This window comes from Massilibacillus massiliensis (assembly GCF_900086705.1).
GTDB lineage: Bacteria > Bacillota > Negativicutes > FLKF01 > FLKF01 > Massilibacillus > Massilibacillus massiliensis.
This window is the reverse complement of record NZ_LT575483.1, coordinates 3,904,058-3,961,728: the sequence shown is the minus strand read 5'-3', so window position 1 is coordinate 3,961,728 and position 57,671 is coordinate 3,904,058. Positions and strand designations below refer to the sequence as shown.

The following is a 57,671-nucleotide window of genomic DNA, read 5'->3' as shown; positions in this document are numbered from 1 at the left end:
TGCCGTCTGAGATTTAATACCTCTTTCTGCTGCAAACCGTTCAATGCTGGATGCACCAAAAAAGCCATCAATTCCTTTTGCATTTTTTATGATATATGCTGCATCCTCTGGTTCTGCAATCGGTCCACCATGACAAATGACCATAATGTCTGGATTTACTGATTTACCCGCTTTTATAATTTCTTCTATTTTTCTTACGCAATCCTCTAAGGTTAAAGCTGTCTTTGCGCCAATGGATCCTTTCGTAGTTAAGCCCATATGTGCTACTAAAATATCTGCACCTGCTTTTGCCATTGCTCTTGCTTGATCCGCGTCAAATACATATGGAGTTGTCAACAGATCAAGCTCATGCGCTTTTCGAATCATTTCTACCTCTAAATTATATCCCATTCCCGTTTCTTCAAGATTTTGCCTAAACACACCATCAATCAAACCCACAGTGGGAAAATTTTGCACTCCTGAAAAGCCTTGTTCTTTTAATTGCTTTAAAAATATTTCCATGACACGAAACGGATCTGTACCGCATACACCAGCTAATACAGGTGTATCCTGTACGACCGGTAAAACTTCAGCTCCCATTTCAACTACAATTTTGTTTGCATCACCATAGGATAATAATCCTGCAAGCGAACCACGACCAGCCATTCTATAGCGTCCCGAATTGTAGATAATAAGCATGTCGGCACCACCTTGCTCACTGCTTTTCGCTGTAATTCCTGTTCCGGCACCAACACCAACTAAAATTTTTCCATTAGAAACCTCTTTTTTGAATTTTTCCATAATTTCTTGTCTTGTCAATTTATTCATTATTATAACCTCCTAAATTATCATCATTTCATTAATTCAATCAACTTCTGCGCCGCTGCTTCAGCAAATTTCTGATCATTAATATGCAAATCAAATTCTTGAAGCTCCACTATATTTTTATCAATATGTTGATTTAATGTTTTAAAAAGCATGTTATCTTCTTCTACACCGTAGAATGGTTGATTTATAGCATCAATACCTGAAACCCCCTTCATCGGTAGCATAAGCACTGTTTTTCCACTTGCTTTATTTAATTTTTCAGCAATTTTTTTACCAATCATTTTATTTTCTTCTATACTTGTTCTCATTAAAGTTACAGTTGGATTGTGTTTATATAAATTACGATCCTTAAATTTTAACGGCACAGATTCAAATCTGCCAAAGTTCACCATATCCAAAGCACCGACTGATACAACCTGAGGAATGCCGCATCGTCCCGCAGCTTCCAATCGATCAGGACCTGCACTCAAAACACCACCGACGATTTCATCACACCACTCGGTAGTAGTTAAATCCAAAACGCCTTCAATAAAACCAGCACGAATTAAATTCTCCATGGATCGCCCACCAACACCAGTTGCATGAAAAATTAAAACCTCATAACCACGCTTTTCTAAATATTCGCGTGCAAAATTTATACAAGGCGTTGTTACACCAAACATAGTCGCAGCAACCAATGGTTTCTTTTCTATATTTTTTGAATTTTCAAACTTTAACATGCCAGCGATTGCAAAAACTGCATTACTAAAGATCTTAGTTGAAATAGAATTGAGTCCAGCAACATCAACTACCGAAGGTACCATAATAATATCACTTGTATCAACATACTGTTCTGTATTGCCAGATGCTACAGTAGAAACCATAATTTTTGGGACACCAATCGGTAATTTTCGCATCGCTGGAGTCACTAACGAAGTTCCACCTGTACCTCCAAACGAAATAATACCATCAAACTTGTCTGCTTCAAATAATTGCGGAACAAGCTTCTCCATTCCTTTTGATAGAACCTCTGTTGCCCAAGCACGATCATTTTTCCTTGCAATAATTTCAATATCTGCTCCCGCAGCTGCTGCAACTTCAGTATTTGATATGTCCGGATCAAAAGCAGGTGCATATACACCTGTATGAATTGTAAAAGTATGCAACCCCAAACTTTCAATCAGCTCTTTAACATATAAATATTCTGCACCTTTAGAATCAAAAGTTCCTGCTATTGCTACTGTCTTCAATTTAGGTTTCCTCCTCTTCATCTATCATTTAAAATGATGCGGGATCCCTTCTCTGTACATGTTTATCATACTATTCTTCATATCAAAAATAAATGTGTTTATGTCGCTATTTTATGTGTTTATGTCTTTTAAAACTCCTTGTCTGTAAAGGTCTTTGGTGATACCCCAATATACTTTTTAAACATCTTACTGAAATGCGCATAGTCACTGTATCCAACCATATTCGCAACTTCCGCACACTTTACCTTGTTTTGCCGCAAAATATTTTCAGCTTTTCTCATTCGGAAATTCACCAGGTATTCTGGAAATCCACACCCAACTTCTTGCTTAAAAAGTGCACTAAGCCGACTACGAGATATATGTGCCACCATTGCCAAATCAAGAAAAGAAATTTCATTCATATAATTTTCAGCTACATATTCTTTAACGAAATCCACGTAGTTATTATGTTTCACAATACCATCTAACATACGTGACATCAAATCATTATCATTTGAATTGTTCGCAATTTTAAATGCTTCAGTAATTTTTATTATGGAATTTTCTGAAGGAATTCTTTCAAAAGCGGAACCCCCAATATAGCCATCAATAGTTGTATTTTTATACATATATTGCACATCAATGGGCGTTTTTATCGGTCCTCCATAAATCATCTTAATCACATTTGGATTAAATTTATCGCTAACAGAAAAAATTCTATTCACTTCCTGACTTGCATTTTTTAACGACAAAACTTTCTTCGCCCCACGAATTCCCCCTCTTGTCAAACCTAAATGAACACAAAGAATATCAGTTCCAGCTGCAAGCATATCAATTGCCTGAAACTCATCAAATACAAAAGCAACTGTGAGCAAATTCTTTGCATGTGCAATCTCAACAGCCTCTACTTCTTTTTGGTACAATTTAATATCATCCAATGCTTCACGGAACTTCCCATCGAATAATCCTATCGTTGGAAAGTTATTAATTCCAGCAAAACCACAAGCTTTAATTTTGTCAATATAATTTGGCAAATAAATTGTAGGATCAGACGCATTTAGACCAAACAAAACAGGAATTTTAAACCTTGATGATAAAATTTCTTTCTGACCAAATTCCATCACCATAGCATTACTATTCGAATATGGTAAAAATCCGCCTAGAGAACTTCGTCCCATCTGACGATATTTGCCTGAACTTAAAGCAAGTAAAAAATTTGCACCACCTTTTACTACGCATTCAGCAGAAAGCCCCGATCCTACCGCAACACCAATAAGGTATTTATTTATTTTCAATTGTAATTTCATTTTTCTTAAAAATTGTTTTCGCATAATTAAAATCCTCGTTCATTCATGCTGTCCTGCTTCCATTATAGTCTATTGATTCTATTATTTCATACACTTTGTTCTCGATAAAAACATAAATAAACGAGAGCTATTTATTAACAGCTCTCGCTTATAAATTATTTTTGACTCATTTGTAAAGCTTGTTCTAAATCATCTATAATGTCTTGGACATCTTCAATGCCAATTGACAATCGTATCAAATCCGGCTGAACTCCAGCGCTTTCCAATTGCTGTGGTGTAAGCTGTGAATGTGTTGTACTTGCCGGATGTATGACCAATGATTTTGCATCGCCTACATTCGCCAATAAAGAAAATAACTGTAATGCATTGATAAATTTTTTCCCGGCTTCCAGCCCGCCTTTTATGCCAAAAGTAAAAATCGATCCTGCTCCTTTAGGAAAATACTTTCTTGCCTTTTCGTATTCCACATCTGATTCAAGGCTAGGATAGCTAACCCAGTTGACCAATGCATGTCCTTCTAAAAATTTTGCGACTTTTAACGCATTATCTACATGTCTCTGCATACGAAGCGGCAAAGTTTCTAATCCCAGCAAAAATAAAAAGCTATTAAACGGACTTAAGCAAGCACCGAAATCCCGTAAAATTTGCACTCTTAGTCTAGTAATAAATGCAGCAGCACCAACATCCTGAGCATAATTTAATCCATGATAACTGGGATCTGCTTCACTAAGTAACGGGAATTTTTCACTATTCCAATCAAACTTACCAGCATCAACTACAATACCACCCATGGAAGTACCATGTCCACCAATAAATTTCGTCGCAGAATGTACAACAATATCTGCCCCAAAATCAATTGGCCGGCATAAATACGGACTTGCAAAAGTACTATCCACGATGAGTGGAATTCCATGTGTATGCGCAATATTTGCAATAGCCTCAATATCCAAAATATCAGCTTTCGGATTACCAATCGTTTCTGCATAAAGTGCTTTCGTTTTCGGAGTAATCGCTTTTGCAAAGTTTTCTGGATCGGCTGCATCAACAAAATTCACATTTATACCATACTTAGGCAGATTATACGCAAACATATTATATGTGCCACCATATAAAGTAGTAGAACTTACAATTTCATCACCAGCTTGCGCTAGATTTAAAATAGAAGAAATTATTGCAGCATGACCAGAACTAAACGCCAAGGCTGCTACGCCGTTTTCAAGCATTGCCATTCTTTTTTCAAACACATCCGTAGTAGGATTCATAATCCTGCTATAAATATTTCCCGCCTCTTTAAGCCCAAATAAATTTGCAGCATGATCTGCATCTTTAAAATTATACGCCGTTGTTTGATAAATAGGAACGGCTCTTGAACCTGTTGCACTATCAGGTTCTTGCCCCCCATGTACTGCTAATGTTTCAAAGCCCAAATTTTCCGGTAATGCCATTAAACTCTCTCCATTCAATAAAAATTTTCAACTTTACAAATAAAAACTTTACTTAGATTACTTTTATCATATACGATGCCCGAATGGTCGTCAATGAACTGATCTGTGCTTATCGATTATTTCTTTTTAAAATAACCGATTGTCAAAACAATAATCGTAATCAGCAAAGGAATGATAACTACCATCATACTTGATATATCGTTTAAATACGCACCAACAATCTCATCATGAACAATCATTGTACCTGCAGTCCACGTTAAAATCCCTGAGCCAACATAAATCAAAACAGGATATTTTACCATTAAAGACCCAATCCATTTACTTCCCCACACAACAATAGGAACACTAATGAAGAGCCCAATAATAACGAGTAAAAATTCACCACGCGCTGCACCAGCTATAGCTAACACGTTGTCTATCCCCATAACCGCATCAGCAACGATGATTGTTTTTATTGCTCCCCAAAAATCCTGAGAAGCTTTTATATTTTCTTCTTCCTCTTCTTTTTCTAATAATTTATATGCAACCGGAATTAGTACTAAACCACCGAGTGCTTGAAGATAAGGAATAGTTAATAACCAGACAGCGAATAATGTCATTATTGTCCTAATTATAATGGCTCCAAAAGTGCCAATGTAAATTGCTTTATTCCGCATTTCCACTGATAAATTACGTGATGCAAGTGCAATCACAACTGCGTTATCTCCTGCTAATACCAAATCTAAAATAATAATCGAAAATAATGCTGATAAAAATTCCATTGATAATATATCCATTATTTCTATTCCTCCTACAAATATCATTTATCGTAATTCATATATTATTTGTTTACAATTTACTTTTTATGAAAAATTACTCTCCTCCCTTACAAACAAAAAAGACTTTTAGCAAACATTAAAAATAATGTTATGCTAAAAGTCTCACTAATTGAACAAGTTCAACGACACAGCCAGATATAAAACATATCATGCTTGTTGACAGTGTCTATCTAGTTACTCCCTTTTTTCTAATATACTATACAAATAATCTTAAGTCAATACTAAATTTGTCATAAATTTTGCAGCAATAATTTTGCCCCAATCGCCAAAAAAAGAACACCTATAATTTGTTGCCAATTAAAATGCAATTTTTCTAGTCCAAATAAACCTAAATAATCAATAAGCAAAGCAGTCAATACTTGTCCAACTATAATTGCTGTTGTTGCATTCGCAACGCCTACTTTCGGTATACTCGCCGCAACTAAATAAATAATAAAGATACTTACAATGCCCCCTAAATAACTATACCAAGGAGCCTCCAAGACTTGCCCCAAATCACCTTTTCCAAAACGAAAGCCAAATAGTAAGATGACAACAAAAACGGTCCCAATTATATGTACAATAAAGGTAGTTTCTAATAAACCTACCACCTTACTTAGCACTGCATTAAGCGATCCTTGCACAGCCATCAGCACACCAGATAACGCTGCCATAAGTAATGAAATTATGTTTGTCGAAAAATTAAAGTGCAAGCGATCAACCCCTACTGCTATTTTTATCTATATTATTTTTTACAAAAAACAAATTTTTATACAAAAAGACCTCGATAAATTATATGTTTTATCAAGGTCTTTTAATTTTATTCTATTATATATACTACAATTTCTCGTCTGCCAAATTGTATTGCTTCCTGATGTGAATCAAAAGCTAAATCAATGCGATTTCCTCTGATGGCCCCGCCTGTATCATCAGCAATAGCATTCCCATAACCTGGTATATACAAACGTGTTCCAAGTGGAATAACATTTGGATCAACCGCAACCAAACCTTTTCGTACCAAACTTCCCGTAGAAGTAGTATTTGAGTTTCCTGGATCATATGCACTATAAGCAGAAGCTACCATTGATATTGATCGCATATTTCTATCTGTGATTGGCTCTGCTCTATGTAAATATGACCAAGTTACTTCACCTACAATACCATCTGGCATCAAATTATGTGCCATCTGAAACTGCCTAACCGCTTCAAAAGTTTTTTGTCCGAATACGCCATCCGCGGTACCTATACCATAACCTAACCCAATCAATAAATTCTGCACAGTCTTTACAATTTCACCTGACATTCCTTGCTTAACCAAAAGTTTTTTTACATTTGATTGATGATTTGTAACTGTAGTCTCCTTGTAAACGTTCTCGTTGGACTCTCTCGCAATTGCAAAAGAACTAACATTTATCAAAAATGTCATCATCATAAATAGTGCTACAAGCACTCGACAAAATCCCTGCAAATATACCACCTCGCTACATAATTTCTACATAAACATTTCAATTATACCATATATAGTATTTTCAGTCAAAATATTTCCATTATATAGATAGATGGCAAATATAAAGCCCTCTTCTTCAGAAGAGGGCTTTACTATCAAATTATGTTCTTTTTGTATGCAGCATATAAAGATTTTAACTCTTGGATTCTGTCATACATTTCAACTTGTAAACCAGAAGCAGTTGCATAATCTTCTTCAGTTAAAGCTTCCGAAAGAAGTGTAAATAAGCATTTTTCTTCTAGGCTATCTTTTGCTAAATAACAACGTAACTCATTGACTTTATTCCACATATAACAATCTTGATCTGTAGTATAATCAGCTTCAATTTCTTTACATGCTCTAACGATCCCCAAATTTTCAGGTATAATGCGGCTAATAAGTTCTGTCTTCCAACGAAGTAATGCGCCTGCAACAAAAGCATCAATAATTTCCGGACGCAATGCTCCACCAGCCGTGAGAACAGATTTCTTCTCTGGATGCTTCTCAATCGCAGTCATATTCTCCCAAACAGTTGCTGGATGCAATCCAAATAAATGATTACGTTCTTCTTCTGTATAATCTTCAAACACATCTTCTTCACTACGATATGCTCTATCCTTTTCAAGATAAAAACCGTCTTCCCCAGCCTCTTTAGATAATTCAGCCAATAATTCATCTGTCGTCTTACCTACAGCGACTTTAACACCATCAAGCACAGCAGAATAAATTGCCGCTAAAGTAACATAAGTGTTTGTATACGGATTACATGCACGTAATTCAAATCTAGTCGCATATGGATTATTTACATCACGAACAAGACCAGCTAAAATCGTCCGATTACGAGATGGAATCGCAGGTGTATGCCCAAGAGAAGTTACAATACAAACAGGTGCTTCAAAACCTGGTTTTAAACGATTTAATGAATCATTGGTAGCAGATACAAATGGATTAATAACTTCATAGTTTTTAAGAAGTCCCATAATCGCCCCATAACCAATAGCACTCATAAAATCTTTTTTCATTTCAGTTGGAGAAAATAAATTAACAATTTTACCTGACTTCATTTTTGCAGCCATGCCGATATGCGTATGTTCACCATTACCCGCAAGACCAATCATAGGTTTCGCCTTGAAGTTAACTTCAAGACCATTTTCTCTGAAAATTTCTTTTACAAGAATGCGAACCAATAATTCATTATCAGCAGCTTGCAAAGCATCAGCGAATCTCCAATCAATTTCTATTTGTTCACATACATGCGTTAAATTTCCAGATTCATCGATATGTGCTTTTAATCCGCCAACTTCTTTATGTCCCATTTCAGCACCTAAACCATATTGGTCAAGAACGATAATAGCCTGTTCTAATGCTGTGCGTACAGCACCACGAGTACGCTGCCAATATTGCTCTTGCATAACCTGAGAAGCCGACATTTCTGCAATTTCTGCTTCACTTAATGGTGTTTTAACCCAAAATTCTAATTCAGTTGCGGAAGTAAATAGAATATCTTCAACTTCGCTTCCATCTATATGTTCTAAACCTGAAACTTTCTTATTTTTCGCAAGCAGTCCAAGCAATTCTGCTCTTACATATTCTAAAGTATCTGCTAAAACAGCACGAGAATCCACTCTTTTGCTTTCATGTATTAAAAATGCAGGGATGCGCAATGTACCAACTGGTTTACCTAATTCTTCATCATAATGCTCACAATTATAATCAACAAACCAATTCACATTTGGATCAATCGGCATATCTACTTTTGCATTATTGAGAGTAGCAATTCCTGTTAAAACAACAGAAGATCCGTCAGTTTGAACTGCACTACCTTCATAGAAACCGTCAAGATCCTTTAAAAATACACTCATAGGGATTTTTTCATCTGTGTCATTACCGGCTAAATCAATTCCTACAAGAGAAACAAATTTAATTTCAGGATGCTGTTGCAACATGCTAATAACGTTTTCTTTTGCTGTACCAGCAGGAATTACATACAATAAATCATTCATCATTAGTACCACCTCTACAATTTTTATTAAATACACATAAAAAAAGCCACATGACAAACAATGTTACAAAAAGACAACTAGACAAAGTTATCTTTAAATTATAACAATATACGTATCATCTGGCGCCATTGCCTATAACTATTTAGTTACTATAGCGATATAATACCATATACACATAACTTTTGTCTAGTTCATTTTTACCAGAAAGCAAAATTTTATCCTCTATATCTCCTTGCTCTTTACAATAGCTTCATCACAAAAATCTGATACTTCCAAAAGGCGCATAGCCTCACTTTGTGGTAATTGCTCTACATCTTTCAACTTACGCTCAATTGTACGTGATTTTCTGGCAGCGGTATGAATAGAATTGCTTGCCTCTTGTAATTTTTTATGAGTTTTGTCTAATAAGTCACCAAACTTACTAAATTCCGATTTAACGGCCCCCAAAATTGTCCATACTTCTGAACTGCGTTTTTCAATTGCAATTGTACGAAATCCCATTTGCAAACTATTCAATAAAGCAGCCAATGTAGTTGGGCCTGTTATTACAACTTTATATTTAGTTATCAAAAATTCGCAGAGGCCAGGTCTTCTCAATACCTCAGCATATAAACCTTCAATCGGCAAAAACATAATTGCAAATTCTGTTGTATTCGGCACGCTAATATATTTACTGGCAATATCTTTTGCTTCTCCTTTAATTCTATTTTCCAAAGACTTTAGATATTCTTCTATTACAACCGGATCTACCGAGTCCTGTGAATTCACAAACTTTTGATAGTCTTCTAACGGAAACTTTGCATCAATTGGCAACCATACAATATCCGTAAGCTCATTTTTCCCTGGCAATTTGATTGCGAACTCCACTCGTTCGTTGCTAGATGGTACAGTTGCAACATTCATCTCATACTGTTCAGGCGTTAAAATCTGCTCTAACAAATTGCCAAGCTGGATTTCGCCCCAAATTCCACGTGTCTTTACATTGGTTAAAACACGCTTTAGGTCACCAACGCCTGTTGCAAGCGTTTGCATTTCCCCTAACCCTTTATGTACTAATTCTAGTCTTTCACTTACTAATCGAAAGCTTTCACCTAATCGCTTTTCCAAAGTACTATTTAACTTTTCATCGACAGTTTTCCGCATTTCCTCTAACTTAGCATTATTGTCAACTTGCAGTGATTTCAGCTTAATTTCTATACTTTCGCGCAATTTATCAAATTTATTCTCATTCATCTGCGTAAGGCTATTTAACTGTTTTCTAAAGCTTTCTAATTGCGCCAGCTGATTTGTACTACTTTCGTATACACGTGATACTACAGATTCATTAAATCGATTTAAATGATTCACTACTTCTTCCCGCAAATCTTTGATCTCACTTTTACTTTCTAATCGATTCTTTCTCATTTCATCTTGTAGCAATTGTTCTACACGCATAAGATGAAACTCTACGCTGGACAATGATCTCAATACATCTTTATTCTCCTTACTTTTATTCAAAAGCAAAAATAACATAAAACTTATTGCCAAATTGATTAAACAAAGAATAATAATTGCAATATCCACTGATATTTCACGCCTCTCATACTAAACACTTGTTCTATCATATCTTATAAAAAATACTCTCGAAAAGAGCTCGAGAGTATATTTTTTATTTTTTTAAAGCCGTTACATGATCAATTAACCAATCTACCCATATATCTAAGAAGCCAGCTTCGCATATTAATTCTTCTACAGTTTGGATACGTCTTTGATCCAAAAACATTTTAACCCGTTTCTTTTCAATACTTTTATTTACATAAAAATATTGATTGGCAGTTTCTTTCACTGGAAACACTACTGTATATTCGTGATAAAGCTCATCTGACATAGATTCATAAATACTCGTAGGTCTAATTACATAAGCTTCCCAGTTCTCGCCTACTGAATCTAACAAGTTTTGGACTTTAGTAATTTGATCAGTCATATCAGTTATATATACGTCTGCACAATTCTTCAATTCACTCTGATTTTCTAAAATAACTGCACACAGTAAATTTTGCAACGAAGTATAGCTCGATAAATCATACTGCGATAATTGGCTAGATTCTTGGATTGTAGTAAGCCAGTCTTTTACGCAATTCCCCATAACTTTTCTTGCATCTTCTAAAATTTTCTCATCGCGTCTATGTATTTCCAAACAAAGATTGCTGATCATTTGTTTTGTATCATCAACTGAAAGTATTTGCTGCCCACAACATTCACAATAACCTTCAGCTTGATAAACAAATGGTTCTTCTGCTTTTATCGCTTTTTTATCAGGAAACTCCAGTCCTCGTTTTTCATACATACGTCGCTGTTCTTCAAATCGTTCTTTTGAAAAATACACAACACCATTTTGATTATACTGCACTTCCAATGTATTGCCGCACGCTAAGCAATTATATACTTTTTTAGGAAGATTGACAGCAACATATTTTTCCCTTGTAGGAATAAAAAAACTGTATGGTGCTGTTTCAACAAAAGCATAGTTAAAAACGTTGAATAGATCATCTGTTATTGATACACGATTATCCATAAATCGTCCCCCTAAATTTTCATAAGTAATTAATTTTACGCATAAAAAAACTCCTGATTCCTCAGGAGTTGCATAATTATACTCCAATATTTATTTCATTATATCGTATAAATACAATAAAAGCAATATAAGTCCATATCATCGTATAAATTCAATCACACAAAATTGACTTTACCGCTTTCTAGCCGTATTATGTCATATATAGCCTTAGCTAAATTCAAAATATAAAGCAGGTGTTTATAATGGCAAACATACTCTCGCGCGATCAGGCCTGGATTTTATTAAATGAATATAATAAAGATCCATTTCATCTTAGACATGCACAAATTGTTGAAGGAACCATGCGCTATTTTGCAAAAGAATTGGGATTTGGCAACGAAGAAGATTTCTGGGGAATTGTTGGACTTTTACATGATCTAGACTTTGAATTATACCCAGAAAATCACTGTATAAAATGTCAGGAAATTTTACGCCAACATGAGGTTGATGAAAAAATCATTCACGCAATTGCAAGCCATGGCTATAAAATTCGTGTTGATATTGAACCAAAACACATCATGGAAAAAATTTTATATGCAACAGATGAACTTACGGGTTTAATTGGTGCTGTTGCGATTATGAGACCTTCAAAAAGCGTCCATGATCTAGAATTAAAATCTGTAAAGAAAAAATATAAAAGTACGAATTTCGCTGCCGGTTGCTCGCGCGAAGTAATTGAACGTGGTGCAAATATGTTAGCATGGTCTCTTGATGACCTTATTTCTAAAACAATTTTAGCAATGCGTAGCTGCTCCATTGTAAAATAATTTCACTTCCAATTTATCTTCTTAAATATAAAAGTTGTAACTTTTATATTTAAGAAGATAAAAGCATCACAAAATAAAAAAACTTCTGATACTTACTCTATCAGAAGTCCTATCTCAATTGGTGCCGAGGACCGGAATCGAACCGGTACGGATATTTCTATCCGCGGGATTTTAAGTCCCGTGCGTCTGCCAGTTCCGCCACCCCGGCATATTATAAATTTGGAGGCGACACCCAGATTTGAACTGGGGAATAAAGGTTTTGCAGACCTCTGCCTTACCACTTGGCTATGTCGCCATTTATAATGATTGGAGCGGAAAACGAGATTCGAACTCGCGACCCCCGCCTTGGCAAGGCGATGCTCTACCACTGAGCTATTTCCGCATATTAAAAAGTATGGTGCCTTAGGACAGAATCGAACTGCCGACACGAGGATTTTCAGTCCTCTGCTCTACCGACTGAGCTACCAAGGCATAATGGCGACCTGGATGGGACTCGAACCCACGACCTCCGCCGTGACAGGGCGGCATTCTAACCAACTAAACTACCAGGCCTCAAGACTTGTTCAGTATAACATCTTCATTACTTGATGTCAATACATCTTCGTCACCATATACATCAGCAACGTATATCATTATACAGAGTTCAAATTATATTGTCAATATTTTTTTCTTTATTCATGCCGCTTTTTTCATATAACTCATAGAAATGATGCGTTGGTCCAACACCCTTCCCCAGCTTAAAGCCATGCGTAATCGCCATTGTAATATATGCCTTCGCCATATGAACCGACCTTCTGATATCAAAACCTTTTGCTAGGCCACTTGCAATCGCTGAAGAAAAAGTACAGCCTGTTCCATGCGTGTGAATTGTTTCAATCCGCTTATTGGTCAAAATTTCAAATGCATTGCCATCATAGAGCAAATCACATGCATCGCCTTTTAAATGCCCTCCTTTTACAACGACATATTGTGCACCCATTTCTTTTATTGCCATTGCAGCCTTTTTCATTGATTCTTGATCTTTCACTTCAAACCCGACAAGTTCTGTTGCTTCGTGTAAATTGGGGGTTACAATGAATGCTTTGGGAATCATTTTTTTTCTTAACGATTCAATTGCTTCTGTTTTTAACAATCGACTACCACTTTTGGAAATCATCACCGTATCCAACACAATATTTTTTACAGCATATCTTTCCAAGCCGTCTGCAACCTCATTGACGATATCTGCACTAGATAACATGCCGATTTTTACTGCATCTACCGTAATATCTTTGAAAATTGCATCGATCTGCGATGCAATGATTTCATTATCCATTTCACGAATTGCTGTAACACCACAGGTATTCTGCGCTGTTATAGCCGTAATCACACTCATCCCATATACCCCAAGAGCCGAAAAAGTTTTTAAATCTGCTTGTATGCCTGCTCCGCCACTTGAATCAGATCCTGCTATAGTCAATGCTGTTTTTAGCATAACATTTCTCACTTCCTATTCTATCTTTTCATCTTGTACAACGCGCATCCGAATCTCTTTCAATCTTGGAATTAAAAACTGATCCAATTTTTCTTCCAATTCACCCAGCTCATGTGAATCAAAGATATAATTCATTTCAGGAATACACCTAATCTTTGCTTCCCCGAAGAATTCATCACGAAAAATATTATAATAAATAATAAAATTACTACTTGTTTCAAAATCACAATAATCAAAAACAATATATGAACCATTTATAATACGTAAAGGTTCACTTGGCTTAATGAACAGTTGAAATCCTTCAATCGTTTCGGGCAGCTTATTCACATATTGCCATTCTAGAATTTTTTTATCTACTACAATACTATCAATATCATCTTTATTAAAGACCGCCAATGATTGCAATAGTTTCTCTAAACGTTGTTTTAAGATTTGTTCCTCCACAGCCTGTTGCGATGTAATAAATTCGATATTACAAAACTCTGTTAAACCAACTGTAGTTTTAACTTTATATTCTTTTGTTTCATCATGATAATATAAAGTTACTTTACGTCTGGTTGTTTTATTTTCGTAGCGTAATATATTGTAAATATCGCCTTCAAGACACATTTCATATTTCAGTTCAAAATTAGAACAGCCTTTCGGCAGCTCCTTTATATATTGCCAATTTTCGACTTCCATCATTATTTTTTCTTTTGTTGCTTCATCCAAGATTAAAACCTCGTTTCTTTTCCCATATGTATTTTTATTCTGTTTGTTTTATTAAAACCCTGCTATATTCTCCTGTTAAAATATAAAATACCCCGCATAAATAATGCGGGGTATTTTTCATGAATCAAAATTATTTAAGTTGAAAAGTTTTACAATTTGTTTCTGATGAACAATCGCATTTTTTACTTTCTTTAGCTACTTCGATAGAATTTGCTTCGCATATATCTCCACTAGCATAATACTTGCAAGTATCAACAATGCATTTTACATCTTTAGCCAATTATATCACCTCCCAACAAATTTATTATGTACAAAACATCATAAGTTCTATACTAAAATTAACTTTATTATTTTTTTCATTATATGGAATGAAATTAAATAAAAAAACATCACTTTTACATTCGTGATGTTTTTCTTTTCATTAAGATCTATATCAAACATTTAATTTTTAATCTGGCAGGGGCAGTAGGACTTGAACCCACAACCAATGGTTTTGGAGACCACTACTCTACCAATTGAGCTATACCCCTATTTTGGAGCGGAAAACGAGATTCGAACTCGCGACCCCCGCCTTGGCAAGGCGATGCTCTACCACTGAGCTATTTCCGCATGGCGACCTGGATGGGACTCGAACCCACGACCTCCGCCGTGACAGGGCGGCATTCTAACCAACTAAACTACCAGGCCAAGAAACAAAACCATTCCAACAAATAGTAATTATACAGTAAAAAAATTTTCATGTCAATATCATAAACATGACAAAAGCAGAATTTTCCACTATATTTTTCTGCTGCCTCGTTTTGTCATCGGTTGTCCTTTTTCACATAATGGGCACTGATCCGGTTGATAGGTTGTCACTTCTAAATTGAGTAATGCCTTATATGGAACTTCATCGAAAGATACTTTTCCACCACTGCGATCAACTAGCATACCAATTCCGATAGGGTTCCCCCCCTGTTCTTTCACAACATCCAGAACTTCTTTTATCGATCCCCCAGTTGTTACAATATCTTCAACAATAAGAACACGTTCTCCTTCAGCTATTTTAAATCCACGACGCAATGTCATTTTACCATTTTCACGTTCTGTAAATATGGCACGTGTTCCTAAAGCCTTTCCAACTTCATGGGCGAGTAAAACCCCTCCAGTGACTGGCCCAATAACGACTTCAATTTTTTCATTAGCAAACTTATCTGCTAACGCTTTACATAACTGTTCTGTATACTTAGGATGCTGTAATACTTGGAATTTCTCCACATACATCGGGCTATGTAAACCAGAAGTTAATAGAAAATGCCCTTCCAAAATCGCACCAGTTTTTATAAATAACTCTTTTACCTCTGATTCTGTCATTTATCTTACATCCTCCATCTCTTTTATTATCTTTAATGCTGCTTCTCTTGGGTTTTCTGCCGCCGTAATCGGACGTCCAATTACAAGATGTGTCGCTCCATTCAATAGTGCATTTTTGGGGGTTGCAATTCTACTTTGATCATTCACAGATGCACCTGCTGGTCTTACGCCTGGAGTAACAATCATAAACCCATCACCACAAGCTTTACGAATTGCGGCAGCTTCTTGAGGTGACGCAACAACGCCATCTAACCCTGCACTTTTTGCCAGCTTTGCTAAATGAACCACTTGCTCTTGAATCGCTGCTTTCTGACCAAGACCCTCCCAATCGGCTGTATGTATGCTCGTAAGAACTGTTACAGCAATTAGTTTTGGACGTATAACTCCAATTTTATCCGCTTCGCTTTGTAAACTTTCTACTGCATTTTTCATCATCGTATAGCCACCTGAAGCATGTACATTTAGCATAGCTACTCCAAGCTTAGTTAAAGAACATAATCCTTGCGATGTTGTATTAGGAATATCATGAAGTTTTAAATCTAAAAAAACTTCTTTATTTTGATTACGTAAATATTCTATTACACAACTTCCCACACTATAAAAAAGTTCCATTCCAACTTTATAATAATTTACATTATCCCCCAGATTCGTTACCAAAGACTTAACCTGATCCATGCAATGAAAGTCCAGTGCTACAATCATTCTGTTATCTGTCATATTAATCTCCATATTTTGTATTATTTCGCAGTTTTCAGTTGACCAACCAATTCACTTATATGTGTTAGATTTTTCTTCACTAAATATTCTTCTAGTTTCTTAGAAACATCTTCTATTATATAAGGATTCACAAAATTTGCAGTACCGATAGCAACCGCACTAGCCCCCGCTAAAAAAAATTCAATCGCATCTTCTGCGGTCATAATTCCTCCCATACCGATAATTGGTATTTTCACAGCCTGTGCAACTTGCCATACCATACGTACTGCTACTGGTTTTACTGCCGGTCCTGATAAACCACCTGTAATATTTCCTAAAACAGGTCTCCATGTATTTATATTAATTGCCATTCCTGTAAGCGTATTAATCATAGAAATCGCATCAACTCCAGCTTCCTCAACCGCTTTAGCCATAGCAACAATATCGGTAACATTCGGTGATAATTTAATAATCACAGGTTTACTAGTATTAGATTTTACTTCGTGAACTACTGCCGATGCACTGTTGCAATCAGTACCAAAAGCAATTCCGCCTTCTTTTACATTCGGACAGGATACATTTAACTCAACTGCAGCAACACCATCAATATCTAGATATCTTGCCAGCTCTCCATACTCTTCTACTGTATTACCTGAAATATTCACAATAATCGGCGTTTTGTATTTTCTTAACCGAGGTAAAATTTCAGTTATAAAACAACTTACTCCAGGATTTTCCAGTCCAATGCAATTCAGCATTCCACTTGGTGTTTCCGTAATTCTTACCCCTATATTACCGGCTCGAGGAAAAAGAGTCGTTCCCTTTACTACAATCGCACCAATATTATTTAGATCGACAAAGTCTTCATACTCTTCACCAAATCCAAAGGTTCCAGAACCAGTCATAATCGGATTCTTCATTTCAATTCCGGCAATATTAACGTTTAACATAGTTCTATTTTTGGTCATTCAAGAACCTCCTCGGCCCAAAAAACCGGACCATCGGTGCAAACTTTTTTACGCTTATCACTGTTTTTGGATGCGCATGTACATGATAAACATGCACCAATACCACAAGCCATATGCTTCTCTAATGAAACTTGGCAAGCTATATGATGATCTTTAGCAATATTCGCCGCCGCTTCCATCATAATAGCAGGACCACAGACAAAAATGCGGTCAAAAGCATTTGCTTTTATAATTTCCGGCAATACATTTACGGTAAACCCTTTTACCCCCAAAGAGCCATCATCGGTTGTAATATAAATTTGTTCGGCAAGCCCGTCAAACTTATCTCGCCAAAACAGCTCTGTTTTATTTCTACCACCCAGCAAAACTTTTGTATTATGCGGGTTAAGCCGCTGAGCCAAGAAGATCAGCGGCGCTATGCCCATACCTCCCCCTATTAAAAGAGGTCTATCACAGTTTAAATCAAAGCCATTTCCTAACGGACCTAGACAATTTATCTGATCAAATTTTTTTAAATTTGCCAAGTAAGCAGTCCCATTACCAATAATTCGATAAATAAGATGTAATGTCCCTGCTTTAATGTCGACGCTAGAAATACTAATTGGTCGACGAAGCAAAGGTCCTTCTTCATCTTTCGTTCCTCGTATGTGAACAAATTGTCCTGGTACCGCCTGTTGTACTATTTTAGGGGCGTAGACAACCAACTCTTTTACATCATTTATGATGTTTTGATTTTCGATAACTGTGGCATCAACTGCTATCTTAGGCAAGTGTATCTCCTCCACCAACATAGTCTTGAAGAGCCAATGCATATACCAATCGACGTTCGCGCATAAAGTTAAGTACACGTAAAACTTCCCAAGCAGTATCCATAGAAGTTAAGCACGGAATTGCATGTTCAACGGTTGCACGCCGAATCTTGAATCCGTCACGCTCAGACCCTTTCCCTTGCGTTAAGGTATTAATTACCATATTAATTTTTCCCGTCTTAATCATCTTGATGATATCCGCTTTGCGCTCATGTACTTTACTTACAACCTCTACAGAAATTCCTAATCCTTGAATTGTTTTTGCTGTACCAGCTGTCGCAACAAGCTGAAACCCAAGATCTGAAAAAGCTTGTGCAAGCTGCTTTACTTCTTCTTTGTCCTTATCTGCTACAGTAAAGAGAATCGTACCATTTGTTGGAATATTCATACCAGCACCAATGATGGCTTTATATAATGCACGTGCATAATGATAATCGATCCCCATAACTTCCCCAGTGGATTTCATTTCAGGTCCGAGCGAAATATCAACATCTTGCATTTTAGCAAATGAAAAGACAGGTGCTTTTACTGCTACATGCGGCTTAAGAGGAAGCAATCCCGTTTTACAGCCCAAGGAGTCCAAAGATGCTCCCATTGCAATCCGAGTGGCGATATTTACCATCTTAACGTCTGTGACTTTACTTAAAAATGGAATCGTACGGCTAGAACGAGGATTTACTTCGATTACAAATACTTTATCATCTACGACAACATATTGGATATTAAGTAACCCTTTTACATGTAATCCAACGGCCAAACGCTTTGTATAATCAATAATTGTATAAATTACTTTTGCTGATAAGGTTTGCGGTGGATATACAGCAATACTATCGCCCGAATGGACGCCAGCGCGTTCGATATGTTCCATAATGCCCGGAATCATAACCTCTTTCCCATCTGCGATCGCATCTACCTCTACTTCAGTCCCCTGCATGTATCGGTCAACTAGAACTGGATGCTCCGGTGTCACTTTTACTGCACGTTTCATATAATCTCTGAGCTCAGTTTCATTATATACAATTTCCATTGCTCGTCCGCCTAATACATACGAAGGACGAACAACAACTGGATACCCAATTTGATTTGCGGCTATAATCGCATCTTCAGGATTTGTTACACTCGCCCCTTGTGGCCTAGGGATACCAATACGTTCAAGCAATTCATCAAACCGTTCCCGATCTTCAGCTCTGTCAATATCATCGACAGAAGTGCCAAAAACTTTAACCCCTGCCTTCTCTAATGATTCTGCTAAATTAATCGCCGTTTGCCCGCCAAATTGAACAATAACACCTTCTGGTTTTTCCTTATCAATTATATTTAGCACATCTTCTGGCGTTAAAGGCTCAAAATACAGCCTATCTGACGTGTCAAAATCTGTACTTACCGTTTCCGGATTATTATTTACGATGATTGACTCAATGCCCATTTCACGCAATGCCCATACAGAATGGACTGAGCAGTAATCAAATTCAACGCCCTGTCCGATTCGAATTGGTCCAGACCCTAAAACCATCACTTTGCGTTTATTCGATGGAATAACTTCATCCTCTTGTGCATAAGTGGAGTAATAATAAGGCGTTGCAGCTTCAAATTCAGCAGCGCAGGTATCTACCATTTTATAACACGGTACAATTTGAAAAGATTTGCGAATTGCTCTAACATCGTTTAACGTTTTTCCTGTGATTTCGGCAATAGAGCGATCTGCCAACCCTATTTTTTTTGCAGCTAGCAATAACGATTCACTTAAAGGTTCTTTTGCAATACGCTTTTCCATATTTGTAATTCTTAAAATTTTATTTAAAAACCACTCATCAATTCCCGTAATCATATGAATTTCATCTATCGTTGCAATACCTCTACGAAGAGATTCTGCAATTATGAAAATGCGCTCATCATCAATATTTTTCAAAGCGTTTTTTACTTTTTCATCCGTCCAAACGTCAATGTCCGGTAGATGAAGACGGTGTACACCAATTTCCAAAGAACGTACTGCTTTTAGTATCGCACCTTCAAAAGAACGATCGATTGACATTACTTCTCCAGTTGCTTTCATTTGCGTACCAAGTTCTCTGTCAGCAAAAACAAATTTATCAAACGGCCAACGCGGAAATTTCACAACACAATAGTCCAAAGCGGGTTCAAAGCATGCCATCGTTTTTTTTGTAACTGCATTTACGATTTCATCTAAATGATACCCAATCGCAATTTTCGCAGCAACCTTTGCGATTGGATATCCGGTTGCTTTAGAAGCCAATGCGCTTGAACGGCTTACACGAGGATTTACTTCAATTACATAATAACGATTACTATCAGGATCTAAAGCATACTGTGCATTACAGCCACCTTCAATACCAAGCTCACGAATAATACGAAGCGAAGCACTACGCAGCATTTGAAATTCATGATCACTCAAAGTTTGTGTTGGTGCTACTACAATACTATCGCCAGTATGAACTCCTACAGGATCAAAGTTTTCCATATTACACACAGTAATACAGTTATCATTAGAATCTCGCATTACTTCATACTCGATTTCTTTCCAGCCGGCAACACTACGTTCAATTAACACTTGACCAATCATACTATATTTTAAACCGCGAATTACAATCTCAATTAAATGCTCTTCATCATCGGCAATACCACCACCAGTACCGCCCATCGTATATGCTGGACGAACAATAATCGGATAACCGATTTCATTTGCAAATGCAATTGCAGATTCTACGTCTTCTACAATTGTACTTTCTGGAATTGGTTCACCAATTTTTTGCATTGTTTCTTTGAATAATTCTCGATCTTCAGCTTTTTTTATTCCATCTAATGAAGTTCCCAAGAGCTCAACACTATATTTTTCTAAAATACCTTTTTCAGATAATTTTACTGCTAAATTTAATCCTGCCTGTCCACCTAATGTCGCAAGTAATCCGTCAGGCTTTTCTTTACTAATAACTTCTTCTAAAAACTCTACTGTCAATGGCTCAATATATACACGATCCGCAATATTTGTATCCGTCATAATCGTCGCAGGATTGCTATTCACCAATACAACTTCTAAACCTTCTTCTTTTAATGCTCGACACGCCTGCGTTCCCGCATAATCGAATTCAGCTGCTTGTCCGATAATAATAGGACCCGAACCGATTACCAACACTTTACGTAAATATTCTTTTTTTGGCACAGATTATTCCCCCTTTTTAAGCAACGTCAGAAATTCATCAAATAAATAAGTATTATCATCTGGGCCGGGTGATGCTTCTGGATGATACTGCACAGAAAAAATCGGTAAATGGTTATGTCGCATGCCCTCTACTGTACCATCATTTACCGCACGATGTGTAACCGTTACTGGTAGATTCTTTAAAGATGCTTCATCAACAGCATATCCATGGTTCTGTGAAGAAATATGAACTCGATTCGTCAATAAATTTTTCACGGGTTGATTAGATCCACGATGACCAAATTTCAATTTATAAGTGTCTGCTCCCAAAGCAAGCGCTAATAATTGATGCCCCAAGCAAATTCCAAAAATAGGTTTTACCCCTACTAACTTCTTTACTATTTGCGTAATTTCTGGAATATCTTTTGGATCGCCAGGCCCATTTGAAAGAAAAACCCCGTCAGGATTCATCTTTAAAATTTCTTCAGCCGTTGTGTAAGCTGGAACGACTGTTAAATTACACCCAACTGCATGCAACGACCGCAAAATATTTTGTTTGATCCCAAAATCCATGACAACAACATGCGGTCCATTATTCTCTATTTTATAAATTTCGGGTGTAGTTACCTCTTCTACAACCTCTTTTTTTATCGGTTTAGCAAACAATGCATCTATCTCGTCTTGCGCAGTTTTTTCACTAACGATAACGCCCTTCATTGTTCCTGCAGATCGAATCTTTCTCGTTACAGCCCGCGTATCAATTCCATAAATACATGGAATTTGCTGTTCCGTCAAAAAGTTACTTAAAGTATTCTCTAATTGCCAGTTGCTCGCTTCTTCACAAAGCTCTCCAATGACAAAACCGCTCACAAAGGATTTCCTCGATTGATCAAAAATTTCAGAAACACCATAATTCCCGATCATAGGATATGTCAAAGTTACAATTTGACTGCAATAGGATGGATCCGTAAGAATTTCTTGGTAGCCACTCATACCTGTATTAAATACAACTTCACCATTTGATTGCAAATCATTTAACAACGTTCCATAAAAAATACTGCCATCTTCTAATATTAATTTACCGTCCAAAAGAACACCCCCGTTTTATATCCTGATATCCATATGTTAACAAGTAATTTCGCCATTTTTCATGACCATTTTACCATTTACAATCGTTGCGACTGCCTTTCCCTTTAGTTTTCTGCCAACAAAAGGTGAATGCGATCCACGTGTATAAAACTTATCTGTATCTACCGTCCATTCCAAGTTTGGATCAATGATCGTAATATCCGCAGCAGAGCCTACATTAAGCACTCCACTTTTTAAGTTAAATACTTCAGCTGGACAACTTGTCATTTTCGCTATAATTTCATGCAAACCGATTTTTTTCGTATGATAAAGGTCTGTAAGAACTATTCCCAATGCTGTTTCAAGCCCTGGAAATCCACTTGGCGCAAAACGATACTCAACGTCTTTCTCTTCATATGCATGTGGAGAGTGATCTGTTACAATCGCATCAATCGTACCATCTTTTAATCCTTCAATCATTGCATCTACATCGTCTTGTGTTCTGAGTGGAGGATTTACTTTTGTCGATGCATCAAAACTTTGCACTAAACGATCTGTCATCGTTAAATGATGTGGTGTCACTTCTGCAGTTACTTTTACACCACGTGTTTTCGCTTGGCGAATCAATTCCACAGCGTTTTTACTGCTAACATGTGCAATATGAATTTTAGCATCTGCATATTCAGCAAGTAAAATATCCCTTGCTATTGCAATATCTTCTGCAACCGTTGGACGCCCCTTCATTCCTATCATTGCAGAATGTACCCCTTCATTCATAACACCATCTTCTACTAATGTTTCTTCCTCCGCATGAGATATAATAATCCCACCAAAAGTACGCAAATAGTCAAGCCCATTTAGAAGAAGTTTAGCACTTGGTACATAATGTCCATCGTCCGAAAAAGCTACCGCCCCAACAGAAAGCATATCCCCGATTTCTGCAAGTTCTTTTCCTTCTTGCCCTTTACTTAAGGCCCCAATTATTTTTACGTTAACAATTGCCTCTTGCCTAGCACGTTCAACTAAACCATTTACTAATATCGCACTGTCAACAACGGGTTTTGTGTTTGGCATACATGCAACCGTTGTATACCCGCCTGCGGCAGCTGCTCTTGTGCCTGAATAAAAATCTTCTTTTGCTTCTTGTCCAGGTTCACGTAAATGAATATGCATATCTATAAGACCAGGAGTTACAATAAGTCCAGCTGCATCAAAAATCTCAGCATCATCAGCAGATAAATTTTCACCAATTGAAACAATTTTTCCATCTTCAATTAAAATGTCTTGAATTTGATCAAAGTCTTTTCCCGGATTTATTACACGTCCGGATTTAAGCATTAATTTCAATGTTCTTTCCTCCTGTCAAAACTAACGTTAATAATGCCATGCGTATTGCAACACCATTTTGAACTTGCTCCTGAATTGCCGAATGATTGCAATAAGCAACATCTGGTGAAATCTCGAGACCTCTGTTCATTGGTCCTGGATGTAATACCAATACATCTTTTTTCGCCGTTGCGAGACGTGCTTGGTTTAAACCAAATAATCTTGCATATTCTCGCGGCGATGGAAATAATCCTGTTTTTTGACGTTCAAGCTGTATTCTAAGCACATTGATAACATCAGCATTTTCCACAGCCTCTTCAATACGATCATGTATAAATATACCTTCTTCTTGTTCTAAAAAACGTGGCAATAATGTCTTGGGCCCCGCAAGGTGAACTTCCACTCCCATCTTACGCATTCCCCAAAGATCAGAACGAGCAACGCGGCTATGCAAGATATCACCCAGAATCGCCACTTTTAATCCTTTTAACCTGTTTTTATATTGTAAAATCGTAAACATATTCAGTAACCCTTGCGATGGATGCGCATGTGCACCATCACCCGCATTAATAATCACTGGATTCACAACCTTCGACGCATATTCCGCAGCGCCTTCGGCCTTATGCCGCATGACAATTGCATCTACACCCATAGCTTCTACCGTCAACAAAGTGTCACGTAGGCTTTCACCTTTTACAATACTACTTGTACTAGCGGTTATATTCACAACATCAGCACCAAGGTATTTCCCTGCCAATTCAAAAGAAGTTCTCGTTCGTGTACTTGGTTCATAAAATAAATTCACAATGGATTTACCACGTAAAGCAGGAACTTTTTTTATATCACGATTCATGATATTTTTCATTTCCTTTGCAGTGTCCAAAATCAAATTGATTTCATCCACACCTAAGTATTCTAACCCCAAAATACTTTTTCCACTTAAGGACACACCTTTTTTACTCAAATTAACCACTCCTCCTAAAAATAAACTCCTTGCCAGCAGCAAGGAGTTATATAGGCTCTAATGGAAAATTATGCATAGCATAACGATCCCATTCCTAAACAAACTACCTTGGCTGACCTCTCTGGATCACGTTAAAAGATAGTATCTCTACATGATAAAGTATAATCCCTGATGCACTATAATTGTAAATTTAATCACATATCATTTATAATTATACCTTATTTACAAAGATTTTACTAACAAATTCATCAAAATAATCTCTATATGCAAAAAAGCTTTCTCATACAAAGGCGCATGAGAAAGCCAATAAACACAACACATCTAACTTCCTTCATAGCCTCACAGGACTATCCATTAAAGGTACTATAATATTATTTCATACAGAATACCATAGCGCGCTGAATCTGTCAATACAAATATCACTTAGATTCAAAACTAGAACAACTTGTTTCATCATAAGAATCAGCATTTATGCCATTGACTTGGATATTATCTAGGTTGCATTTATATGCGTCATTATACTTACAGGTCTCAACTTTGCAATCGAGGCTATCACAAGCCCCTCCATGAATCGTATTATTTGTTAGTTCTGAATAAATTGTCTTGTTTAAAAAAGAGCTGCAAGAAGTATCGCATTCTTTTTGCGCACTACTGCCCGCAATAGATACAAAATTAGAATAACACTCTCCTGTTTTATTATGTGAACATTGATCAACTCCACATAAAATACGAGCCATTATCACCACTTCTTTCTATTTAAAATATCTATTCAACAAACCTTGAAAAGCACATCCATGCCTTGCTTCATCTTTGCACATCTCGTGTACAGTATCATGAATAGCATCTAAATTTTGCTGTTTAGCTAAGGTTGCCAGTCTCTTTTTACCTTCAGTTGCACCATATTCTGCTTCTACACGTAAACTAAGATTTTGTTTTGTACTTTCATTTACAACTTCACCTAGTAATTCTGCAAATTTTGCTGCATGTTCAGCTTCCTCATAGGCAATCCTTTTATAAGTTTCTGCAACTTCTGGATACCCTTCCCGATCCGCTTGCCTCGACATCGCTAAGTACATCCCGACTTCACTACATTCAGCAGTAAAATTGGCCTGCAAGTCTTTAATGATTTCTGGATCTACACCACGTGCCACTCCAATACGATGTTCATCAGCCCATGCTAAGCCATCCTTCTTTTCTATAAATTTCGATTTATCAGCTTTGCAAATTGGACATTGTTCAGGTGGCTCATTTCCTTCATGCACATAACCACAAACGCTGCAAACATATTTTTTCACACTTCATAAACCTCCTAAAATACACATAAATTATTGAGTATCTCTTTTCTTAGTATTCACATTTGATTTTATTAAATACATGATATCCAATAGATCTAGGAAGAAAAATTATAAATATTATACAAACTATTTTTTAGCTTACCGCTTACTGAAACTGTATAATAAAAAAACTTCCTGTAACAGCATAACTTTTAGCTGTTACAGGAAGCTTTTTAGTTCATTCCGCTTATTTGTTAAACAGACCATGTGCTTTCATCGAAGCTTTTAGTTTTATAAGCTTCGCATCTTCCATATCCGTAAGCGGTAAGCGAAGTTCTCCTACTTTATATCCCATTTCTCTTAATGCTATTTTTACCGGAATAGGATTTACATCAATAAATAAATTACAAATTAAATCTAACAATTTGATTTGCAGTTCACTGCTTTCTTTCACTTTTCCATTAAAATAAAGTTCACAAATATCATGTGTTTCTTTTGGCATTATGTTCGATAACACAGAAATGACACCTAAACCGCCCAAAGAAAGGATTGGCACAATTTGATCGTCATTACCTGAATAAATTGCTAAATTATCACCGCAGGCATGCCTAATTTTTGCAATAGCAGATAAATCTCCACTTGCTTCCTTTACTGCTGCAATGTTAGGATGTTTTGCTAATTCTACAAAAGTTTCGACTGAAATGTTAACCCCAGTTCTTGGCGGTACATTGTACAAAATAATTGGAATATTTACACTGTCAGCAATTGCAGTAAAATGCGCAATTAATCCATTTTGAGAACATTTATTATAGTAAGGTGTCACAAGCAACAACGCATCCGATCCAACGCTTTCTGCATATTCTGATAATTGAATCGCATACTTTGTATCATTTGAACCAGTCCCCGCAATTACCGGAACCCTTTTATTTACATATTCTACAGTAAATTTAATAGCTTCTTTGTGTTCTTGATCACTCATTGTTGACGATTCACCAGTCGTACCAGTGATAACGATTGCATCGGTGCCATTCTCAATATTAAAATCAATAAGACGCCCTAACTCTTCAAAATTAATACCATTTTCATCAAAAGGTGTTACAATGGCAACGCCAGCACCCTTAAATATAATATCTTTCAAAATTTATCCCTCCAAACTATAAAATACTGAAACATAATAAACACCATATGGATAATTATATACTAAATGGACAAGTCTTGCATTATAAGATTCATACAATTCAATTTTATATCTTCAAGATAATTTTATGCGAATGCTCATTAAATGTTCACAAATAAACTTACTCTTATTATCATCTATATTCTTTACAAATATAAATGATATTTCAGCATGAGATTTACTCATCGTATAACTTTTTATAATAGGCTTTGCTTTTCATAACCTTTGTAACATACTCACGTGTTTCTTTATATGGAATCTTATCAATATCACTAAAACTCATATCCCAATTATTACGATTCATCCATTCTTTAACATTGCCACGTCCTGCATTATATGCAGCTAGCATTAAGATCTCATTTCCTTTAAACTCCTTATTAAGGGAAGCTAAATACCATGTACCAAAGCGAATATTAATTTCTGGATCATTTAGATCCTCAAGAGTAAATTTATGATCTTCCGTCTGTTTCGCAATCCAGTTTGCAGTGTCTGGCATAAGCTGCATAAGCCCAATAGCACCTTTATGTGACCGCGCATCTATTTCAAACTTACTTTCACTTAAGATAACACCAGCAACCAGTGTCGAATCTAAATTTCGTACTGCTGCGTATTCCATTATAAACTCCCTGTAAGGATAGGGATAAAAAAACTTTTTCTGCACACAATCACTTTGAAAACCAACATAACCGACAATAATTATGAGTATCCCAATAAGAAAGATTTTTACTTTGGCACAACTCCGCAATACCATCACTCCGTTTTTTCTATTGCCAAATAAAGATAAATTTCTCATTCATTAACTACCTTTTCTTCCATTCGCTTTTTATATCATTCCATCGTTTTATTATTTGATTCTTTGTATCTTCTAAAGAACCATTATTATCAATAATGTAATCCGCTAATTTGGCTTTATCTTCAAGTAACATTTGACTGTTTACGCGATCAATCGCTTGTTGTTTGGTCAATTTATTTCTTTTCATCAAACGTTCTAATTGAAGAGTTGGACTTACATACACAACCCAATTTTCATTCGTGATTGTGTCCCAACCTGCTTCATAAAGCAATGGAATATCCAAAACCAGAATCAAATCATGATCATCTCGATACTGTAGAATTTTCTGTTTTATCTTCTCCTCAATTCTAGGATGCATGATAAAATCCAAGTGTTTTTTAGCATCTTGATTCGAGAATATAAGATTGCCAAGTTTTATTCTATCAAGATTTTGATCCTCTAACAAAATTTCTTTACCAAATTTCTTTATAATATCCTGCCATGCGGGTTCATTTGGCATTACAACCTCTCGAGCAATTTTATCTGCATCAATGATTTTCCCGCCTAAGTTTTTAAGCATTTGACTGACAGTACTCTTCCCACTTGCAATGCCGCCAGTCAGACCAATTAAATACATTTTCCTTGCCCCTTTAATGCTGGCATTGAGGACAAAAATGTGTTCCCCTTCCTCCAACTTCAATTTTTTCAATTGCAGTTCCACAAAAAAAACAAGGCAAACCAGTTCTGCCATAGGCTAATAAATTTTGTTGATGATTCCCTTTATTTCCATTTCCATCGCGATAATCACGAAATGTAGTTCCACCATCTTTAATCCCATCGGCAATGACTTTATTAATCGCTATATGGAGACATTCTATTTCTTCTAAAGCAATTTGATTGCAACTACGCTCGGGATGAATCTTAGCAATCAACAAGCACTCATCTACATATATATTGCCTAATCCTCCGATATATTTCTGATTTAACAAAAACGATTTTATTTTCCCACGACTATTTGCAAGCACCGTTTTTAAATAATCAATCGTAAATTCTTTCGATAGTGGTTCAGGCCCCATATTTGTGAGACCTGAAATACGCCAAGATTCTTCTGGCCCCAAAGCATAAAGAGTCCCTAGCGTTCTCGTATCTGCGTAAAGCAGCATATCTCCATTATCCAGATGAAATATTAATCTTGTATAAACATCCTGCTTCATACCTTGTGTTATATAGTAAAGTCTACCTGTCATTCGCAAATGAATCACAATATTATTGTGATTATCTAAATGGATCAACAGATATTTCCCTTTACGCGACATATCTATTATAGTTCTACCTATAACCATTGCCTGAAATTTCGTAGCAGATGGCCATTTGATTAATCTCGGTAGTAACATCTCAATATCAGTAATCTGCCTATGTTTCAATTTATCAACCAATCCACGTCTGATGATTTCTACTTCTGGCATCTCTGGCATTTTATAGTTCCTCCAATGTTTCTACTTTGCTTGCGCCCAACTTTTGCCAACATTTACATCAACAGTCAAGGGAACTGTAAGTTTAATAGCCTCTTGCATAGCTTTTTTTACAATATTTGTAACGGTTTCAACTTCATCTTCTGAAACTTCAAGAAGAAGTTCATCATGTACTTGAAGTAAGATACGGCTTTTTAGATTCGTTTTATTTAATTCACGATACACATCAATCATTGCCTTTTTGATAATATCTGCAGCACTACCTTGGATTGGTGTATTCATCGCAGTACGTTCAGCAAAAGATCTTTGATTGTAATTGCTGCTGTTGATATCAGGTAGATAACGCCGTCTGCCAAATAAAGTAGTTACATACCCTTTTTGATGCGCTTCTTCTACCACTCGATCAATAAAGTTTTTAACTCCAGCACATTTGTCAAAATAACTTTCAATATATTGCGCAGCTTCTTTTCGTGTTACATTTAAATCCCTCGATAATCCATAGTCACTGATACCATAAACAATACCAAAATTAACAGCTTTAGCACGACTCCGAAGCTCGCTTGTTACTTGTTCCATAGGTACACCAAATACTTCTGATGCAGTTCTTGTATGCACATCTTGCTCATGGCTGAATGCCTCTACAAAATTCTTATCACCTGACATATGTGCAAGAACACGAAGTTCTATTTGCGAATAATCGGCTGATAGCAAATAATGATATCCCTCCCCCGGAATAAACAACTCTCGAATGCGTTTACCGGCCTCAGTTCGAACAGGTATGTTCTGCAAGTTAGGCTCTGAACTGCTAAGTCTTCCTGTTGCGGTTACCATCTGATTAAAATTTGTATGAATTCTATTGCTTGTTTCATGAATTAATATGAGTAAACCATCTAAATAAGTAGATTTCAATTTGGTTAAAGTCCGATATTCCAATAGCTTCGTAATAATCGGATGCTCATCAACCAACTTTTCTAATACTTCTGCATCTGTAGAATAACCACGTTTTGTTTTCTTAATCACCGGCAAATTAAGCTTATCAAACAAAATCTCGCCGAGTTGTTTTGTTGAATTTACATTAAATTCAATGCCAGCAATATGATAAATCTCGCTTAAAAGATATGTTATTTTCTCAGCGATTTCTTCAGACATACTTTCTAATTTTTTGCGATCTACCATGATACCGGTGTTTTCCATAACAGCCAAGACTTCCAGCAATGGAATTTCAATATCATCATATAATTTTTTCAAATCTGCTTCTGCTAGTTTTTCTTGTAATACTTCATATAAATCATTAATACAAAGTGCAGACCAGGATGCCTGATCCATAGCTTTCTCAAATGCCACAGGATGATTATATTGATCTAAATATTGTTCCATTAAAGCATTTAGATCATAAGTATTGACAGTAGGCTTTAACAGATAGGCAGCAAGCATAGTATCAAAGATTATCCCATCAATCCTTATCTTCGTCTGATAAACTTTTTTAAAATCGTGCGTAATTTTGACAATTGTCGGATCGGAGAATAAATCAATACAGGCTTCCCATCCATAAACAGTATTTGATACATAAACCATCTTATCTTCTTGACTGGCAATTGCCATTGCTTTTATCGTAACATCAGGAATTTGTCCATCAAAAACAGGATAAAATATAAACTTTCTTGTTTTCTTTATACCTTCAATTACTTTTTCCAAACTCTCATAATCTTGTATTACTATGGTTTCTGGCGGTAAATTTTCTATAACAGTTCCAAACCCTAGTCCATCATCAACAGGAAATAACTGATCTAATCTGGATAAAACACTTCTAAACTCATATTTCATGCAAAAAGACCTTAATTTTAAAACATCCGGAGTTATTTTGCATTCTTCCTCATTATATTCAATTGGCATATCACGAATAATAGTCGCTAATTTTTTAGATAAAAGTGCAAGCTCTTTGTTCTCATGTAATTTTTCTTGCAGTTTCTTTCCAGATATATTTTCTATATTTTCAAGTACATCTTCAATTGTTCCGTATTCCAATAATAGTTTCGTTGCCGTCTTTTCACCGACTCCAGGAACGCCCGGAATATTATCAGAGCTATCCCCCATTAAACCTTTAAGATCGATTAAATGAATTGGCTCTAGCCCATATTTTTCTTTAAAAGTTGCAGTATCAAAAAGCTGCATCTCAGATATTCCTTTTTTCGTTAACATTACTTTTAAATTATCTCCGATTAATTGTAATGCATCACGATCACCTGTAACAACAATAACTTCATTTCCTTGCATAGCTGCTTTTGTTGCCAAAGTACCAATAATATCATCAGCTTCGTATCCAGCTTCTTCTACTAATTTAATTCCAAATGCTTCAACTAATTCGTGAATTAGCGGAATCTGTCCAACCAATTCTGTTGGTGTTGGTTTTCGAGTGCCTTTATATTCGGCAAATAAATCATTTCGAAAAGTTTTTTTCCCTTTATCAAACGCAACCACTAACGTATCTGGCTTTAAATCATCTATTAATTTTACTAACATCATTGCAAATCCGTATACCGCATTCGTATATTGCCCATTTGCAGTAGTCAAAAGCGGTAAGGCATAAAATGCACGATATAATAAACTACTCCCATCTATTACAACAAATTTATTGAACATACAAGTCTCCTTAAATTCATATTTTTCTACAACCTTAATATTATTAGCTAAAATTATTAAAATACCTCTTTTGCCTTAAAAATAATAAAAGAAAAGCAAAACTAATTTTAGAATTAGCTTTGCTTTTCTTTTATTCCGTGCTATTTTAATATGAATAATTATCAATATACATTGTATTCATTGATGAATCAAACCGAATGCTTACTCCATAAAGTGCATAGGCATAATCAGCATTGATATACAATATATCATTTTTAACATAACCTGGAGCTGTACCAAATGGACTCATTAATAATTGTACATCTGGATTCCAAGAAATCGCTACTTTTCGTTCTGTAGCCACCGGAACAACAGGCAAATAGTTAACTCCCTTAAAATTCACTCCTACAGCATTTATAATTTTCCCTGAAATATTAACAGAAAAAGTTTTCGCAACCTCAATTGTTTGACCAATTGATTTATCTAAACCAGAGATGATATCTGCATCAAGAAAACCAGCCATACCGTATGGATTTAATTTCTGATTAATCGTCCATATATTTACTGACTCCCTTTGGTATTCATCTGGATAAATACTAAGTGTAACCATTTGGTTGGAATGCTTTTTTACTACAATTCGCTCATATGTAATATGTACTGGTGTTCCTAATGGAACCAAATCATAAACTTCTTCTACATCTTTTTCTTGCATTCTAATACAACCATTTGATACATATTTCCCAATTGTTTCAGGGCTATTCGTACCATGTATTCCATAAAGATCAAAAAACTCCATCCAACGATATCCAAGTGGATTTTCTGGACCTGATTCAATTGTAACGCTTTCTTCGCCATCTTTTACAGGTTTAATCCAAGTAGGATTTATTTCTTTACTACGAATTTTAAAATCACCTATAGGAGTTTGGTTTTCATATTTTCCAATTCCTACACTATACTCTTTTATTGCTTGATCACCTGAATACAAAGTCATAGTCCGACTTGGCACATTGATTGTTATACTTAAATTGTCTAATTTTTCAGCAGCTTGAGCAACATTCGTATTACTCATATATAAAATTATGCTAGATAAAAATAACACTAAAAACTTTAACATCTACAAACATCCCTTCCCTAATCTAACCATTTTTACAAGTTTAGCTAATTGCTATGTGATCAGCTTCACTTTATCCACCTTAGAATACTATGCAGGATGTTCGTCGAATATGCCAAATAACCTTTATTGCAAATTAAGAATTTGTTGTTGCATAATTGATAAACGTTCTAATTCATCTTCAAATAAAGGTAAATAAATATTTACTTTTGTTCCCGTTGCCCCCTCGGCAGATAAAGATAAGTTAATAAATCCTCCATGTTCTGTTATGATTCGATAAGCAATCGGTAATCCTAACCCCATGCGATCGATTTTCGACGTATAAAAAGGCTCAAAAACCCTAGGTAAAATCTCAGGCGCAATTCCCGCACCACTATCTGTAATTGAAATTACAATCATATTAATTTCATAATCACGCCAGGTCTTTACTGTTAAAACTCCATTTTCTCCCATTGCTTCCAAAGCATTTTGCAAAATATTTACCAATGCTTGTTGGAGTAAATTTGAATCTCCCATTAACGAAGGTAATCCTTTGACAATCTGACGATTAATATGAATTCCATCTTGTCCTATATTATTAAAGGTTAATAATAGTGCTTCGTTTAAAATTTTATTTATATCTACACCCGGTTTTTTTACAATTGCGGGTTTTGCAAACATAATTAATTCTTTTACAACATCATTTATGTAGGAAACCTCTCCTAATAAGCCTTCTAGAACTTCTCGTTTTACTGTATACTTATCATTCTCTACTCTATTTAACATGAGCTGTAAATACCCACTGATTGTTGTTAGAGGTGTCCTAACATGATGTGCAACACCAGCTGCAAGTTCTCCTAATGACATTAACATTTTTGTTGTTTGGATTTGTTTTAGTGTTGCATGAACAGCGGAGACATCCTGTAAAATAATGATGTTTCCCGTCACGAGCCCTAAACTATCAATAATTTTTAAAATATTGATATGTAAATAAACATATTGCCCATTTATTTTTACCTTACTAGTAGTACTATATACTTCTTCTTCATCTCCTAAAGAAAATATTTTTAAAAAATTTTTACCAAAATTACAGAAAACCACTTCTGCTTTTTGTCCAATAAGCCCTTCACGATGAAGTGCAAAAATTCGTTGCACTTCGGAGTTCACGTTTTTTATTCTTTTTTCTCGGTCCAAGTAAATTACACCTGTATTTGTAGCTTCAAAATATTTTTTATATTCTTTATCTTGTACTACCATTAACTGTGAATCCACTGCTTTATACATTTTTCACACCTCTTCTTTAATTTTCTTAATATAGGTAAAATTCTTGTAAATAATTGTATTTCCTGCAAAAAAGAGCTTAAAAAATATCGTAAAAAACCGACATAAACCGCTTAAAAAACCAATAAATATCGACAAAATTCAAATTAAGCTGAAACTTATAAGCTAACGAAATTTTTTCTTAAAATTCATCAAACAAAAATCCTCACATAACAACAAAAAAAGCATCACTTTTCTTAAAACAATTATACATTTTTTATATGTTTTTACATTATATGTAAAAGCATATAAAAAATGTATAAACTATTACAATTAGACTGCCTATGTTTTATAAATTTTAAAATGTTTTTTTAGTTTTATTTCATTTTTGTCATGGATTAAGGAAAAACTTTATATTTTTTCTTGACATAACATTTTCATGATGTTATGATATTACATGTCAGTGAGAGGACATACACTTTCACTCAATGCCGAAGTGGCGGAATTGGCAGACGCACTTGACTCAAAATCAAGCGTATTCCCATACGTGCCGGTTCGAGTCCGGCCTTCGGCACCATTGAAATTACTAGCCTTCGCAGGTTTGCGAAGGTTTTTTTGTTTTTCCGTCAAGTGCATTCTGACAGCCTATTTGACAGCCTTGGTCCCGCTCACTCAGACTCTGCATAAATATCGGCTATTTATATAAAAATAACAGCTTATTTCTAAGCTGTCAGATATCTTTTGATATTTTATTAAAAAGCGTAAATTTATTCTTCCGCCCCGCTTTTGTTGATATTTTTACATCTACTTTCTAAAGGAGGCCCTTTTGTGACCATAATCAAACGTTATTTTTTATTTATTTGCGGTCTATTCTTCGTTGCATTCGGAATCTCTTGTGGTGTTAAAAGTATGATTGGTACATCACCGATATCCAGTATACCTTATATTTTCAGCCTGCAGTATTCAATTTCTCTAGGTATTTTTGTATTTAGCGTCAACATGCTATTTCTACTTGGACAAATTTTAATTTTACAACGACAGTTTCAATATATTCAGTTCTTACAAATTCCAATGACCGTAATTTTCAGCCTTTTCATTGACCTTACAATGTTTCTACTTAACTTTGTACCTCTTGGATCATATATCAGTAAACTTTGTATAACACTTTTAGGCTCGTGCAGCCTTGCTTTAGGTGTCGCATTAGAAGTTATTGCTCATGTTATTGTGTTACCTGCAGAAGGAATTGTAACTGCAATTGTTACACGCTGGAAATTTAATTTTGGTCGTACAAAAACTATGTTTGATATGAGTTTGGTTCTTATTGCTATTCTATTCTCATTACTTTACTTTAATGAGATTCTTGGAATTCGTGAAGGAACTCTAATTTCCGCCTTGATCACAGGCTCTATAGCTAATTTTTATATCAAACATTTAAGCTACATAGACAAGCGCGGCGAACTTATCTTTCATAGCCCTTTTACCAAACTACCAGATGAATTAATAAAAAAACATGACGACTTATCTGATAAATAAAAAACTGCGTGTGTTTAACACACGCTTTATCGACTGACTTTATCTAATTAAAAATTTGAAACTACACAAAATCACCTAAAATTTTTCTATTATTCATTCATAATAAATATCACCATCATAGGGCAAATCATCTGAATAGTGATCTGTAAATTGCCAAATCCGGATCCTTTTATTTGGTTTCTCCAAAATTAAATCATTGCAATAATTATATTGCGCTACCCAATAGGGAACATAATCAGCTAATTGATCCATATTAATAACATCCTTGAACCAACTATAGGAACTATAAATTCCCACATAAACATAGCCTATTGCATTGAGTGTACTAACAAATGCACTACAACTGGCTGTCACATCACCTTTTAACATCTTCTTCTCTTCCGCATCATACCAAATTCCAAGTTCGGGATTTTTCCCATCTAAGTGTTTTTTTATCTGCGTATCAACCCATTCAGCTTCTTTAACTGCTTCGTCGATAGACTGCGCATGCGCATAAAAATACACACCATATTTTAGTCTATGTGCAGCTGCATTGCGTACATGTTCAATAAACTTCTTATCCAAGTTGCCAGCTTCACCAAGCTTAACAATAACACCTTTTATCCCTTCTTTACATACGGCATTCCAGTCAACATGGTCTTGCCAAGCAGAGATATCAATTAATTTCATTCTTTTCCCTTCTTTCGTTTAAGTAAAATAGTACTCTATCAAAGATACTGTTTTCACCTTTAAAGAAGACCTTTTATTTAAGTATTTACTTAAAATATTCAAAATGAAATATTAGTACAACGTTTTTTATTATCCTATGGACAAAGTTAATTTGTATTATTTTACCATTAAATTATAGCAAGCTTGATTTTATATTACAAATATTTCTTCCTAAATAAAAGAAAAAGAACGGTAAGCTCCGTCCCTCCCTTTGCATGAACTCATGCTATTATTCAGTTACTTCTGAAAAATAAATTACAGTAACCGTATCTTCTAAAGTAATTCTTTTTTTATAAATCCTCTCGAAATCGGCGATTAGCTCATCTCGCGTTTTAATATCAGGATTTTGATGCCCTAAATCATTTGATGTCAAATCAGCCATTGTTTTTACTTGAGTTTTATCAATAAACGCTGTAAACAATTTACGTTTAGGCTCAAATTTTACACCTGTTGTAATCCACACAATTGAATTTTCCGGATAATACTCACGTACGTCCCCTAGTCTAACAGTACAATTTTTTTGTCTAGCAAGTAATAATTTTTCATGTTTTTCTGATTGAAAATTAAGTGCAAGCATTTAAAGTCTCTCCTTTACATTAAATCGCTTTAGATAAAAACCTCTTATCTTGTATTAAATTTTAGCATGCTTTTGATTTTTTATAAAGTAAAAATACCTTCTGACTATAGACAAACTACATTTTCCACTTTACAAATAGAGTTACAATCTTATATTATACAAATAGAGTCTATTATGTTTTGAGGTAATAAATTAATGCTGTTTATTTCTTTAGCCAATCAAATCTATTCCTATACGATTGAACATCAGAACCGCAAAACTTTACAAATAAAAATGATTGCGAAAAATACCTTACAAGTCAAAGCACCAAAAAATATCTCAGCAGAAGAAATTCCTTATTTTCTTCAAGAAAAAGCAAACTGGATCGTAAAACAAAATACCTGTTTCGAATTTCCGAATAACAATAAAGAAAATTCACGAACGGATTTGGTAAATGGCACAAAATTATTGTTTAAGGGCAACCTGCTTACCTTAAATTTAACATTTAGTTTACGAAAACCTTCTGTTCGGGTAAATTTAAATCAGTTACTGGTAAATTTATATGAAAGTCATCCGGTTTCCATTGATACACTTTTACGAAAATGGTATTTAAAGCAAGCATCTATAGTACTTAAAGAAAAAACAACTTTTTGGGGCAAAAAGTTAAGGGTAACCATTCATCGTATTACAATCAAAGATCAAAAAACACGTTGGGGCAGCTGTTCTTCACTCGGTAATATAAACTATAATTGGCGTATTATCATGGCTCCAGAAGAAACCATGGATTACCTCGTTATCCATGAATTATCACACCGTGTGTTTCTAAATCATTCTAAAGATTTTTGGCTATTGGTAAAAACACACTGCCCTAATTATATTGATCACCAACTATGGCTAAAGGAAAACAGTTATTTAATGATGCAAACTTTACCAAAAACAAATTAAAATTAAAGGAGTTTTTTCCATGAAATTAATAAAAGTTTTAGTTTTCCTAATTTGTATGTTTACAGTTATTCCAATAAGTTATGCAAACAACGAGTCTTCTTCAGCCAGTACAATCACAGTCCACGGAAATTCTATAGTAACCGCTACTCCAGATCAAGCAACCATTGATATCGGCATTACGAACTCTGCAAGAACTGCAAATATTGCAGAACAGCAGAATGCCGTAATTGCCACAAATATTAGAGCTAAGTTAATCGATCTGGGAATTGAAGAAGATAAAATTGTCACTACGCGTTATACTTTTTATCCTACATATAACAACGACAATAATAAAACTACAGAAATCGTTGCTTATCAAGTAAATAATACAATCTCCGTTACAATTGACGATATTGCTAAAATAGGAGCTCTCATTGATGCAAGCATTCAATCCGGTGCGAATACGATTAATTCAATTGATTTCACAATAAAAAATGACAAACGAATTAAGCAGCAAGCTTTGCAAGGTGCTGTTCAAGATGCCAGAGCAAAGGCAGAAATCATTTCCAAAGCCTTGGACAAGCGAATCGTTAACGTTTTGTCGGCAACCGAAACAAGCACGTCTGTAGGCAGTCACAATTTTTCAAGATTGATGTTAAAGGACAGTCTCAGTGCTACGACTCCAATAAATCCCGGAAACATTAACGCAACCGCTGATGTTGATGTAGTATTTGAAATCCAATAAAAAAAGCTGCTTAAAAGCAGCTTTTTTTATTGGATTTAACGTATTCTTCTCGAACTACCTCCACCCCCGAAAAAACCATTTTTCCCAAACATCACCCATCCCAAAACTGCTAAAATGATCAAATTCCCAATATCGCCACGTAAAATTCCCATGTCAACCAAAACCGAAATTAATGTAATTCCGCTAATAAATAACATCATTTTACGTATATTTAAAAATCTATAATTTTTCATTAAAATATAAATAATTCCTAAAACTATAATATCTATTAAAATGCCACTGACTAATGCAAATGTTCCATCGCCAAAAATCATATGAACTATGATTTTTAATAGCCCACTTAAAATAAAAACTGCAAGCAACTGTATCGTAATGTTTTGCATAATAATGTCCTCCCAACTTCTCTATCTTATATTATTTTAACACTTTTTGTCGTTTATTGAAAAGTTTATTTACTTATTTCTAATTGCATTTTATAATAAATAAATCACGAATTAGCATATAGCTATAAAATAGGAGTTCATCATGACGAAAAAACGAATTAAAGCCATTGAATACATTCGTGGCATATCTATGCTAGGCGTTATTGGAATACACACCGGTTCACAATATTTAAGCAATCCGTTTAGCAATATTCATCTGGTTGCTTTCTTTGAAATCTTCACAAGATTTAGTGTACCAATCTTTTTCTTTATATCAGCATTTGGCTTATTGTACAATCTAAATTTACAGGAAAAATTTCATTACATACAATTTATGAAACGACGCTTCAAATCTGTGCTCATTCCTTACTTATCTTGGTCTTTCATTTATATTGCCCATTACACATTTACTTATGGAGATTATTCTTTTTGGTCTATCCCTACACTGATACGAAACCTGTTTTTCGGTCTGTCTTCTTATCAACTATATTTTCTTGTTATCTTATTATGGTTTTATGCTTTGATGCCTTTATGGATTTGGCTTATAAAAAATATGACCATATTAAAATTATCCATATTATTAATTTTACAAATTATTTTTGATTATTATTCCAGTTTTGTATTAACAGCAAATTTGAATTCAAATTTGTTAAATTTATTGATCGAATATCGTTTAAATTATTGGGTGCTTCATTATATATTTATCTTCATTTTCGGCGGATACTGCGCTTTACATTATGATACATTCTATAGAAGCATGCAGAAACATTCTTTATCAATTAAAACTTTCTTTGCTATTAGTTTGTTTTCATTATTAAGTTACTATTATTATTTAATTTATTGCAAACAATATACGCCAGAAGGTGCAATTAATATGGCACATCAACTTAGTCCTGCCGGAATTTTTTATACAATCGGTGCAACAATTTTCTTTTTTTATTTATTTACGTTTTCGAAAATACCAACTGCTTTAGAAACTTTACTATCTACGTTTGGGAAACATTCTTATTTTGCTTATCTATTTCATCCTTTGGCTATTCACTACTTATACCAATTTGTCTCTTATACAGGACATTTAATGACTGCACCAATCACAATTGCATTTTATTGTGCAGTAGTTTTTCTCAGTATTTTTGCTGCAAAATTAGCCAGAAATCTTGGGAACAGAGTTCCGTTGATGAATCTTTTATTAATTGGTATATCTCCAAAACAAAAATAATGAAAAAACGCTTAGATTATTTTAATAATCCTAAGCGTTTTTTTTCATTTTCCGTAAACAAATCATTCTCGACTAAGGCACTGCTTGCATCACATAAATGTTTTCTATAGTTCTGACGAGTATCAAGTAGATATTTAAGAACAAGCTGACAATATTGATTTACAGATCGTCTATTTTTTTCCCTTTTAAAATAGGTAAGCCAAATTACATTGATTTGTACTAATAAATCAATAATTTTTCTTTTATTTCTATTCGTAAGTAAATCTAATAATAGAACGAAATTCTTAATCAAAACAAATAAATTTTGTTTCTGTAATTCATCACTGTAATTGACAAACTTTAATTCACCATTCAATAGAGCTCTGCCCTTTTCTAATAAAGGAAACAGTAAAGGAAAACCTAACTTAACTCCATGTAAATCAATCGCCATTTTCGCAATATTGCTTGTAACGTGTACTGCGCTCTGTATTGTCTGTATATCTCGATTCTGCGTTATCTCTAATAAAAGCGAGGACAATAGCATTCCACATTTTAGCCGAGTGTTTGCGGCAATCATTCCCGCAAAATTCGCACATTCTTTAACGAAGTCAACTAAGACCATTTGAATAAAAATATCTTGCTCTAACAAACAAATACACATTTTTTTAAATAAAAGAAATAATTCTACATCATCATTTTTTACAATTTGGTATATCCAACTGGTTAGTAATAAAACAAATTTCTTATCCACTTCACTCGTATCACCAAACTCTAATGAACCCAAAACTTCAGTTGTTTCTTTAAACAATGCATGATCATGGCTTTTTATCGCAATTAACCCTATACTTCTTATTGCTTCAAGTATTGCAAGCGCGTATTCAGGCTGTCTGCATTCAATCTTTTTAACACCCTCAAAAATACAATTTGCAACTTTAATAAAAATATAAGGATTATCCATCTTTTTCGCAATATTACCAACAACAATAAGTTGTTCTAAAATTTCTTTATTTTTTTCGCCAACTAAATTTTTCATAAGCGGTTTATAGACATCCAATATGTAGCCTGTTATAGCAAATTGCTTTTCATTCATCGAAGCAATACATAAATTCATCAGCCTAATTGGCTCGTCCTTACGAAAAATACTCTCGCCATAAGCAAGTTTCAATAAGTCTACCATTTTATATGCGATAACTTCATCTTTCCGAAGCATAGCAAGATAAAGAAAGGAATATATTTTTCGCATCAATCCTGCTATTTTTTTTGAACTCATTTTATTCTGTCTAATGCATTGATTTAATTGCCAACTCAAGTATTTATACTGCCAGTCAAAAACTCGCATTGAAAAACATTGTTTCAAGAGCCCTATTCCCTGGAGCATAGATACCTCCTTTTATTTAACTATTTAGTAACACCTTGACAAATAATCGTTTGTGCTTCATCAACTTCCGACTCCAATACTTGAATCTCATACATTCCATCGCCGGTTGTAGCTGCAAGCCCTACTGGACGAATATTAGCAAGAATACCTTCATCACTTAATAATTGTTTTAAATTCTCTGCTTGTTTTTTATTGTTTGCAATATATATAGACGTCCACATAAAACTTCTCCTCCAAGTATTTTTTAGTTTGCATGTTTACGTTTTGCGTTATTGTTGCTTTCTCCATCGAATGAACGATTCCTGCTTAATCTCAATATAAATATTTTATCTATTATAGATTATACAAAATACGACATATTATACATTTTAATTTTTCATTTTACCTGTACCGAACCTTTTCCTAAAAGATTTTCAATTTTATTGATCACTGTTTCTGTTGGTGAAATCCAAAATTTATTTTCTGTCTTTATTAATTTATTACTGCCAAGCAACTGCAAAAAAACTGTGCTTTCTCCTTTATGCTCAAAAAATATTTGTTTCAACAGGTCAAACACGTCTGCATTTTCCTGCTCTCTTTGAATTTTAATTCTTATTTCTGGTTGATATTCCTCAATTAAACAAACCTGATCGGCTAAGATTTTAACGCCCTCATCGGTTACATTCATGCGTCCGCTAACAACGACTGACATATCGGGCACTAAAGCTTTCATTGATTGATAAAAAACTTTTGGGAAAACAATTACTTCAACTTTATTTGTGAAATCTTCTACTTCTAGAAAGCACATTGTATCCCCTTTTTTCGTTGTTATCCTTTTTGCCGTAACAATGATTCCCAAAAACTTAACAAGTTTATGATCGCCAAGTTCACCTGATACAATTTGTTCAATTGATATAAAATTTTGTATCTGCTTGCGATATTTATCCAACGGATGCCCTGTAATATAAAAACCTGTCATTTCTTTTTCAAATGCTAGAATTTGCTCTTTGGGTAGTTCTTCTATATCCGGCATAACAAGATCATCTACATCTTCCATTGTTTCCGTGCCAAATAGACCGATTTGCCCATTTGCACGATCTCTTTGTTTACTAGCAGCAGTTTCGACTGCTCGTTCAAGAACAGCCATCAATTGAGAACGCTTTGCTCCAAGTGAATCAAAAGCGCCGCATTTAATTAAACTCTCAATCACACGTTTATTTACAACGCGCATATCAATTTTAGTACAAAAATCAACAATCGAAGTGAATTCTCCATCCTTTTCACGTGCCTTAACAATATTTGCAATTGCATTATCACCCACATTTTTTACCGCTGCAAGACCAAAACGTATTACATCATGGTCTACTGTAAAAGAAGCTTTACTTGCATTGATATCGGGTGGTAAAACAGCGATTCCCATATGTCGGCATTCTTCTGTATAATGACCAATTTTATCGTTTGTTGCCATAACACTCGATAGCATTGCCGCCATAAATTCTTGTGGATAATGCGCCTTTAAATATGCTGTTTGATAAGCAACGAGAGCATATGCTGCACTATGTGATTTGTTAAAACCATAATCAGCAAAATGTGCCATTAAATCGAAGATCTCTTTTGCCAAATTTGGATCTATTCCGTTTTTCTTAGCGCCATTTAAAAAGTTCTCCTTTTGTGCCTCTAGAATCGAATGCTTCTTCTTGCCCATAGCTCGACGAAGCAAATCAGCCTGTCCAAGTGTAAAACCTGCTAAAACTTGGACAATTTGCATAACTTGCTCCTGATACAGTATCACACCAAAGGTTTCTTTTAAAATCGGTTCTAATAATGGATGTAAATAAGTCACCGTTTTTCTTCCATGTCGTCCATTGATAAAATCAGTTACCATTCCACTTCCTAACGGTCCGGGCCGATAAAGCGCCACTAGCGGGATAATATCAGCAAACCCTTCTGGTTTTAAATCTTTTACTAGATTTGTCATTCCAGAGGATTCCATTTGAAATACACCGCCAGTGTCACCAGAAGATAACATCTCTGCTGTTTTCTTGTCTTCCAAATCAATCGCTTCTATATCAACTGTGAAATGGCGATTTTCCTTTATTAATTCTATTGCATCACTGATTACAGTAAGTGTACGCAACCCTAAAAAATCCATTTTCAATAAGCCTAATTCTTCTACACGATCTTTATCAAATTGCGTTACCGCAAATCCATCAGAAGAAGTCTGAACCGGTACATAACTTGTAAGCGGATTGCGCGCAATTACAACCCCTGCCGCATGCGTCGATGCGTGACGAGGCAACCCTTCAACTTGCATTGCTAAATCTATTAGTTTTTTGACGGCAGACTCTTCATTATAAGCCTGTTGTAACTCTTGATTGTTTTTCAAAGCTTTTGTTAACGTAATGCCTAATTCATTTGGAATCATTTTTGCTACACGGTCCACATCACCATAAGTCATGTTAAGCGCTCGTCCAACATCGCGAATCGCACCTTTTGCAGCCATCGTACCAAAGGTAATAATTTGCGCCACGTGGTCTTCTCCATACCGATTTACAACATAGTCGATAACCTTTTCTCTTTTAACATAACAGAAATCAATATCAATATCTGGCATAGTTACCCGTTCTGGATTTAAGAAACGTTCAAATAGTAAATTATATTTCAATGGATCAATATTTGTGATTGCAAGTAAGTAGGCTACAATACTTCCAGCTGCTGATCCACGTCCAGGCCCTACTGCAATATTATTTTTTCTTGCATAATTAATAAAATCCCATACAATCAGGAAATAACTCTCATATCCCATTGTATGAATGATCGATAATTCATACTCTAATCGTTCACGAATTTCTTCTGTAATTTTTTTATACCTTAAAGGCAGCTGTTCTTCACACAGTTGTCTGAGATATGCAACATCTGTAATTCCCTCCGGAACAGGAAAAACAGGCAAATGCAATTGTCCAAAGGTAAATTCTACATTACACCGTTCAGCAATTTTCAAAGTATTATCCAAAGCTTCTTGATAAGAAGAAAATAGGGTTTCCATTTCCTCTGCACTTTTCAAATAAAATTGATCATTAGGAAATTTCATACGATTTTCTTCGTCAACCGTTTTCCCCATTTGAATACATAGCAGTACATCATGAAATTCATGGTCACTTTGATTGATATAATGCAAGTCATTTGTCGCTACTAGTCCGACATCATATTTTCGAGCTAATGCAATTAATCCTTGATTCGCAGTTTTTTCTTCTGGGATACCATGATCTTGTATTTCAATAAAAAAATGATCTTTCCCAAAAATATCAAGATACTCCTGTACTAGCTCATCCGCATGTTCATGCTCACCACGAATAATTGCGGAAGGGATATCACCCGCAATACAAGCACTTAAACAAATGATTCCCTCACTATATTCACGGAGCAATTCTTTATCTATACGCGGTTTATAATAGAATCCCTCACTATAGCCCAAAGAAACCATTTTTATTAAATTTTGATATCCTGTTTGATTTTCTGCAAGTAAAATCAAATGATAATATGTTTCACCACGAATTGACATTCGATCAAAACGTGATTTCGGCGCAATATATACTTCACAGCCAATAATTGGTTTAACCCCATTTTTTTTTGCTGCTTTATAAAAATCAATAACACCATACATTGAACCATGATCTGTAATGGCTATCGCTGGCATATTGAGTTTTTTTGCCTTTTCAATCAAGTCGTCAATACGACTTGCACCATCTAACAAACTATACTCTGTATGTACATGAAGATGGACAAATTCTTTATTGTTCATACTCTATATTACCTTTCTCTGTATTAAAACACGATCAAACTAAAGTCTTATTTCTTTATAAAATCCTTTATTTTTACACCGAAATAATGTAATTAGCAATGTTCGACGAAATACAATTTAAATCCTTTAAAAATTTTCTTTCTCAATTTCTAATTTATCCCTTCATTATCATGCCTTATATACGAACAAAATTCAATATGTTTTCAATATTGTCGTCAAATTTTGCAGGTATTTTTTATAACTTTGTTGAAGATTTATAAGTTAAAATTATATAAACGAGGTGTATGTATTTGTTTCATATAGGCATTTTACAATTAACACAAAATCTCGATGATGCCGTTCATGGTTTCAAAGAAGGTTTAAAAGAATTATCTATTGAAGCGAAATTTCATTATTTGAATGCAGATGGCAACGTAAATGAGCTACCAAAGCTTGCACATCAATTAGCTGATTTAAATGTTGATCTAATTTTTGCTTGCTCTACTCCAGCAGCCTCTGCCGCTGGAAGTATACCGGGTAATATTCCTGTATTATTTACCCCTGTTTTTGATCCAGTCAGTGCAAAACTAGTTGCTAGTTTCGATGCTCCAGGAGGAAATTTATCCGGAATGAGCGGAATGGTAAATGCGATAGATAAAATATCTTTTATACAAAAACTCTTACCAAATGCAAAAAAATTAGGTATGTTATATCATACAGAGGACCCAAACTCTTTAATAGAGGCAAAGAATTTTCGTCTAGCAAGTAACGGAAAATTTAACCTTGAAGAAATTACAATCTCTTCGCGAGAAGATCTCTCGTTATTAGAAGAAACACTTTCTCCAGACCTTGATGCATTATTTTTACCAATAGGCAAAATCGTTGAAGAAAACTTTGCAAGCATTGCATACTATACAGATGCAGTAAATATACCAATTATTGCATCACACGCACCAAATGTAGTTGCTGGTTCTTTAGGTGCCCTTGTCGCAAATCATAGTCTGCTTGGCAAAGCATGTGCAAAACAAGCAAAGGAAATCTTAGTTGACGGCAGGAAAATCCGCCATATTCCCGTTGGTATAACAAAAACACCGGAAATTTTAATTAATGCCTTTGTCGCAGATAATTTAGGCATCGAGATTCCCGATGAAATACGTAACAAGGCAAAAGAAATTTACCAATAATTATTTTATTTACTATATTCATAAGGAGATGACCTCATGTTGTTAACCCGTAAATCAGTCGAACTTCTCGCACCTGCCGGTACTTGGGAAGTGTTAGAAGCAGCCATCCGGGCTGGTGCTGATGCTATATATCTAGGCGGAAAACGCTTTAATATGCGTATGCACCGTACAGACACAAATTTTGACGATGAAAAATTAAAAAAAGCAATTGAATATGCACATGCACATGGTGTAAAACTTTATATCACAATCAACAATTTATTGAGCGATCATGAAATTGAACCCATGCGCGAATATTTACTTTATTTGGAAACGATTCAACCAGATGCTCTATTAGTACAAGATTTAGCCGTACTCGAATTGGTAAAGGAATTAAATATCAGCATTCCACTTCACACATCAGTTATGATGAATACACATAATGAACATGCGATCAATAAGCTAAAAGAATATGGCATTACCAGAATTGTCGTAGGTCGTGAAATGACTTTATCTCAACTCAGTCTCTTTAAAGAACGTACAGGCATAGAAGTTGAATATTTCATGCACGGTGACATGTGTATATCCCAGAGTGGTCAGTGCTATCATTCAGGAATTTTATTTGGACAAAGCGGCAATCGCGGCCGTTGTTTAAAACCATGCCGTTGGGCGTTTAAGCTAATTGATGAAAATACCAAGGAAATACTTGATGAGAACGGCCCAGGCCCTTATAAATTAGCATTAAAGGATATGTGTATGTATCGAAACATTCCTGAATTGATTCAAGCTGGCGTACACTCTTTCAAAATTGAAGGTCGTATGCGGACTGCCGCTTTTGTGGAACGTATCGTGAAAACATATCGTAAAGCAATTGACAGCTATATTGCTGATCCTACAGGATATGTTACCAATGAAGAAGACTGGAGTGATTTATATGAAAATCGTTCCCGTGATTTCTCTACTTGTTTTGCACTAGGCAAGCCTGATTCGTCTGCCATTGGATTTACAGGAGAACGTGAACCTCGCTTCTTCAGCCAAGCAGTAAAAGAAGCCAGTGTCCACTCTCTTGTGACTATAAAAAACGACAATGCTCCCCTTGCTATCTCGGACAATTATAAACCAAATCTATCCGTACGTGTAGCCGATATGAAAGGGCTAATCAGTGCTTGTCAAAACGGTGCGGATGTTGTTTATGTTGGCGGCGAAACATTTAGACCAAATAAACCTTGGACAATTGAAGCTATTCGTGAAGCTATTATATCAGCCGAAAAATATGATACAAAAGTTGTAGTGACAACGCCAAGAGCAACAATGGAACGTGAATGCGGCGAACTTGAACAACTATTTACTGCACTCAATATCATCAAACCAGCTGGCATTATGGTTAGCAATCTAGGTAGTTTTAATCTTGCAAAACAAATAACTACGATACCATTGCAAACTGATTTTTCTTTTAATACATTCAATCATTTAGCTGCAAAATTTTTAAAAGATAACGGCGCCACAATGGCTACAACCTCTTTAGAAGCTACTTTTGAACAAATAAAAGAATTGCTTACTAAAAGTTTCCTGCCCATCGAGCTGATCGTCCATGGAGCTACAGAATCTATGTTAGCTGACCACAATATTCCTGCTATGAGTTTAGGTTATAACCATCTTGAAAATCCAACGCTGTGCGATAAACATTTTGCACTTTTAGATACTGCAGGTGAAATTCATCCAATCAGAATTGACCAATATGGACGAAATCATATTTTATTCGCCAAAGACCTGTGTTTGTTACCATATATTTCAAAATTAATAGGTGCAGCTTCTTATCGTATTGAAGCACAGCACTATACATCAGAACTTGTCGGAATTGTAACAAAAACTTACCGTGAAGAACTCAATATGATAATAAATGATGGTCAAAACTATCATTACGATAAAATTCGCACGGAAAAACTTGCTCAATCTAGTCCCCGTGCACTTGGTGTAGGTGCCTTCCGTTATCGTATTTCCAGATAAAAAGGAGCTAAAAATACTATGAAAAGTTATATTGGACCAGAAAAAATTCTTGAGAAGAAAAAATCATATATCATGCCTTGCCTTGGGCATTTCTATCAAGAACCTATGCAGATTACACGTGCTTCTATGCAATATTTATACGACTCTACCGGTAAAGAATACCTAGATTTTTTTGCGGGTGTTTCTGTTATCAATTGTGGGCATTGTAATCCGGAAATTACAGATAAAATATGCCAACAGGTAACAACGCTACAACATGTTTGCAATACTTATTTAACCGAGAACTTTGTTAACTTAGCAGAAGAATTAGCAAAAATCACGCCCGGTGACCTGCAAAAGTCTTTTTTCTGTTCTACAGGTACTGAGGCAAATGAAGGTGCTGCACTGCTCGCTTCAATTTATACTGGTAACAGTGAATTGATTTGTTTGAGAAACGGATTACATGGACGTACGAAATTAACAATGAGCATGACTGGTATAAGTATGTGGCGCACTGATCCAAATCCTGTCGGCGGCGTCAGTTTCGCACCAAACCCATATTGCTATCGTTGTCCACTTGATAAAAAATATCCTACATGCGATCTGGCTTGCGCGAATGCCATTGAAGATGTGATTAAAACAAATACATCCGGCAAAGTTGCTGCATTGTTTGCTGAACCAATTCAAGGTAATGCAGGTATTGTTACACCACCAAAAGGATATTTCAAACGTGTAAAAGAAATTCTGAACCAATACGATATTCTATTGGTAATTGATGAAGTACAAACAGGTTTTTGCCGAACAGGAAAAATGTTCGCTATTGAAAACTTTGATGTTGTACCAGATATCATGACTGTAGCAAAAGCACTCGGTAATGGTACGCCAATTAGCGCGTTTATTGCAACGGCAAAAATTGCTGATACTTATACACGTCCGGGAGCTTCAACGCTTGGCGGCAATCCGGTATCTTCTACCGCTGCACTTGCAACACTAAGCTACATGCAAGAAAACGAACTAGCGCAAAAAGCGTTAGAACGTGGAGCGCAATTGAGAGCTGGCTTAACCACATTACAGGAAAAATATCCATGTATCGGCGATATTAGAGGATTAGGTTTAATGCTTGGTGCAGAAATCGTTCATTCCGATAAAACACCTGCAGGTAAAGAAGTAGACTTTATCATTGAAGAAATGAAAAATCGTGGTTTCGTCATCGGTAAAAATGGCATTGATAGAAACGTTCTTGCCTTTCAGCCACCACTCATTATAACAAAACAAAATGTTGATACCATGTTGAATTCTTTAGACGATGTTCTTTCTAAATTAAAATGGTAGTAAAAAGGAACTGGATGCAAAACTTTGCACCCAGTTCCTTTTTTAGTTACTAAAATTTCTCAGTTGTTTTAATGTCTCTATGATTAAATGAACATGCGGTACAACAGTATCTAAATGCAACCTTTCATGATAACTATGCACGCCTGTAACAGTAGGTCCAATTGAGATTATATCCAATTGAGGGTTTTTTTCATAAAACCAACTGCATTCAAGACCTGCATGAATAGACTCCGCTTGCATTGGTTTTTTATTCTGTTCTTCAAAAATTTGTTTTATAAGAGGCGCTAATTTACTTTGAACATTTACTGGCCATCCTGGAGCTTTACCAGAGAACTCTATTTCAAAGCTATAACGTTTTGCCAATGTTTCAAGCTCCTGCTGAAAATCATCAAGTTGCTCGTCTACTGAACTACGCGGATATACAGTCAGTTTCATCTCTTCTTTCTTAATTCTAACCACACCTAAATTTGAAGATGTTTCTACCAATCCATTAACTTCTTTTGACATTGCAAGCACATCATTTTTTACAAAACAGACAAAATCAATGAGTGCTCTACAATCTGACTCGGATAGCACAGTTTCTGGCATTGAAGTTGGCATAAATTCTAAATAATATCCTTTTTCTACTTGACCAAATGTCGTATTGATGTAAGCATTCATTTTCGCAACCACATTATTCATCTTATAAATATCTAGATCTTTAATGATGATTGTACTATATGCATCAGCAGGAATTGCATTTCTTGCCGTTCCGCCATGAAAATCAGCCAATTCAAAATTAATTTCTGCCTCTTCCATTGTATGAATTGCAAGTGCCAAGATCCGAAGCGCATTGGCACGCCCCTTATTAATTTCCATACCAGAATGTCCACCTAATAAACCTCTTACAGAAAATTTATAAGCGGCGGTATTTTTAGGTTCATGCCAACTTGGTGTACGTTTTAAATCTACATTAATACTCCCCGCACTACTAATCGTAACAATATCAACATCTTCAGAATCACAATTTATTAGATAACCAGCATTTAAATATTTTTTATCTAATGCTTTAGCGCCTGTCATCCCATTTTCTTCATCTACTGTGATAATGACACGAAGTGGTCCATGCGCAATATCTTTGTCCTGTAAAATATACATCGCTACTGCCACACCAATTCCATCATCTGCACCAAGGCTTGTCCCTTCAGCGCTTAAGCACTTACCATCATTTATCACTCGAATTGAATCTGTAATCGGATTATATTGCTTCCCTTCAATTGAGACACAAACCATATCCATATGACATTGTAAAATTGTTACTGGAATGTCTTCATAACCAGCCGTCGCTGGTTTATCAATAATAATATTATTTACTTCATCTTGAACGACTTTTAAATTAAGTTTTTTTGCCTTCTCCAATAAATAATCGCTAACTTTTTTTTCATGTCCAGATTTTCGCGGTATACTCGCCAAAGCTTCAAATTCTGTAATTATTTTATTTAAAATTTCCTGTTCTCTCGTCAGATTTTCCATCTGTTTTACCTCACTTATCTTAATTTTATTCTCTCATCATATTACGGAATCCAAATATTCGTCTATTAAACCCCTCTTATTCTTGTTATAATACTTGTTATATATTACAATCAAGCGAGGTCAAACATGCTTAAACAAAATCAATTTGAAAAATATAATATTATAAAGGATCATGCTGGTTTTACTGTAGAAAAATATTTAAAAGAAGTTCTTCATCTTTCAAGCCGTAATATACAAAAGGTAACACATGCAAAAGGAATTTTAATCCATAATAAAGTAACCTTTTTAAACTATATTTTAAAAATAAATGATACACTTTGTGTAGTAATGCCAAAGGACACAGATTATGGTGTTGCTCCTGAAAACGGATTAATAGAAATACTTTATGAAGATCCTGACGTTATTATACTAAATAAACCAGCATTTCAACTCGTACATCCAGCAGGCAATACACAAAATCATACCCTTGCAAATTTTTTAGCGTATTATTTTCAGTCAAAAAATGTTCTAACCACAATTCGTCCACTCCACCGCTTAGACCGTGATACTTCCGGCTGCATTTTATTCGCTAAAAATAGCTACACACAAACCCAATTAGAAAAACAATTAAAGGATCGCACTTTAAAGCGGTGCTATCTAGCACTGATTCAAGGAAATTTAGAACCTCATGCAGGTACAATTCAGCAGGCTATTGCAAAACATCCAACAAAACCGAACCAAAGGATTGTGAATGCTAACGGCGATGCAGCCATTACGCATTATAAAACGCTACAGATCTACAATGAAAATTGCGCCTTGCTAGAATTGAATCTTGATACAGGAAGAACGCATCAAATTCGTGTGCATTTATCACATTTAGGGCATGCCATCATCGGCGACAAAATGTATGGAACAAGATCCTGCCTTATAACGCGCCAAGCCTTGCATGCACATACAATTGAATTTCACCATCCAAAAACCAATGAAAGGATTAAATTATGTGCCCCCCTTCCTCTTGATATGCAGAATTTAATTCATTTTTATCAACAGTAAAAATACAAACCCGAAACTGCTTTACATCAAACAGTTTCGGGCTTTTTCATATGTTTAACATTATTTTGCTTGTTTTTCATAGATCGGCATTGTATAAGCGCACAATTCTTTGCTAATTTCCACATTTTCCGGTACATAAAGAACACTTACATTTGTAATACGCTGTACTCCGCCATCCAATACATAACAAACACCATTTAAAAAATCACATAAACGTCGTTGTTCTTTGGTATCCACTTGTTCATAATTTACAACAACAGCTTCTTTGTTTTTCAAACAATTCGCAATTAAATTTGCTTGATCAAATGTCGTCGGCACAAAAACTTTAATTTTTAAATCTGGATTTGTATGTACAGTTAAAACAGGTCTTTCGGTTTTATCTTGATGCCCTGCATAAATGCTTTTTTCAGTTGAATTTCTCTCTGCTGTTTCTCTTATTGGTTCTTCCTCTTCAGGCATCAAAACATTTGTTAATTTATCAAATAGGCTAGACATAGCAACTGCCTCCATATCAAATTATTCTCCAATATCCAATATTGTGCATATTCGACAAGAATAAAAAATTTCCTGCAAAACAAATGTTAAAAATCAACATGGTCTTGCAGGAAATAAAAATACAATCTTTATCTTAGAAAAAATCAGCCATTTTTACGATCGCGACCACGTTGCGTCCTATCCAAAACCGCTTTACGTAAACGAATACTTCCAGGGGTTACCTCTACCAATTCATCTTTGTTAATATATTCTAGTGCTTGCTCAAGACTTAGGATACGAGGTGGAACTAGTCGGATTGCCTCATCAGAAGAACTTGTCCGCATATTCGACACATGTTTTTTCTTACATGGGTTAACGTCCATATCCATTTCACGAGAATTTTCTCCAATAATCATACCCTCATATACAGGTTGATTCGGGGATACAAACATTGTTCCGCGATCTTGCACACTGTAAATGCCATAACCCGTTGTTTCACCTTGCTCAAAGGCAACTAAGGCACCACGAATACGTCCTGGGATATCACCTTTATAAGGAACATATCCATGGAATAAATGATGCATAATTCCATTCCCCTTTGTATTGGTCAAAAATTCCGAACGGAATCCAATCAATCCACGAGCAGGAATCACAAATTCCATTCTCAGATACCCAGATAACTCTGTCATATTCACAAGTTCAGCTTTTCTAGTTCCAAGCGATTCCATTACCGTTCCCATGAACTCTTGTGGCACATCGATTGTTAAAGCTTCTAAAGGCTCACACCGTTGTCCATTAATCTCACGATAGATAACTTCTGGTTTACCAACTTGTAATTCAAAACCTTCACGACGCATTGTTTCAATTAAAATGGATAAATGTAATTCACCACGGCCAGAAACTTTAAAAGTATCTGCATTATCGGTTTCTTCAACGCGTAAACTTACGTTCGTTTCTACTTCTTTAAACAAGCGATCACGTAGATGGCGAGATGTCACAAATTGACCTTCTCTACCTGCAAATGGACTCGTGTTTACAGCAAAAGTCATAGATAAAGTAGGCTCATCAATATTTATACTAGGAAGTGCTTCTGGATTTTCAGCATCAGCAATAGTCTGACCAATGCTAACATCGCCCAGCCCTGTGATCGCAACAATATCACCTAGTCCAGCTTCTTTCACTTCTACCCGTTTCAATCCTTGATATGTAAACAATTTTCCGATACGAGTTTTTGTTTCAATATCACCATTAATAATTACAACGCTTTGATTGTAGCTTGCCTTACCACGAATAATTCTACCAATTGCTACTCGACCAACATATTCATCCGTATCAAGCGTAGTTACCATAATTTGCAACGGACCTTCTAATTCGCCTGTCGGCGCCGGAATTTCTTTGATAAGCAGATCCATCAATGGATTCAAATTATCACTTTCATCTTCCATCTGCAATTTGGCAATACCTGACCGTGCCGCAGCATAAACTACAGGAAAGTCTAATTGATCATCATCAGCACCTAATTCCATGAACAATTCCAAAACTTCATCATAGACATCATCCACACGTTGGTCAGGTCTGTCAATTTTATTAATAACTACGATCGGCTTCAATTTTTGTTCCAAAGCCTTACGCAGAACATATTTAGTTTGCGGCATAGGACCTTCAAAAGCATCCACCAACAACAATACACCGTCTACCATGTTTAAAACACGTTCTACCTCACCGCCAAAATCAGCATGCCCAGGTGTATCCACAATATTAATTTTGATATCATTATACATAACTGCTGTATTTTTAGATAGGATTGTGATTCCGCGTTCACGCTCCAAATCGTTAGAATCCATTACACGTTCTGCAACTTGCTCATTTACACGAAAAACGCCATTTTGCTTTAACATTGCATCCACTAGAGTAGTTTTGCCATGATCAACGTGAGCAATAATTGCTATATTTCTTATATCTTCTCTTTTACCCATAATCAGCCTCCTAATAGAATAAAAAAAGAATGCATGATTCATGCATTTCTTTTAATTTGCATACAGTTCATCATATTATACAAATTTAACAATGTCAATTATTTTTTTATTCTGACAAAAATCGAGTTTGATGATTTTTAAAAAATGAGTCAGCTCTATCACGTAGCTGACTCTTATTATCTCAAAAAAATCAAATATTATTCATTATTTTTTTCATATACTTTAAGACTTTGTCTATTTTTATTTTTATATCAGATAATTTATTTGGTTCACGCAGCACTACATTTATCATTTGTTTTTTCACTTGTAAATATTCTGTCTCCGCTAAACTTAAAATTTCTTCTAGATCTTTTACAACTGGCTCAATCACAATATCAGCTTTCTCTATATGCCAATTTCGACCTTCAATAATTGCAATATCACCATAACGAGGAATATACGTAGGAATTTCTAACTTTTGCTGAATAAACGCAGCTAAAGGCTGCGATGCCACCGGTTCACCGTGCACCAAAAATATATTGGCAGGTTTAGGCTCTTTCACATGTCCCAACCATTCCATAATTTGATCGCGGTCAGCATGCGCGGAAAAGCCATCCAGATTATAAATTTCAGCCTTAACCCGTACTTCTTCTCCCATAATTTTCACACGTTTAATACCTTCAACTAAACGTCTTCCCATACTACCTTCTGCCTGATATCCAACAAAAACTACACTAGATTCGGCTCGCCACAGGTTGTGCTTTAAATGATGAAGAATGCGCCCGGCATCTGCCATTCCACTTGCTGAAATAATAATCTTAGAACCTTCCATACTATTCAAAGCTTTAGATTCTTCTGCGGTTTTCACTAAAGCAAGTTGAGGCATCTCTGGTAGTTTTCCATTGTGTGTTAAAAGCTTTGTTGACTCTTCATCATATTCTTGGGTGTTTTGTGCAAAAATTTGTGTTGCAGCAATCGCCAATGGGCTATCAATAATAACCGGAATAGCCGGAATCTTTTCCGCCCGCCATAATTTATGCAGATAAAATAACAATGCCTGTGTGCGTCCAACAGCAAAAGATGGAATAATGACATTTCCGCCACGCATTGCAGTGTCTTGAATAATTTCAGCCAGCTTATCTTCTTTATCATAATGTAAATGAACTCGATTTCCGTAAGTCGATTCAGTTATTACGTAATCAGCACCATGAATTATTGCAGGATCTTTTATGATAGGCTGATTAGGCTGCCCTAAATCACCGGAAAACAAAAGCTTAGTCGTAGTATCATTTTCTGTAACAAAGACCTCAACAATAGCTGAACCAATAATATGTCCGGCATCGCTAAATCGAACCATAACTTCCGGCGTTATTTGCAAGTCCTTATTATACGCAATAGGAACAAAATGCTGTAATGCTGCAAAAGCATCATCTATTGTATATATAGGTTCCACATATTTTTTTCCTGCTCGTGCTCCCTTACGATTTGCAATTTCGGCATCAGATTCTTGAATATGCGCACTATCAGGAAGCATAATATGACATAATTCACTTGTAACTTTTGTAGCATAAATAGATCCTTTAAATCCTTGTTTGCATAATTTAGGCAACAAACCACAATGATCTATATGTGCATGTGTGAGTATTACACAATCTATACTTACTGGTTCGTAAAGAAAGTCTTGATAATTTAATGCTCTTACACTTTTAGATCCCTGGAACATACCACAATCAATCAATATTTTTTTCCCTGCTACTTCAATTAAAAAAGATGATCCGGTCACAATCTGTGCAGCGCCCAAAAACTGTAATTTCATAAAATTCCCACCTTTCTTTATTTCAACTATATTATAACATAATATTATTCCATTCGTCATTTACTAACATAACGGCGATCTACCTTTATAAAAAAATGGCTACTGCATTTTCTATGCAATAACCATTTAAATTATTCCCCTATAGTTCTAACTTCTGGATGCAATTTCACCCCATGTTTTTCATAAACCATTTTCTGTACTTCTTGAATTAAATTTAATACATCTTGTGCTGTGGCCTCACCAGCATTCACAACAAAACCGGCATGTTTTTTAGAAATTTGTGCACCACCAACACGAAACCCTTTTAAGCCTGTTTGTTCTATTAAAGTTCCCGCAAAATAACCCTCTGGACGTTTAAAAGTGCTCCCAGCACTCGGCATTTCAAGCGGTTGCTTACTTTCACGGCGCATCGTGAGATCAGACATTTTTCTTTCAATTACAGTTTTTTCTCCCTGAATTAAAGATAATTCCACTTCACAAATGACATCGTGATTTTTTTGAAAAATACTATGCCGATAGCCAAAATCAAGCTCTGATTTATTATAGTGTGTAATCTGTCCATCTAATGAAACCG

General features: G+C 35.3%; 50 protein-coding genes and 9 tRNA genes (2 of these 59 running past the window's edge). 10 read left to right on the top strand and 49 right to left on the bottom strand.

The features are described from left to right. The 10 genes from BN6559_RS18935 to BN6559_RS18890 all read right to left on the bottom strand — a co-directional run. Positions 1-807: the 5' portion of a phosphoenolpyruvate hydrolase family protein gene (locus BN6559_RS18935; protein WP_110956171.1), read on the bottom strand. 24 nt of this gene lie to the left of the window's left edge; 807 of the gene's 831 nt are visible here — the first part of the coding sequence; its start codon is at positions 805-807; its stop codon lies beyond the left edge, outside the window. A 23-nt stretch (positions 808-830) separates the two neighbouring features. Beyond that, entirely contained in the window at positions 831-2,036 is a 1,206-nt protein-coding gene (locus tag BN6559_RS18930; protein ID WP_110956170.1) for a Tm-1-like ATP-binding domain-containing protein, read from the bottom strand. A gap of 128 nt (positions 2,037-2,164) precedes the next feature. Next, positions 2,165-3,346 (bottom strand): phosphoenolpyruvate hydrolase family protein, encoded by a 1,182-nt coding sequence (locus BN6559_RS18925; RefSeq protein WP_110956169.1) that lies wholly within the window; start codon positions 3,344-3,346, stop codon positions 2,165-2,167. Positions 3,347-3,477: 131 nt separating this feature from the next. After that, positions 3,478-4,767, bottom strand: coding sequence for a homocysteine synthase (locus tag BN6559_RS18920; RefSeq protein WP_110956168.1), 1,290 nt, complete (start codon positions 4,765-4,767; stop codon positions 3,478-3,480). 116 nt (positions 4,768-4,883) lie between these two features. After that, a complete protein-coding gene (locus tag BN6559_RS18915; RefSeq protein ID WP_199884152.1) occupies positions 4,884-5,543 on the bottom strand; it encodes a TerC family protein in 660 nt (219 codons plus the stop codon). A gap of 272 nt (positions 5,544-5,815) precedes the next feature. Continuing rightward, positions 5,816-6,277 carry a DMT family transporter gene (locus tag BN6559_RS18910; RefSeq protein WP_199884151.1) on the bottom strand — a complete coding sequence of 154 codons (462 nt, stop codon included), beginning with the start codon at positions 6,275-6,277 and terminating at the stop codon, positions 5,816-5,818. A 107-nt stretch (positions 6,278-6,384) separates the two neighbouring features. Beyond that, positions 6,385-7,032 (bottom strand): 3D domain-containing protein, encoded by a 648-nt coding sequence (locus BN6559_RS18905; protein WP_234407868.1) that lies wholly within the window; start codon positions 7,030-7,032, stop codon positions 6,385-6,387. Positions 7,033-7,166: 134 nt separating this feature from the next. Next, positions 7,167-9,056, bottom strand: a complete 1,890-nt coding sequence (locus tag BN6559_RS18900) for a type I glutamate--ammonia ligase (RefSeq protein WP_110956167.1) — start codon at positions 9,054-9,056, stop codon at positions 7,167-7,169. 219 nt (positions 9,057-9,275) lie between these two features. Beyond that, on the bottom strand, positions 9,276-10,616 hold the full coding sequence (locus tag BN6559_RS18895; protein ID WP_199884150.1) for a DNA recombination protein RmuC: 1,341 nt from the start codon (positions 10,614-10,616) through the stop codon (positions 9,276-9,278). A gap of 85 nt (positions 10,617-10,701) precedes the next feature. Further along, positions 10,702-11,607, bottom strand: coding sequence for a hypothetical protein (locus BN6559_RS18890; protein WP_110956166.1), 906 nt, complete (start codon positions 11,605-11,607; stop codon positions 10,702-10,704). Between the two features lie 242 nt (positions 11,608-11,849). Between BN6559_RS18890 and BN6559_RS18885 the strand changes: the two genes are divergently transcribed. After that, a complete protein-coding gene (locus tag BN6559_RS18885) occupies positions 11,850-12,413 on the top strand; it encodes a hydrolase (RefSeq protein ID WP_110956165.1) in 564 nt (187 codons plus the stop codon). A 119-nt stretch (positions 12,414-12,532) separates the two neighbouring features. Here BN6559_RS18885 and BN6559_RS18880 read toward each other — a convergent pair. From BN6559_RS18880 to BN6559_RS18745, 28 genes are all read right to left on the bottom strand, one after another. Next, positions 12,533-12,621, bottom strand: a tRNA-Leu gene (locus BN6559_RS18880). 12 nt (positions 12,622-12,633) lie between these two features. Beyond that, positions 12,634-12,708 (bottom strand) — tRNA-Cys (locus BN6559_RS18875). 12 nt (positions 12,709-12,720) lie between these two features. Beyond that, positions 12,721-12,795 (bottom strand) — tRNA-Gly (locus tag BN6559_RS18870). Between the two features lie 13 nt (positions 12,796-12,808). Then, positions 12,809-12,884 (bottom strand) — tRNA-Phe (locus BN6559_RS18865). Between the two features lie 4 nt (positions 12,885-12,888). Next, a tRNA-Asp gene (locus tag BN6559_RS18860) sits at positions 12,889-12,965 on the bottom strand. 91 nt (positions 12,966-13,056) lie between these two features. After that, positions 13,057-13,887, bottom strand: coding sequence for a bifunctional hydroxymethylpyrimidine kinase/phosphomethylpyrimidine kinase (gene thiD, locus BN6559_RS18855; RefSeq protein ID WP_110956164.1), 831 nt, complete (start codon positions 13,885-13,887; stop codon positions 13,057-13,059). 15 nt (positions 13,888-13,902) lie between these two features. After that, on the bottom strand, positions 13,903-14,598 hold the full coding sequence (locus tag BN6559_RS18850) for a hypothetical protein (protein WP_199884149.1): 696 nt from the start codon (positions 14,596-14,598) through the stop codon (positions 13,903-13,905). Between the two features lie 130 nt (positions 14,599-14,728). Beyond that, positions 14,729-14,878 carry a DUF1540 domain-containing protein gene (locus BN6559_RS18845; protein WP_110956163.1) on the bottom strand — a complete coding sequence of 50 codons (150 nt, stop codon included), beginning with the start codon at positions 14,876-14,878 and terminating at the stop codon, positions 14,729-14,731. A 174-nt stretch (positions 14,879-15,052) separates the two neighbouring features. Then, positions 15,053-15,128, bottom strand: a tRNA-Trp gene (locus BN6559_RS18840). A 4-nt stretch (positions 15,129-15,132) separates the two neighbouring features. Continuing rightward, a tRNA-Gly gene (locus BN6559_RS18835) sits at positions 15,133-15,207 on the bottom strand. A 1-nt stretch (position 15,208) separates the two neighbouring features. Next, a tRNA-Asp gene (locus BN6559_RS18830) sits at positions 15,209-15,285 on the bottom strand. A gap of 90 nt (positions 15,286-15,375) precedes the next feature. Beyond that, entirely contained in the window at positions 15,376-15,951 is a 576-nt protein-coding gene (gene pyrE / locus BN6559_RS18825; protein ID WP_110956162.1) for an orotate phosphoribosyltransferase, read from the bottom strand. Then, positions 15,952-16,668, bottom strand: coding sequence for an orotidine-5'-phosphate decarboxylase (pyrF, locus tag BN6559_RS18820; RefSeq protein WP_110956161.1), 717 nt, complete (start codon positions 16,666-16,668; stop codon positions 15,952-15,954). A 20-nt stretch (positions 16,669-16,688) separates the two neighbouring features. Further along, positions 16,689-17,615 carry a dihydroorotate dehydrogenase gene (locus BN6559_RS18815; RefSeq protein WP_110956160.1) on the bottom strand — a complete coding sequence of 309 codons (927 nt, stop codon included), beginning with the start codon at positions 17,613-17,615 and terminating at the stop codon, positions 16,689-16,691. Next, a complete protein-coding gene (locus BN6559_RS18810) occupies positions 17,612-18,385 on the bottom strand; it encodes a dihydroorotate dehydrogenase electron transfer subunit (RefSeq protein ID WP_110956159.1) in 774 nt (257 codons plus the stop codon). The genes BN6559_RS18815 and BN6559_RS18810 overlap by 4 nt, the downstream gene beginning before the upstream one ends. Then, complete coding sequence (gene carB / locus BN6559_RS18805; RefSeq protein ID WP_110956158.1) at positions 18,378-21,602, bottom strand: carbamoyl-phosphate synthase large subunit; 3,225 nt, start codon at positions 21,600-21,602, stop codon at positions 18,378-18,380. The genes BN6559_RS18810 and carB overlap by 8 nt, the downstream gene beginning before the upstream one ends. Before the next feature lie 3 nt (positions 21,603-21,605). Next, a complete protein-coding gene (carA, locus tag BN6559_RS18800) occupies positions 21,606-22,670 on the bottom strand; it encodes a glutamine-hydrolyzing carbamoyl-phosphate synthase small subunit (RefSeq protein WP_110956157.1) in 1,065 nt (354 codons plus the stop codon). A gap of 36 nt (positions 22,671-22,706) precedes the next feature. Further along, complete coding sequence (locus tag BN6559_RS18795) at positions 22,707-23,996, bottom strand: dihydroorotase (RefSeq protein WP_110956156.1); 1,290 nt, start codon at positions 23,994-23,996, stop codon at positions 22,707-22,709. Continuing rightward, a complete protein-coding gene (locus BN6559_RS18790; protein WP_110956155.1) occupies positions 23,980-24,939 on the bottom strand; it encodes an aspartate carbamoyltransferase catalytic subunit in 960 nt (319 codons plus the stop codon). Before BN6559_RS18790 ends, BN6559_RS18795 begins: the two co-directional genes overlap by 17 nt. Before the next feature lie 419 nt (positions 24,940-25,358). Continuing rightward, complete coding sequence (locus tag BN6559_RS18785) at positions 25,359-25,676, bottom strand: DUF1540 domain-containing protein (protein WP_110956154.1); 318 nt, start codon at positions 25,674-25,676, stop codon at positions 25,359-25,361. 15 nt (positions 25,677-25,691) lie between these two features. Then, on the bottom strand, positions 25,692-26,234 hold the full coding sequence (locus BN6559_RS18780) for an NADH peroxidase (RefSeq protein WP_110956153.1): 543 nt from the start codon (positions 26,232-26,234) through the stop codon (positions 25,692-25,694). A gap of 226 nt (positions 26,235-26,460) precedes the next feature. Continuing rightward, the gene (gene dapA / locus BN6559_RS18775; protein ID WP_110956152.1) at positions 26,461-27,351 is read right to left on the bottom strand and encodes a 4-hydroxy-tetrahydrodipicolinate synthase; all 891 of its coding nucleotides are present in this window, start codon (positions 27,349-27,351) and stop codon (positions 26,461-26,463) included. 217 nt (positions 27,352-27,568) lie between these two features. Next, the gene (locus BN6559_RS18770) at positions 27,569-28,183 is read right to left on the bottom strand and encodes a lytic transglycosylase domain-containing protein (RefSeq protein ID WP_234407866.1); all 615 of its coding nucleotides are present in this window, start codon (positions 28,181-28,183) and stop codon (positions 27,569-27,571) included. Positions 28,184-28,190: 7 nt separating this feature from the next. Further along, the gene (gene coaE / locus BN6559_RS18765; protein ID WP_110956151.1) at positions 28,191-28,799 is read right to left on the bottom strand and encodes a dephospho-CoA kinase; all 609 of its coding nucleotides are present in this window, start codon (positions 28,797-28,799) and stop codon (positions 28,191-28,193) included. 13 nt (positions 28,800-28,812) lie between these two features. Further along, positions 28,813-29,637, bottom strand: a complete 825-nt coding sequence (mutM, locus tag BN6559_RS18760) for a DNA-formamidopyrimidine glycosylase (RefSeq protein ID WP_110956150.1) — start codon at positions 29,635-29,637, stop codon at positions 28,813-28,815. A gap of 21 nt (positions 29,638-29,658) precedes the next feature. Continuing rightward, complete coding sequence (gene polA, locus BN6559_RS18755; protein ID WP_110956149.1) at positions 29,659-32,274, bottom strand: DNA polymerase I; 2,616 nt, start codon at positions 32,272-32,274, stop codon at positions 29,659-29,661. Positions 32,275-32,419: 145 nt separating this feature from the next. Further along, the gene (locus tag BN6559_RS18750) at positions 32,420-33,367 is read right to left on the bottom strand and encodes a L,D-transpeptidase (protein WP_110956148.1); all 948 of its coding nucleotides are present in this window, start codon (positions 33,365-33,367) and stop codon (positions 32,420-32,422) included. A 123-nt stretch (positions 33,368-33,490) separates the two neighbouring features. Then, positions 33,491-34,627 (bottom strand): two-component system sensor histidine kinase NtrB, encoded by a 1,137-nt coding sequence (locus tag BN6559_RS18745; RefSeq protein WP_110956147.1) that lies wholly within the window; start codon positions 34,625-34,627, stop codon positions 33,491-33,493. Positions 34,628-35,093: 466 nt separating this feature from the next. Here BN6559_RS18745 and BN6559_RS18740 point away from each other — a divergent pair. Further along, positions 35,094-35,180: transfer RNA gene (locus tag BN6559_RS18740), tRNA-Leu, on the top strand. A gap of 251 nt (positions 35,181-35,431) precedes the next feature. Next, positions 35,432-36,136, top strand: coding sequence for a YczE/YyaS/YitT family protein (locus tag BN6559_RS18735; protein WP_199884148.1), 705 nt, complete (start codon positions 35,432-35,434; stop codon positions 36,134-36,136). 93 nt (positions 36,137-36,229) lie between these two features. On the opposite strand, the gene BN6559_RS18730 is transcribed toward BN6559_RS18735, so the two are convergent. Next, positions 36,230-36,805, bottom strand: coding sequence for a GH25 family lysozyme (locus BN6559_RS18730; RefSeq protein ID WP_110956146.1), 576 nt, complete (start codon positions 36,803-36,805; stop codon positions 36,230-36,232). A 268-nt stretch (positions 36,806-37,073) separates the two neighbouring features. Beyond that, positions 37,074-37,421 carry an ASCH domain-containing protein gene (locus BN6559_RS18725; RefSeq protein ID WP_110956145.1) on the bottom strand — a complete coding sequence of 116 codons (348 nt, stop codon included), beginning with the start codon at positions 37,419-37,421 and terminating at the stop codon, positions 37,074-37,076. A gap of 195 nt (positions 37,422-37,616) precedes the next feature. Here BN6559_RS18725 and BN6559_RS18720 point away from each other — a divergent pair, with 195 nt between their 5' ends. Then, positions 37,617-38,345 (top strand): M48 family metallopeptidase, encoded by a 729-nt coding sequence (locus BN6559_RS18720; protein ID WP_110956144.1) that lies wholly within the window; start codon positions 37,617-37,619, stop codon positions 38,343-38,345. Positions 38,346-38,364: 19 nt separating this feature from the next. Beyond that, positions 38,365-39,069, top strand: a complete 705-nt coding sequence (locus tag BN6559_RS18715; protein ID WP_110956143.1) for an SIMPL domain-containing protein — start codon at positions 38,365-38,367, stop codon at positions 39,067-39,069. Between the two features lie 35 nt (positions 39,070-39,104). On the opposite strand, the gene BN6559_RS18710 is transcribed toward BN6559_RS18715, so the two are convergent. Continuing rightward, complete coding sequence (locus BN6559_RS18710; RefSeq protein ID WP_110956142.1) at positions 39,105-39,452, bottom strand: hypothetical protein; 348 nt, start codon at positions 39,450-39,452, stop codon at positions 39,105-39,107. A gap of 142 nt (positions 39,453-39,594) precedes the next feature. Between BN6559_RS18710 and BN6559_RS18705 the strand changes: the two genes are divergently transcribed. After that, positions 39,595-40,710 (top strand): acyltransferase, encoded by a 1,116-nt coding sequence (locus BN6559_RS18705; protein WP_110956141.1) that lies wholly within the window; start codon positions 39,595-39,597, stop codon positions 40,708-40,710. A 16-nt stretch (positions 40,711-40,726) separates the two neighbouring features. On the opposite strand, the gene BN6559_RS18700 is transcribed toward BN6559_RS18705, so the two are convergent. The 3 genes from BN6559_RS18700 to BN6559_RS18690 all read right to left on the bottom strand — a co-directional run bounded on the left by BN6559_RS18700 (position 40,727) and on the right by BN6559_RS18690 (position 45,848). After that, positions 40,727-42,067 (bottom strand): hypothetical protein, encoded by a 1,341-nt coding sequence (locus tag BN6559_RS18700; protein ID WP_110956140.1) that lies wholly within the window; start codon positions 42,065-42,067, stop codon positions 40,727-40,729. Positions 42,068-42,087: 20 nt separating this feature from the next. Beyond that, on the bottom strand, positions 42,088-42,288 hold the full coding sequence (locus BN6559_RS18695) for a putative signal transducing protein (protein WP_110956139.1): 201 nt from the start codon (positions 42,286-42,288) through the stop codon (positions 42,088-42,090). Positions 42,289-42,443: 155 nt separating this feature from the next. After that, entirely contained in the window at positions 42,444-45,848 is a 3,405-nt protein-coding gene (locus tag BN6559_RS18690; protein ID WP_110956138.1) for a DNA polymerase III subunit alpha, read from the bottom strand. Between the two features lie 290 nt (positions 45,849-46,138). Here BN6559_RS18690 and BN6559_RS18685 point away from each other — a divergent pair, with 290 nt between their 5' ends. From BN6559_RS18685 to BN6559_RS18675, 3 genes are read left to right on the top strand one after another with little or no spacing between them, the layout of a single operon-like run. After that, a complete protein-coding gene (locus BN6559_RS18685) occupies positions 46,139-47,011 on the top strand; it encodes an ABC transporter substrate-binding protein (RefSeq protein WP_110956137.1) in 873 nt (290 codons plus the stop codon). Positions 47,012-47,047: 36 nt separating this feature from the next. Further along, entirely contained in the window at positions 47,048-48,997 is a 1,950-nt protein-coding gene (locus tag BN6559_RS18680; protein ID WP_110956136.1) for a peptidase U32 family protein, read from the top strand. Positions 48,998-49,015: 18 nt separating this feature from the next. Next, entirely contained in the window at positions 49,016-50,308 is a 1,293-nt protein-coding gene (locus BN6559_RS18675; protein WP_110956135.1) for an aspartate aminotransferase family protein, read from the top strand. 42 nt (positions 50,309-50,350) lie between these two features. Here BN6559_RS18675 and pepD read toward each other — a convergent pair whose 3' ends face one another. Further along, the gene (gene pepD / locus BN6559_RS18670; RefSeq protein ID WP_110956134.1) at positions 50,351-51,820 is read right to left on the bottom strand and encodes a beta-Ala-His dipeptidase; all 1,470 of its coding nucleotides are present in this window, start codon (positions 51,818-51,820) and stop codon (positions 50,351-50,353) included. A gap of 126 nt (positions 51,821-51,946) precedes the next feature. On the opposite strand from pepD, the gene BN6559_RS18665 reads away from it, so the two are divergent. Further along, the gene (locus BN6559_RS18665; RefSeq protein ID WP_110956133.1) at positions 51,947-52,852 is read left to right on the top strand and encodes an RluA family pseudouridine synthase; all 906 of its coding nucleotides are present in this window, start codon (positions 51,947-51,949) and stop codon (positions 52,850-52,852) included. 60 nt (positions 52,853-52,912) lie between these two features. Here the strand turns inward: BN6559_RS18665 and BN6559_RS18660 are convergent, their stop codons facing one another. The 4 genes from BN6559_RS18660 to murB all read right to left on the bottom strand — a co-directional run. Further along, positions 52,913-53,347 carry a cell division protein SepF gene (locus tag BN6559_RS18660; protein WP_199884147.1) on the bottom strand — a complete coding sequence of 145 codons (435 nt, stop codon included), beginning with the start codon at positions 53,345-53,347 and terminating at the stop codon, positions 52,913-52,915. Between the two features lie 143 nt (positions 53,348-53,490). Then, entirely contained in the window at positions 53,491-55,302 is a 1,812-nt protein-coding gene (gene typA, locus BN6559_RS18655) for a translational GTPase TypA (RefSeq protein ID WP_110956131.1), read from the bottom strand. Between the two features lie 190 nt (positions 55,303-55,492). After that, entirely contained in the window at positions 55,493-57,097 is a 1,605-nt protein-coding gene (locus tag BN6559_RS18650) for an MBL fold metallo-hydrolase RNA specificity domain-containing protein (protein WP_110956130.1), read from the bottom strand. A gap of 131 nt (positions 57,098-57,228) precedes the next feature. Next, positions 57,229-57,671 carry the final stretch of a UDP-N-acetylmuramate dehydrogenase gene (gene murB, locus BN6559_RS18645; protein WP_456060977.1) on the bottom strand. 475 nt of this gene lie beyond the right edge of the window, so 443 of the gene's 918 nt are visible here — the last part of the coding sequence; its start codon lies beyond the right edge, outside the window; the stop codon is at positions 57,229-57,231.

What these genes read in the sequence shown, in the direction of transcription:
- BN6559_RS18925 (WP_110956169.1), bottom strand. Translation starts at nt 3,346, where the DNA reads ATGCGAAAACAATTTTTAAGAAAAATGAAATTACAATTGAAAATAAAT.
- BN6559_RS18920 (WP_110956168.1), bottom strand. Translation starts at nt 4,767, where the DNA reads ATGGCATTACCGGAAAATTTGGGCTTTGAAACATTAGCAGTACATGGG.
- BN6559_RS18915 (WP_199884152.1), bottom strand. Translation starts at nt 5,543, where the DNA reads ATGGATATATTATCAATGGAATTTTTATCAGCATTATTTTCGATTATT.
- BN6559_RS18900 (WP_110956167.1), bottom strand. Translation starts at nt 9,056, where the DNA reads ATGATGAATGATTTATTGTATGTAATTCCTGCTGGTACAGCAAAAGAA.
- BN6559_RS18890 (WP_110956166.1), bottom strand. Translation starts at nt 11,607, where the DNA reads ATGGATAATCGTGTATCAATAACAGATGATCTATTCAACGTTTTTAAC.
- BN6559_RS18885 (WP_110956165.1), top strand. Translation starts at nt 11,850, where the DNA reads ATGGCAAACATACTCTCGCGCGATCAGGCCTGGATTTTATTAAATGAA.
- thiD (WP_110956164.1), bottom strand. Translation starts at nt 13,887, where the DNA reads ATGCTAAAAACAGCATTGACTATAGCAGGATCTGATTCAAGTGGCGGA.
- pyrE (WP_110956162.1), bottom strand. Translation starts at nt 15,951, where the DNA reads ATGACAGAATCAGAGGTAAAAGAGTTATTTATAAAAACTGGTGCGATT.
- pyrF (WP_110956161.1), bottom strand. Translation starts at nt 16,668, where the DNA reads ATGACAGATAACAGAATGATTGTAGCACTGGACTTTCATTGCATGGAT.
- BN6559_RS18815 (WP_110956160.1), bottom strand. Translation starts at nt 17,615, where the DNA reads ATGACCAAAAATAGAACTATGTTAAACGTTAATATTGCCGGAATTGAA.
- BN6559_RS18785 (WP_110956154.1), bottom strand. Translation starts at nt 25,676, where the DNA reads ATGGCTCGTATTTTATGTGGAGTTGATCAATGTTCACATAATAAAACA.
- BN6559_RS18770 (WP_234407866.1), bottom strand. Translation starts at nt 28,183, where the DNA reads ATGAGAAATTTATCTTTATTTGGCAATAGAAAAAACGGAGTGATGGTA.
- coaE (WP_110956151.1), bottom strand. Translation starts at nt 28,799, where the DNA reads ATGTATTTAATTGGTCTGACTGGCGGCATTGCAAGTGGGAAGAGTACT.
- mutM (WP_110956150.1), bottom strand. Translation starts at nt 29,637, where the DNA reads ATGCCAGAGATGCCAGAAGTAGAAATCATCAGACGTGGATTGGTTGAT.
- polA (WP_110956149.1), bottom strand. Translation starts at nt 32,274, where the DNA reads ATGTTCAATAAATTTGTTGTAATAGATGGGAGTAGTTTATTATATCGT.
- BN6559_RS18750 (WP_110956148.1), bottom strand. Translation starts at nt 33,367, where the DNA reads ATGTTAAAGTTTTTAGTGTTATTTTTATCTAGCATAATTTTATATATG.
- BN6559_RS18745 (WP_110956147.1), bottom strand. Translation starts at nt 34,627, where the DNA reads ATGTATAAAGCAGTGGATTCACAGTTAATGGTAGTACAAGATAAAGAA.
- BN6559_RS18730 (WP_110956146.1), bottom strand. Translation starts at nt 36,805, where the DNA reads ATGAAATTAATTGATATCTCTGCTTGGCAAGACCATGTTGACTGGAAT.
- BN6559_RS18725 (WP_110956145.1), bottom strand. Translation starts at nt 37,421, where the DNA reads ATGCTTGCACTTAATTTTCAATCAGAAAAACATGAAAAATTATTACTT.
- BN6559_RS18720 (WP_110956144.1), top strand. Translation starts at nt 37,617, where the DNA reads ATGCTGTTTATTTCTTTAGCCAATCAAATCTATTCCTATACGATTGAA.
- BN6559_RS18715 (WP_110956143.1), top strand. Translation starts at nt 38,365, where the DNA reads ATGAAATTAATAAAAGTTTTAGTTTTCCTAATTTGTATGTTTACAGTT.
- BN6559_RS18710 (WP_110956142.1), bottom strand. Translation starts at nt 39,452, where the DNA reads ATGCAAAACATTACGATACAGTTGCTTGCAGTTTTTATTTTAAGTGGG.
- BN6559_RS18705 (WP_110956141.1), top strand. Translation starts at nt 39,595, where the DNA reads ATGACGAAAAAACGAATTAAAGCCATTGAATACATTCGTGGCATATCT.
- BN6559_RS18700 (WP_110956140.1), bottom strand. Translation starts at nt 42,067, where the DNA reads ATGCTCCAGGGAATAGGGCTCTTGAAACAATGTTTTTCAATGCGAGTT.
- BN6559_RS18695 (WP_110956139.1), bottom strand. Translation starts at nt 42,288, where the DNA reads ATGTGGACGTCTATATATATTGCAAACAATAAAAAACAAGCAGAGAAT.
- BN6559_RS18690 (WP_110956138.1), bottom strand. Translation starts at nt 45,848, where the DNA reads ATGAACAATAAAGAATTTGTCCATCTTCATGTACATACAGAGTATAGT.
- BN6559_RS18680 (WP_110956136.1), top strand. Translation starts at nt 47,048, where the DNA reads ATGTTGTTAACCCGTAAATCAGTCGAACTTCTCGCACCTGCCGGTACT.
- BN6559_RS18675 (WP_110956135.1), top strand. Translation starts at nt 49,016, where the DNA reads ATGAAAAGTTATATTGGACCAGAAAAAATTCTTGAGAAGAAAAAATCA.
- pepD (WP_110956134.1), bottom strand. Translation starts at nt 51,820, where the DNA reads ATGGAAAATCTGACGAGAGAACAGGAAATTTTAAATAAAATAATTACA.
- BN6559_RS18665 (WP_110956133.1), top strand. Translation starts at nt 51,947, where the DNA reads ATGCTTAAACAAAATCAATTTGAAAAATATAATATTATAAAGGATCAT.
- BN6559_RS18660 (WP_199884147.1), bottom strand. Translation starts at nt 53,347, where the DNA reads ATGTCTAGCCTATTTGATAAATTAACAAATGTTTTGATGCCTGAAGAG.
- typA (WP_110956131.1), bottom strand. Translation starts at nt 55,302, where the DNA reads ATGGGTAAAAGAGAAGATATAAGAAATATAGCAATTATTGCTCACGTT.
- BN6559_RS18650 (WP_110956130.1), bottom strand. Translation starts at nt 57,097, where the DNA reads ATGAAATTACAGTTTTTGGGCGCTGCACAGATTGTGACCGGATCATCT.